Below are 56,765 nucleotides of genomic sequence, written 5' to 3'. Positions count from 1 at the left end.
TGCCGGCATGATCCGCCGGACACCCCCTAACGCGAGGTCAGCCCTGGTGCCTCGGCCACCGGGTCCACCGCCTCCGCGGAGCCCGTCTCCGCCCGCTCCGCCAGCTCCCGCGCCCACGCCACCAGCCCGCCGACGTCGATCCCGTACGGCCGCGCGCCCTCGGCCCCGTACGGTGCGATCCGCCCCGCGCCCCGCAGCAGCAGCCGCGCCCCGCCGACCCCGTTGCCGCGCGCCGCGTGCGTCAGCCCCACCGCCAGCTGCGCCAGCCCCCGCCACAGCTCACGCTCCGGCGCACGCCCCGCGTCGCCGCACGCCTTCCACGCGTCCTCCAGTACCTCGTGCGCATGGAACGGCAGCCCCGAGTCCAGCAGCCGCTGCGCCTCCCGCAGCGTCTCCTCCGGCGTACGCGCCACGCCCTCCGGCTGCCGCTCCACCCCCGGCGCCCCGTACGGCAGCGGGCGCCCGAGCCCGTCGCGCGGCCGCGCGCTCCGAGCGCGCCCCTCGGTGTCACGGTCCCGGCGATCCCTGTTCATCCGCCCATTGTCACCCCTGCCCCCGGCCAGTCACCCGTTCGGCGGACGGCCCGAACTGTGTGCCCCGCGCAGGGCACCGGGCTACCCTCGGCCGTCGAACTGGGCAAACATGGAAGGGAAGGACGATGCTGCCGTCCCGGGCGGAACATCAGCTGTCCGTACCGCTGCTGGAGCGCGAGCCGGAACTCGCGGCGGCCACGCACGCCGTCGACGCGCTGTGCGGTCCGGCCGCGGCCGGCGGGCTGCTGATCTATCGGGGCGAGGCCGGTATCGGCAAGACCGCCCTCCTCGCCGAGATCGGCCGGCGCGCCGCCGACCGCTGCACGGTCCTGTCCGGCAAGGGCGGCGAGACCGTCACGTCCGTGCCGTTCCACGTCGTACGCCAACTCCTGGTCCCCGCCCTCATGCCGCTGCCCGAGGACCGGCTCAGGCGGCTGTTCGGCGAGAGCTTCGACATCACGGCGCCCGCCCTCGGCCTCGCCGCGCCGAGCGCCCCGCTCGCCGATCCGCAGGGCGTACGGGACGGGCTCGACCGCGTCGTCACCCGCCTCGCCGAACAGCAGCACGCCAAACCGCTCGTCGTGCTCGTCGACGACGCGCACTGGGCCGACGCCGAGTCCCTGGCCTGGCTGGCCGCGTTCGCCGGACGGCTCCCCGGCCTGCCCCTCCTCATCGTCCTCGCACACCGCGCCGACGCCCCCGCGGAGCCTGCCGGGCCCGCGGACCCCGCCACCACGCTGCTCCGGCGCGTCGGCGACCAGGCCAGGCTCACCGTCACCCTGCACGCCCTCACCGAGGACGCCACCGCCGACCTGGCCCGCACCGCACTCGGCGAGCACACCGACGCGCCGTTCTGCCGCGAGGTCTGGGCCGTCACCGGCGGCAACCCGTACGAGACGGTCGAACTCCTCGCGACCGTACGGGACCGGATGCTGGAACCGGTCGCCCGCTCGGCCGGGCTCCTCCGCGACCTGGGGGCCTCGGCGCGCGGCAGCGGCCTGGTGGCCCGCCTCGAACGGCTGGGCACCGGCGCGACCCGGTTCGCCTGGGCGGCCGCCGTCCTCGGCACCGACATCTCCCAGCAGCTCGCCGCCACCCTCGCCGGAATGTCCCCCGCCGAGGCGGCCGACTGCACCGACCGGCTCCGGGACGCCCGCGTCGTCACCGGGACCGACCCGCTGGAGTTCGCCCACCCGCTCATAGCCACCGCCATATACCGCTCCATCCCGCCCGCCACCCGCACCGCCATGCACGGCCGCGCCGCCTGGGCGGTCACCCACGCGGGCCTCGGCGCGGCCGCCGCGTCCCGCCACCTCCTGGAGGTCCACCCGGACGACGACGCCGAAGTCGTCGCCCAGCTCCGCGACGCGGCCCGCGAACACCTCGCCGTCGGCGCCCCCGAGGCCGCCCGCCGCTGTCTGGAACGCGCCCTCCAGGAGCCCCCGCCGCCCGAGGCGTACGCCCAGGTCCTCTACGAAGTGGGCTGCGCCGCCCTCCTCACGTCCCCGGCCGCCACCATCCGGCACCTGCGCTCCGCGCTCGACCTGCCCGGCCTCGCACCGGCGCTCCGCACCGACGCCACCTACCGCCTCGCACAGGCCCTGGCCCACAGCAACCAGCTCCGCGACGCCTCCCTCACCGTCGCCGCCGAGGCCGCCCGCACCCCCGCGGGACCGGACCGGACCCGGCTGGAGGCCGCCCACTTCATGTACGAGTCGTTCCGCGCCGCCGAGGACGACCCGGAAGGCCGCTCCCGGCGCCTCCGGGACCTGGCCGACCACCTGCGCGGCACCGACAACGCCGAACGCGCCCTGCTGTCCCTGCGCGCCTTCGACGCGATGCTCCGCGGCGAGAACGCCACCCATGTCGTCGACCTGTGCGACCGCGCCCTCCTCGACGGCCGCCCCGCCCAGGGCGCGAGCTGGACCGACACCGAGTGGGGCTTCGAGACCCCCGCCATGATCGGCATCGCGTACGCCTTCGTCGACCGGCCCGACCGGGCCCGCGACCTCTTCGGGGAGGCCGTCCGCGCCTACGAGATCTCCGGCTGGAGCGGCGCCCACCTGGCCTTCGCCCACACCCTCCTCGGCCTCGCCCACCGCCGCGCCGGCGACCTGCCCCTCGCCGAGACATTCCTCCGCGAGGGCCTGCGGCTCGCCGACCGCGTCGGCGACGGCCTGGCCGTCCAGTGGGACGCGGTCTGTCTTCTCGTCGACACCCTCCTCGCCCGCGGCCGGGTCGGCGAGGCCCGCGAAATGGCCGACCGGTACGCCTTCGGCCCGCCCTGGCCCAGCGCCATGGTCCTGCCCGACGGCCCCTGCGTACGCGGCCGCCTCCTCCTCGCCGAAGGCCGCACCCGCGAGGCCGTCGCCGAACTGGAGGCCGCCGGCCGGGCTTCGGAGAACCGGGGCCGGCACAACGGCATCTGGGCGCCCTGGGCCTGCGACCTCGCCCGCGCCCTCGCCACCGAGGACCCGGACCGGGCCGGCCGCATCGCCACCCGCGCCCGTACCCGCGCGGAACACTTCGGGACCGACACCGCCATCGGCGAAGCCCTCCGCTGCGCCGCGCTGTTCGCCCGCCCCGACGACGCCGTACCGCTCCTCGCACGCGCGGTACGCCACCTGGAGGCGTCCCCCTCCGCGTACGAACACGCACTCGCCCGCCACGACTACGGCATCGCCCTGCGCTCCCGCTCCGAGCTCGCCCACGCCGCCACCCTGGCCACCGCCTGCGGCGCCGACGCCCTGGCCACCGCCGCCCACCGGGCGATGTCCGACCTGCCCGCGGAGTGAGGTAATGTTCTCTTGCGCGCTCACCCGGCGACCAGCCGGACCGAGCGCACCGGGACGTGGCGCAGCTTGGTAGCGCACTTGACTGGGGGTCAAGGGGTCGCAGGTTCAAATCCTGTCGTCCCGACTGTGCGGAAACGCAGGTCGGAGGCCGTTCTCTCATCCATGGGAGGGCGGCCTTTCGCGCGTGCCGAGTACGTCGACGGGGCACAGGACGTCCTGCGCCGCTTCCTCGTCCCCGCCCTCCCCAAGAACGGCGTGGACGCGACGGCGGTCGGCCGCGCACTCGAACCCTTCACCGGACACCACCTGGTCACATCGGTCCTGGAGGCGGCCGTCCTCGACGCCCAGCTCCGCGGCTCCGGCGAATCGTTCGGCTCGCACCTGGGCGCGGCCGGCGAACGCGCCTCCCGAAGGCACCCTGGCGCGACCACGCGCAGGGAGCTTTGCCGTACCTCATCACCTGAGACAGAACAGCCCTGCCGGACTCAGGCGCGGGCATCGAACGGACAAGCCCGCCGCTACGGAAGAGTGGAACCACCGCACCGCGTGACGGCAGGAGCGCTTCCACCCGCTGAGCCTCGGCGACGCCGCACCAGCGGACAGGCGCCACGGCTGCGGTGTCAGTCTGCTGAGCTATCCTTCCCGCCACCGCACACCGACTGTAGGGACCATGAGAATTGACCGGCCTGTCTGCTTTCCCGCTGCCCTTTCATGCTTCCCGTTCCATATCGTTCGCGACACCCCGAACGCTGCGGGAACTTCAGATGATGCAGTGCAGCGCGCACATTCGGGCGAAGCCGGGGTGGTTCGACAAGATGAACGATGCCGACATCGTCGCCAGGTGGACGCAAGAAGCGGTCGCCCAGGGCCTCACCGAAGCGCAGGTTCGTTACGTGCTTGCCGAACTCGTGCACTACGCCGAGCTGCGGGACGGACGGACCGGCATCGAGGTGTCCGCCGTCGACGGGGTGTGGCAGTCGGACACACTGGTCGACGACAAGCTCAGATCCCGGCTGCGCGAGGCGGTTCGGGTTCTGGAACAGGTGCCCGAAGCAGAACAGGACTGGCATCCCGGATCCGACGGGCAGGTACTGGATCTGGTTCATCCCTCACTGTTCTGCCTGGTGAGAGAGGTGAGCGGCGCGCCCGAGCGGGCTTGGCAGAATCCGACGGACCGCTACTCGAAGCACGAGTTCTCGGAGAAGTTCCAGTGGCTGCCCACGGACGTCGACGTCAGTGACGACGGCGATGTCGCCTTCCGTTCGTACGTCAACAACGTCCACCCCGAGGCGCATCACGAACTGGCCTCCGTCCTGCCGGACCTGTTCTCGCGCATGCGCCCGCTGCTGGAGAACGTGCTCACCGATCTGCGCCATCCGCGGCCCCTGCGGATCGAGGCCGATCCTTTCGGGTGGTACGACTCGGAACCGGAGTTTCCGGACAGGTCTTCCTACAGTGATGCCGCGGCCTACGCAGAAGCCCTCCGTGCATGGGAAGAGGCCCAGGTCGACTGGTGGGAGAACCGCCGCCCAGCCATCCCGGACGCCCCGGCCTTCACCCCGCACGACTCGCCCGATGAATCCGCCCGAGTCGACCTGCGCGGCCGCCGTCTTCAGGTCATCGTCAAGCTCGCCACCGTTCATCTCACCCCTGACAAGCCCGAATACCCAGGCGGTTCCTGGCATGTCGAGGGGATGTTGAACGAGCGGATCGTCTCGACCGGCATCTACTACTGGGACAGCGAGAACATCACCGAGAGTCGGCTGAGTTTCCGGGCGGCACTCGACGAGCCGCACTACGAACAGAACGACGACCACGGTCTGCGTGAGGTCTACGGCCTGGAGGACGAAGACGCACTGAACCAGATGCTGGGATCGGCATCGACGCCAGAGGGGCGCTGCCTGGCGTTCCCGAACATCCTGCAACACCGCGTCGGCTCATTCAGCCTCATGGACCCCACCCGCCCGGGACACCGCAAAATTCTTGCGTTCTTCCTGGTCGACCCGTCGGAAAAGATCGTCTCGACATCCGATGTGCCACCGCAGCAACCGTGGTCCGACACTTCGACCATGACGCTTGAGCAGGCCAAGAACCACCGTGAACAACTCATGCAGGAACGCAAGTTCTTCGTCGACGAACACAACGAGCAGCTCTACGAACGAGAATTCTCCCTCTGCGAGCACTGAACTTCTTCTGTCCTGAATACGTGCAGGTCAGAACGGTGCGGACGGACTGAACGAAAGTGCCGATGCGGCGGGTGGAACATCTGGCCCGCCGGAGCAGTCGCCAGGCTCTCAGTTGTGCGACGGCAGGCTCTCCAGGAGCCCGCAGCCAGGCGTGATCACGGTTGAACTCCCGGTAGTGCTCCTGCGCGGCGCGCGTCGCCGGAGCGGTTTCGGCCGCCGAGAACACCAGCACCTCGCGCGCGACCACCGCCGCAGCCGCATCGTCGGCGGCTGGAGCGATCGCGGACGTTGGTGGTGATCTTGCAGAGCCAGGCCGATCCGGTCGCCAGGACAGGAGTCGAGTGGTGGCGGGTGGCCGGCGTCGAGTCGTGCCTTCTACGGCTACCGCAGCACGATGAAGCCGTCCAGTGTGATCGGGCCGCGGTCGTCCGGGGCTCGTACGACGCGAATGGTGTGGGTGCCGGGGGCGAATTTCACGTCGGCGAGCACGCGCCGGGCAAGAGTCTTCCGAGAGGACGTTGAACGGGTCTGTCGCAGCTCACCGTCCACGTAGACCTGGAGCGAGCCGTGCCGCCGTCCCGTCGTTCCCACGACAGCGACCTCGCGGCCGGTGACCGTCAGCATCACCGACGCCGACGGCTGCCGGGTGGAGATCACGGTGCCTCCCCACGCCGACGCCCGATGCTCGCTCCTCCAAGCTCCTTCGTAGGTGCCGGCTGTTTCCTGAAAGGCGTCGACGGTCAAGGGCACCCCGGTGGCCCAGTCACCGACGTTGCCGTGGGAGTCGGTGGCGCGGGCGCGAAACTGGTACCGGGCCGTGGGGACGACCCTCGACGTGGTCCTGGTCGCCGCCACGGTCGGCAGCCCGACGGGAGCGAACCCGCCGCCGTTCACCGACACCTGCAGTTCATTGGTGCTCACCGGATCATCCGGGTCGATGGCGGTCCACGATGTCTCCAGCGGCACACCCGGGGGAATCCGCGCGGACAGTCGGGCCCCTACCGGGACGTGGGAGGCGGGTGGGCTGGTGAGCGGTGCGGTCGTGTCTCCGGGGACGAACCGCGCATGGACCGACGACGCGGAATCGAGCCGCAGGTGGCAGGTCGCCTCGCTACCGGAGCAGTCACCGCTCCAGCCACCGAACCGCCACCCGGGAAGGTCGGCCGTCTCGGTGAGGGTGACTCCCGTGCCCTGCAGGAAGTCGAAGGAGCAGGTGGTCCTGCATGTCTCGGTACCCGGGCTGACCGTCACCGTCCCATGGCCTTCGACGGTGACGGTCAGCGTCGTTCGGGGCTGGTCGCCGAGGGCGTACAAGCTGTCTCCGATGGCCAGGTGCCACCGCCCGTCGAAGTACGTCGCGAGGTTGTCAGGCTGATTCTCGAAGCGGGAGGACCAGGTGCCCACGTCGGACGCGAGCCGGACTGCCGGCTGCCCCGGGGCGCCGAGGTACAGCGCGTCGGAAACGGTGTAGGCGACCTGGCCGTCCGCGTTGACGGCCACGATCCTCGGCGTGCCGGCCGGCTCGGAACCGCCGATATCGGACAGCCGGCTGATCCCCCCTTGGGGATCCCGCACCCGGACCTGAACTCGTCCGTCGCTGTCAGGGTGCAGGAATGCGGTCCACCCGCCGGCAACGTCGTAGCTTTCGCCCTGGTCGGGTTGGTCACCACTCGGGGGAGTGAGCTGGATCTCGCGGCTTCCGTCGTGGAGCCAGACGGCGAACTCCTGGTCGCGGCAGCAGGGGTCGCCTTTCGCGTACACGACATTCATCCCGTCGGCCACCGGATAGAAATTCCACAGGGTTGTGTCGTGGGTGAGCTGTTCCGTGGCACCGTCGTGATAGCGCTTGATCTGGTACTCCCGGCCAGAACTCCAGTAGATGACCTCCCCGTTGGGAAGGAGGTCGTTCCGCCAGTTCCCCGCGTCGGTCGCCACCACCGTGGTCTGATGTGTGTTGACATTCCGGCGGTAGAGCGTCGTGCCGTTGCTCCAGATCGCGTACGTGCCGCGCACCTGCGGGGAGAGGGCCGAGTTGAGCGGGCCGAGGTCGGTCAGGTCGTTTCCACCCGACCATTCGTAGAGGCGCTCGGTGGTGATGTCGCTTCCCAGCGCCGAAAAGACCGCCCCCAGCGGAGTGAGCCATCCGTGGTCATGGTGGCGATCGGGAGCCGTGGGCAGTGTCGTGACCTCGCCACTGTTCCGGTCCTTGATCTTCAGTCGCGCGGGCGACGTGGACGGGTCACTGTAGAGGACTCGGGAGGGTGACACGTCGAGAATGGTTCCAGGCACCTGCTCGACCAGGGCCAAGCCTGGATCGAGATAATCCGCCGCACTCCTCTGGGCTGTTGCCGTCGTGGTGCCGACTGGCACCGATAGCCCGGCCACCGCGAGAAATACCAGCAGAGAAAGGAAACGCCGCATGCCGGCTCCCGGGTACGGAGGAGATATGCGGCGACTATAGGCTCACAAGGTGTGGAATTCGGTGACAGGACACGCCAGGTCGGGCGGGACGTCGGCGCCCCACAGCCCGCGCCGGCCGTGGACGGAAGAACGGTGCGCGGCGCGATCCGCGCCGACGGCACGCAGGTCCACCTGCCGGCCGCGATGAACGGGACCGGCCTGGTCCTGGCCCGGCGCGAAGTGGACGCGAAAACCGACGAGATCGCCGTCTTCCGGCCCCTGCTCGCCCCACTCGACCTGGCCGGGACCGTGGTCACCTTCGACGTCCTGCACAGTCGGACTGCGCACGCCCGCTTCCTCGTCGAAGACAAGAACGCGCACTACATCGCGCTGATCAAGGGCAACCACCTCACCCTCCACAAGCTGCTCAAGGCCCTGCCCCGGCGGGACGTGCCGCTGCTGGGCAAGACCCGGGCCACCGCCCACGGACGCGACGAGATCCGCCGCGTCAAAACCGCCACCGTCGCCCAACTGCCCTTCCCCCATGCCTCCCAGGCCCTGCAGATCGTGCGACGCCGACGCAACGTGACCACCGGCAAGGTCTCCCTCGACGGGCGTGCCGGTGGGCTGAGCGCGCGCGTGGCGCGGGGAGACGTCCGTGCCGAGCGGGGTCGGCAGCGACACCAGCAGAATCTGGCGCTGCTCGCCGACCGGCTCGTCGGCGATAGGCTCCACGAGGACCTCTCCGCCGTGTGGAGCAAGCACTCGAGGTTTACGCCCTCGCCCGTATTCAACGCTCCGGCGCTGCGAGCCGTATGGGTGGTCGACCGCCTGTCGGACCCTCACAACACCAAGTAGTCACGCCGGATCGGGAAAGCGAGACACACCATGAACGCCAGCGCACACATCGAGGCCGTCTACACGGAGATCTGCCGGCGAAACCCGGGGGAGGGCGAGTTCCACCAGGCGGCGGCCGAGGTGCTGGACTCCCTCAAGCCCGCCCTCGACCGGCACCCCGAGTACACCGGGACCGGAATCCTGGAACGGCTGTGCGAGCCCGAGCGTCAGCTGATCTTCCGGGTCCCGTGGGTCGACGACCACGGCGCCGTGCGCGTCAACCGGGGCTTCCGGGTCGAGTTCAACAGCGCCCTCGGCCCGTACAAGGGCGGTCTGCGGTTCCACCCGAGCGTCAATCTCGGCATCGTGAAATTCCTCGGCTTCGAACAGATCTTCAAGAACGCACTGACCGGGATGGCGATCGGCGGCGGCAAGGGCGGCGCCGACTTCGACCCCAAGGGCTGCTCGGACGGCGAGGTCATGCGGTTCTGCCAGTCCTTCATGACCGAACTCCACCGCCACCTCGGCGAGCACACCGACGTGCCCGCCGGAGACATCGGCGTGGGCGCCAGGGAGATCGGCTACCTCTTCGGGCAGTACAAGCGGATCACCAATCGCTACGAGTCCGGTGTCCTCACCGGCAAGCCGGTCGGCTGGGGCGGTTCCCACGTCCGTACCGAGGCGACGGGCTACGGCGCGGTGTACTTCGCCGAGGCGATGCTCGCCACGCGCGGCGCCGGCTTCGAGGGGCGCCGGGTGGTGGTCTCCGGATCCGGGAATGTGGCCGTGTACGCCGCGGAGAAGGTGCACGCCCTGGGTGGCCGTGTCATCGCGTGCAGCGACTCCTCCGGATACCTCGTCGATGAGAACGGCATCGACCTGGACCTGCTCAAGGACATCAAGGAGGTGCGCCGCGCCCGGATTTCCGCCTACGCGGAGGCGAAGCCGACCGCGCGCTTCTCGGCCCGCGGCACGGTGTACGACGTCCCGTGCGACATCGCGCTGCCCTGCGCGACCCAGAACGAGCTGGGCGGCGAGGACGCCGTGGCCCTGGTCAAGAACGGCGTCCGCGCGGTCGCCGAGGGCGCGAACATGCCGTGCACCCCCGAGGCGGTGGCGGTGTTCCGGGAGGCCGGCGTCCTCTTCGGCCCAGGGAAGGCCGCCAACGCGGGCGGCGTGGCCACCTCGGCGCTGGAGATGCAGCAGAACGCGGCCCGCGACACCTGGTCCTTCGAGGCGACGGAGACCCGGCTGGCCGCGGTGATGCGCGACGTCCACCGTCAGTGCCGCGACACCGCAGAGGCGTACGGCGGCAACTCCGAGGACTACGTGCTCGGCGCCAACGTGGCGGGCTTCCTGAAGGTGGCGCAGGCCATGACGGCGCAGGGCGTCATCTGAGGACCCGTTCCGCGTCACCGCCCGCGTGACGGCGTACGCAGGCTGCTCGCCCCGGCAGTACGAAGGAGCAGCCTGCAGTCGGCCGATCAGGCAGGCCATGCCATTTCGAGCGACGCGGCACAGGTGGCCCGCACGGTGCCGATGGGCTTCCTCGTCGCGTGCTTCGTCGCGGTGGCGGCCTGAGGGGAACGAGCTCCGTACAGGTCCTCAAGGCGCCCGTCACTTCGCCGACGCTCACGGTGGTCACCCTGCTCGCCTTGAGGGCGCACTTTCCGCCCGCCGCGGGGTGCCCGCACGGCCGTCGCCGTCAATGCTCCCGCCGCCGCCCCCGGCGGTCGGTTCTCATGGCTGTGCTCCGGGGTGTTCCGTGACGGAGAGGGCCGAGGCGGGGCACGCGCCGGCGGCGATGCGGACTGCCGCGTGCCGGTCGCTCGGCGGTCTGGCGTTCAGCAGGACGACCAGACCCTCGGTCTCGTCCTGGTCGAAGACCGCGGGTGCGGTCAGGGCGCACATGCCGGCGCCGAGGCAGCGGTCGCGGTCGACACGGACGTCCATGGGATCAGACCCCGTCCCAGGTGACCGGCAACCGGTGCACGCCGTAGATGTTCATGTCGGTGCGCAGCGGCACCTCTTCGGCCGGCACGTCGAGGCGCAGTGTGGGGAACCGTTCGAGCAGCGCGGGCAGGGCCACTGTCAGTTCGACGCGGGCCAGTTGCTGGCCCAGGCACTGGTGGATGCCGTGCCCGAAGCCCAGGTGGCCCGTGGCCTTGCGGCGCAGGTCGAGGACGTCGGGGTCGGGGAACCTCGCCGGGTCCCGGTCGGCTGCTTCGAGCGAGATGGTGACGCTTTCGCCTGCTGCGATCGTCAGGCCGTCCAGCTCGACGTCTTCCAGCGCGGTCTTCACGGTGGTGTGGGCGACCGTCAGGTAGCGCATCAGCTCTTCGACGGCGTGCGGTGCGAGATCGGGATCCGTGCGCAGGGCCTCCGCCTGGGCAGGATCGCCGAGCAGCGCGAACGTACCGTGGGCGATCATGTTGGCGGTGGTGTCGAGCCCGGCGGCCAGCAGGAAGCCGCCGAGGCCGACGAGTTCCTCGTCGGTGAGGTCCGAGTCCTGGGCGAGGTCGCCGAGCAGGTCGTCTGAGGCTTCGGCGCGCTTGGCTGCGACCGACTCGGCCATGTACTCCTGGAGTCCGGCGAACGCGGCGTACCGTTCCTCGGGCGTCACATCCATGGCCATGAGTGTGTGAGCGTGGTGCTGGAAGCGCTCCCGGTCGGCGTAGGGCACACCGAGGAGCTCGCAGATCATCAGCGCGGGGATGGGTCGGGCGAACGCCTCGACCAGGTCGGTGCCGGGCCCCCGGCGCTCCATCGCGTCCAGGTGCTCGGCGGTGATCTCCCGTAACCGCTCGGTGAGTCGGCGCATGCGGCGGACGGTGAACTTGCCCGTCAGGAGCCGGCGGAAACGGGTGTGCTCGGGGGCGTCCATGCCGGTCATGTCCCCGACGGGTGCGGGCGGCAGGGGGCCTTCGGGCCCATGGGGGAAGGGGTAGTGCATCAGCTCGTACCGCGAGCTGAAACGCGAGTCGCCCAGGATCGAGCGGACCGTGGAGTATCCGGTGGCGAGCCAGCCGACGTGCCCGTCGGGGTAGGTCATCCGGGCCAGCGGCCGCTCCGAGCGCAGCTCCGCGAGTCCGGCGGGCGGGTCGAAGGGGCAGCCGGCGGCACGCCGAGTGGGAAGCGTGACGGGTTCGGTGCCATCGGGTCGGGGTGACGGTTCGTGCTGCATGGTGTCCTCCGTGGAGAGTGATGTGCGGTGCGCTGCGACGTGGGGTGGCGGAGAGGGGCGGTACTCACCGCTTGGCGGTACGGCCGAAGGCGGACCGCGCCCAGAGGTAGCCGACGAGGGAGAGCCCGGCGCACCAGGCGAGCGCGACATATCCGCTGGTGCCGATCGCGGTGCCCATGAGCAGGCCGCGCAGGGTCTCGATGACCGGGGTGAAGGGCTGGTACTCGGCGAACCAGCGCAGCCCCGTGGGCATCGAGTCGGTCGGGACGACGGCGCTGCCCAGGAAGGGCAGGAAGGTCAGCGGCAACGGAGTGTTGCTGGCCGACTCGGGGGTCTTGGCCACCAGGCCCATGCCGGCCGACAGCCAGGTCAGCGCGAGGATGAGCAGTGTCAGCAGGCCGACCGCGGCGATCCACTCGACGAGGGAGGCGTCGGGACGGAATCCGATGGCGAGCGCGACGCCGATCACCAGGGCGACGGCGACCAGGGTCTGGAGGACGCCGCCGACGACGTGCCCGGTCAGGAACGCGGCGCGGGAGATCGACATCGTACGGAAGCGGTTGACGATGCCCTCGGTCATGTCGACGCAGACGCCGACCGCCGTCATGACCGCCCCGGCGGTCGCGGCCATCAGGATGATGCCGGGCGCGACGTAGTCGATGTACTCGCCGCCACCGGTGGGAGCGCCGGAGATGCCGGCGCCGAGGGCGCCGCCGAAGGCGTAGTTGAACAGCAGCAGCATCATCACCGGCATGGCGACGACGGAGATCGTCATCGCGGGATAGCGGAGCGCGTGCTTGAGGTTGCGCCGCAGCATCGTCATGGAGTCGCTGACGGCATACGTGAGAGTGCTCATCGGGCCATCTCCGGGGTGGTGTCGGGTGCGCTGTGACCGGTGAGGGTCAGGAAGACGTCGTCGAGGTCGGGTGTGTGCACGGTCAGCGATTCGGCCCGCAGCGCCGCGCCGTCCAGGATGTCGAGTACGGCCCGAAGGGTCGGGATACCGCCGTCGCCGGGGATGCGGAGCGTGAGTTCTTCGGGATCGCGTGCGGCGGCGCCGAAGTGGCGTGCGGCGGTGTCGAGTTCGGCGAGCCCGGAGAAGCGCAGCCGGATGTGGCCGCCGGGGATGAGGCGCTTGAGTTCGTCGGCGGTTCCCTCGGCGACCAGCCTGCCCTTGTCGAGGACGGCGATGCGGTCGGCGAGCTGGTCGGCTTCCTCCAGGTACTGCGTGGTCAGGAAGACGGTGACACCGTGGTCCCCGACGAGCCCGCGGATGATCTCCCACATGGTGCGGCGGCTGCGGGGATCGAGGCCGGTGGTCGGCTCGTCGAGGAAGATGATCCTCGGATCGCCGACCAGGGTCATCGCCAGATCGAGCTTGCGGCGCATGCCGCCGGAGAGGGTGGAGACCGGTTTGCGGGCAGCCTCCGCGAGTTCGAATCGCTCGAGGAGTTCGGCCGCGCGGCGGTGGCCGTCGCGCCGTGGCAGGTGCCGGAGATCCGCCATGAGGAGCAGGTTCTCCTCTGCGGTGAGGAGATGGTCGACGGCGGCGAACTGGCCGGTGACACCGATGGCGGCGCGAACGCCGTCGGGCCGGTCGGCGAGGTCGTGGCCGGCGACCCGCGCCTGCCCGGCGTCGGGCGCGATGAGCGTCGACAGGATCTCGACGGTGGTGGTCTTGCCGGCTCCGTTGGGGCCCAGGAGGGCGAAGACCGTGCCCTCGGGGATGTTCAGGTCGATGCCGTCGAGGACGACCTTGTCGCCGTACGACTTGTGCAGGCCGAGGGCGGAGATGGCGGGCGGTGCCGTGGTGGTGGCCTTGTCGGTGGATGTCGTGGTCATGGGTTCCGCTCTTCCTTCCGGGGGAGGTCAGGCGCGACGGATCACGATGTCGCCGACACCGGTACGGGCATGGATCTCGACGGTCTCGTCGGAGGTGCTGGGGCCTTCGGCGGTGTCGAGCGCGTTGCGGACCGTGCCGAACTTGGAGTTGACGTCCAGCCAGGCCGCGGTGGACTCGGGGATGCCGACCTCCACGTCGCCGACGCCGGTGTGGAGGTCGATCGCGCCGCGCGCCACCCGCTGCACGCTGATCGCACCGTTGGCGGACTTGGCCTCGACCGAGGCGTGCGCGATGCCGACCGCGATGCGGCCGTTGGCGGCGTTGGCCTTCAGATCACCGGTGATCTCACCGATCACGGTCTCGCCGTTTCCGTTCTTGACGGTCGCCGCTCCCACGATCTCGCCGACGTCGACCCGGCCCGCCCCGTGGATCTCGGCGTCGCCCGCCGCTCGGTCGACGCGGATGTCGCCGTGGCCGGTCCGCAGGTTCACGGCGGAAGCCTCGTCGAGCCGGATATCACCGAAGGACGTCTTGATGCGGCACTCGCCGAGCGGTCCTTCGCCGATGTAGTCGCCCATGGGAGAGGTGCTGCGGACGTGCGATCCGGCGGGGAGCCGGACGGTCACGTCGATCGATCCGCTCTTGCCGAACAGGGAGCGCTTCTTGGGCCCCTTGAGGGAGAGGGTGCCGTTGGCGTACGTGACCCCTGTCTGCTCCGCGGCCCGTACGTCGGCGTCGTCGGCGCCGTTGCTCGGCAGCACCTCGACGACCGTGTCCTGGCGCTCGCTCGCGGTGAGTCGCACATTGCCGACCTCGAACTCGAGGCTCGCTGTGATGGCTGCGGGGGTTTCGTAAGAAGGCATGGCTGTTCCGTCCTCTTGACTCTGGAGTGTGTTTCCGCAGGTGGGGCGGTCGTGCGTGACGTGGGGGCGAAGGACTCCGGCTAGCGGACCCAGCCCCGGTAGCTCTGGCCGCGGCCCGGGGCACGAGCGGCCGGCCGGTCCGGACCGCCGCCCGGCTCCAAGGCGCCGGCCACGGCCCGTACGAGCCAGGCGTTGACGGACAGGCCCTCCCGGCCGGCCGCCTCCTCGACCCGGGCCTTCAGCGGCGCCGGGAGCCGGAAGTTGATCCGGGCCGTTCCCCCTTCTTCGCTGTCCGCCGGGGATGGCGCCAAAGGTGCCACTGGTGGTGCCATGGCGGGCGCCTCCTCGGCGGGCACCTCGGTGGCGGGCGGTGCCGTCACTGCGAACTCGGGGTCGAGCCCCCGCAGGCGGACATCCACCGAGCCCGGGGCCAGCTCGCGGGTGATCTCCTCCGAGGCGGCGGAGAGTGCGTTCAGAAGGGTCAGCCGTGCGGCCGACTCCAAGGGTGCGGTGAGCCGCTCGGCCAGGGCGCGTGCCTCGTCCCCGCCGGCGTTCGCGGCGACCGCGAGCTCACGGCGGAGATGATCGACGTAGGGGGTCAGGTCCATGCGAACCATAGTGGCACCATGATGGTGCCATGGCAAGTGATTGTGGCGCCATGTGGCATCAGTGGGGTGTTGTAGTGGTGCATTCCGCGGTCCGCTGGGTGGTGTCACCCGCAGGGCCGCGGTGCCGCCGTCGGGTCACACCCCTGGGGCTTTCAATTCGCTCCTCGGCGGTGCTGCGGCTCCGCCGAACAGGGGAGCGGCGCTGCGTGGCTGGTGGCCAGGCGGGGACGTCGGGCGCGAGAGTCGGAGGCAGGCGCCGTACGCGGGAGCGGAGGAGGGGTCGTGCGACCGGAGGACTCGGCATGAGCGTGCCGGCCAGTACGCCCATCGGGGACTACGCGCTGCTCTCCGACCGGCACAGCGCCGCCCTCGTCAGCCGCGCGGGCGCGGTCGACTGGCTCTGCTTCCCGCGCTTCGACAGCGCCGCCGTGTTCGCCGCCCTCCTCGACGAGCGCGCCGGAAGCTGGACGGTCCGGCCGAGTGGCCGGGCCGAGGTGTCGCGGGCGTACGTCGGCGACAGCATGGTGCTGCGCACCGTCTTCACCACACCCACCGGGACGGTGACCCTCACCGACGCCCTGGCGACCGGGCCCGGCGACGATCCGCACAAGCTCGGGGCCGGGGCGCCTCATCTGCTGACGAGGTCCGTCACCTGTACCGAGGGGACCGCCGAGGTCGGCGTCGAGTTCCGGCCACGCCCCGAGTACGGGCTGGTCGTGCCCATGCTGTCGGTCTGCGACGGCGGGATCCAGGCCCGGGGCGGCCCCGCCGTCCTCACCCTCACCAGCCCGCTGCCGCTCGGCCTCGACAGCGACGTCGCCACCGGCGGCGCCACGCTGGAGGCCGGCGACACACTCCACTTCGCGCTCCACTGGGCGCCGCTCGGCGCGCCCGCCCCGCGGGTGTGGGGTCAGCGGGAGATCGCCGAGGAGCTCGCGCGTACCGTCGCGGCCTGGCAGGAGTGGTCGCGCATGCACCAGTCGTACACCGGCCCCTGGAAAGAGCAGGTGCACCGATCCGGGCGCGTCCTGCAGGCGCTGTCGTACCAGCCCACCGGGGCCATCGTGGCGGCCGCGACGACCTCACTGCCCGAGGACCCCGGGGGCGTACGGAACTGGGACTACCGCTACGCCTGGGTGCGGGACGCCGCGTTCACCATGGACGCCCTCTGGGTGGCCGCCTGCCCCGACGAGGCCGAGGAGTTCTTCACCTTCATGGCTGCCGCCGCTGCCACCGGCTGGACGCACTCGCACCTCCAGATCATGTACGGCATCGGCGGCGAACACGACCTCACCGAACGTGAACTGCCCCATCTGACCGGCTGGTCCGCGAGCCGCCCGGTCCGGGTCGGCAACGGCGCCTGGAGCCAGCCCCAGCTCGACGTGTACGGCGAACTCCTCGACACCGCCGCCCGCTTCGAGGACCAGCTGCGCGACCGGCGCGCCCTGTGCGGCTTCCTCACCGGACTCGCCGACAGCGCCGCTCAGGTGTGGCGCCGCGCCGACCACGGTATCTGGGAGATCCGCGGCGAGCCGCGGCACTTCCTGTACTCCAAACTCATGTGCTGGGTCGCGCTCGACCGGGCCGTACGCCTCGCCGGGCATCTCGACGCCGCCGAACGGGCCGAGGAGTGGCGCGCCACCCGCGACGAGATCCGGGACTCCATCCTCGCCCGTGGCTGGAACCCGACGGTCCGCGCCTTCACCCAGTCCTTCGGCAGTGACGCCCTGGACGCGTCCGCCCTCATGCTGCCCCTGACGGGTTTCCTGCCCGCCGACGACCCGCGCGTACTGGCCACGATCGATGCCGTCGCCGACCGGCTGACAGACCGCCGCGGGCTCGTACGCCGCTACGACACCGCCACGGGCGTCGACGGGCTGAGCGGCGACGAGGGCAGCTTCCTGCTGTGCACGTTCTGGCTCGCCCAGGCCCAGGCACTGGCCGGGTACACCGCCCGGGCCCGTACCACCTTCGAGCGGGCAGCCGCCCACGCCAACGACCTCGGCCTCCTCGCCGAACAGGCCGACCCCCGCACGGGAGAGCCGCTCGGCAACTTCCCCCAGGCGTTCAGCCACATCGGTCTCATCAACGCCGCCTGGGCCATCTCCCAGGCGGGGTGACGAGGTGGGCGACGGGCTTGAACCACGTGTCCGCCGGGGGCGTCATGCCGTCCTCATATGTCCGCGCCGCCGTCTGCCCCGGCCGCCCCGGCGACCCGTCTGGCCTCGTCGGGCATTCCGCCCTCGTCCGCCTTCGGTGTGCAGGGACGGAAGACACGGCCCGCCCACCAGCCGCCCGCGCTCAGCACGAGCAGCCCGCCCAGGGAGAGCCACAGCAGCGGTGACCCGGGGTCGGCCAGGGCGCCGCCGAGCCCGGTGTAGACGAGCGTGGCGGGGACGATGCCCAGCGTCGTGGCCGTCATGTACGAGGAGAACCGGACGCCCGACACCCCTGCCCCGTAGTTGATCACGCCGAACGGGAAGAGCGGGACCAGCCGCACCAGCAGGACCGCCACGAACCCACGCCGTGTCAGATACGCGTCCAGACGCGCCAGGCGCCCCGAACCGGCGTACCGGGCCACCGCCGGACGTCCCAGCCAGCGCGCGAGGCCGAACGACAGGGCAGCCCCCGCCGTCGCCCCCACCAGCACGGCACCCGCGCCCAGCGGCAGCCCGAACAGCGCTCCGGCGGACGCGGTCAGCACGGAGCCGGGCAGCAGCGCCGTCACCGCGAGGGCGTAGCAGCCGGCGAAGACCACCGGGCCCCAGACGCCGAGCGAGTCCACCCACGCACGGACGTCGCGCAGCAGGTCCGCGCCGCCCAGGGCCACCCAGCACCCCAGTGCCAGCAGCAGCACCACGAGTACCGCCAGCCGCCCCCTCGCGGCGCGCGGGGTGGTGGCAGGTCCGGCGGCGGCGGGGAGGGGCGGGCGGCTCATGGGCGCTCCTGCGGGAGATGGTCGGTGCGGTCGGCGTGGTGGGAACGGTGGGTGCGGTCGGTGCGGTCGGAAGGGAGTTCGGCAAGGACGCGACGCAGGGGGAGCTCGATACGCCGCCCCTGGCCGATCCAGCGCGCCAGGGACCGCTTGGCGGACTCGGCGCGCCGGGGTGTCAGGCTCGGCAGATACAGGGCGTCGACCAGCAGCGCGGCAGACTCGGGCGAGGGCAGCGTGAGGGTGAACACGCGGTGTTCGTCGGACCGGACGCGGAAGCCGGCGGTGCCGAGCACCTCGGCCGCGCCGTCGCGCGCCTGCGGGTTGGGCCAGCGCTGGCGGGCCACCCGCAGGGTGAGCATCACCCGGGCCCAGGCGGCCAGACCTGCGGGGGAGAGGCCGGAGGCCGAAGGCACCAGCGCCGCGAGCGTCCCGCCCGGGCGCAGCACGCGCCGTACCTCGGCCAGGACGCGGGGCAGGGGCGTCACGACCGGCAGACACATCGCCGCGCAGACCGCCGCCGCACTGTCCGAGGCCAGCGGGAGGTCGTCCACGCTCGCCCGCACGAGTGGACCCCGGCCCCGGCGTGCCGCCTCGGCGAGTTCCGCCGCGGACAGGTCGACGCCGATCCAGTCGGCGTCCGGCAACTCCGCGCGCGTGGGCGCCGAACCGCACGCCAGGTCCACCACCGGGCCGTCGACGCCCCGCAGGGGCTCGGTCAGCCAGGCGTAAGGGGAGGCGTCCGCGAGGGCGAGGAACCGCTCGGTGATGCCGGCCCGGGACCGGTGGTACGCGGCGATGAAGCACCGCCACTCCTGTTCGTCCATCAGGTCATCGCCTCTCTCACCCCTCTCTCGCGCACCCACGGCCCCTTCCGTTCACCCGCTCGGCCACCGGCACCCTGCCCGGCCGCGACCGCATTCCGCCAGGGACACGCCGGACACGCCGGGCGGACACGCCGGGCGGACACGCCGGGCCCGTCGAACCGCACGCCGCCCTCCCGTGTCCCCGCCGACGGCACCGAAGCCCGCGTCACCGTCCGCACCGGGACCCGCGTCGCGCCATCCGCCCCGACATGCCACGCGTCCGCGCCTCCCTCACCGGCCCCGCCGGCCCGACCGTCGAGGCCCCGCAGGCCCTGACGGCTCGTACGAAGTGGTCTACGACCACGTCGTGTCCCTCACCGGGTACGCAGGCGACGCCGCGCTCCACCGTCGGCGCGACCCACGACCCCTGGCGGGACGTGCGCGCCGGGGTTTTCGCCGCGCCGGGGCGGGTTACCCGATGGCCCCGGCGGCACGGTCCGCCGCTCCCGGACGGGTCGAGGAGACGTACCGTGCACTGGCTGGTCACCCTGCTGTTGAGCGGCGGTCGTCATGACGGCTCTCGCGGCGCCTGGGCACGCATACCCGCAGGCGAGTCCTGGCGCTGCGGCTGACCACGCTCCGCGAGGCGACGGGCGGCACCGGACGGCCGCACTCGGCCAGCGACGCGGGGCTCCTCGGTTCCCTGGCGGTGGACATCATGCGTGTACAGGTCGACCTCCGCCGGCACGCCGAGAGCTACTGCTTCCGGCGCAGTGAACGGCCCGGCGGGGTGGTGCACGGCGGGCGCCGCACGGCCGGGTGCTCGCCGCAGGTTCGCCGCCGCCCCGTTTCAGGGCGCTCCGAAAGGATAGCCGGGGGAGAAGGGCGAGAGCGGCGACAGCGCCGCGTACGGGAAGGAGCCGCGACGTGGCCGACCCGCGTAGTACCGTCGTCGTCATCATCACGCACGACCGGTGCGGCGAGCCGCTCCGCACCCTCGACGTGATGGCGCGACTGCCGGAACGGCCACCGATCACGGTGGTGGACAACGCCTCGTCGGACGGCACCACCGAGGCCGTCGCCCGGCGCCACCCGGACGTCACGCTCTTGACCCCGGCCGGCCGCCGACCTCGGCGCGGTGGGCCGCACCCTGGCCGCCGTACGCCGGGCCCGTACGCCGTACATCGCCTTCTGCGACGACGGCTCCTGGTGGGCCTCCGCTTCGCCGGCCGGCCCTCCGCAGAACGCTGCACCTGGCCCGCCGGTACATCGGATGAACAGGTGACGGAGGTCCCGGCGGCGAAACCGCCGGAGCCGAAAGTGAGGACGACTGTGAACTGTTACGAATGCACTCAGCCGAACACCGCCGTCGCCGTGTGCCACTTCTGCGGCGCCGGCCTGTGCCGCGACCACGTGCATGTGCGCGGCGAGGAGGTCCACGAACTCGCCGGTACGGCACCGACCCACGCCGGGCGCGGCCGACGCATGCTGTGCCGGATCTGCGTCGGCGTACCGCACGTGGCCTCCGAGGTCTGACCGACGCCGTGCAGGGACTTGCCATCGAGGTCCAGCAGGCCACCCGGTGCCGCCGGGGCGCCCTCGGTGTCATCGGTGCGACCGGGCCGTCGTGTCTGCCCGCTCACGACCGGACCGGACGGACGCGGCTCTGGAGGGGTATCGGTGCTTCGACCGTACGCCGAGGACACTCGCAGGCGTACGCGTGGGGCATGGGGCTGGTCCCGTCCGGCTGCGAACCGGAGGTGCCGGCGTTGCCGGTGGGGCTGCGCCGCCGCACGGAGGAGGCGGCGGCCGTGGACACGGGCGACGCGGAGGGGCCCTGACGCGGCCGCCCCTCACCCGGCGGCGTACGGTGACGCGGTGCAGCTACGACGTGGATTGACCGTGCTCGGCCGGTGGGTCGCCTGGTGGGCGGTCGTCACCTTGTTCCTGTGGGGTGTGACCCTGCTGATGTCGGGCCCCGAGAGCTTCGCCGACTGCGCTCGGGGTGCCGCCGTGATCATCGTCGTCGGGGAGTGCGTCGACCGGCTCAGGCGGCGCCGCCTCAAGCGCCGGGCCGCCACCACGGGGCGCTGACCGGCGCGTTCACCGGGGGCGGCGGGGGCTGGGCAAGTCCTGGGGCAGCGGCTCCACGGGGTCGTCCGAACCGGCCACGACCCACGCCACGCCGCCCGCCAGCACCGAGGGCCCGGTGTGGTGCGGGCGGCGCCGGGCCAGCCGTACGCTCACATACGCGTCCGCCTCCGGCACGGGCACCCGCAACGCCGCGGCCAGCTCCCGCCCCCGCCGGTTGCCGCCCAGCACCAGAACCCCTTCGTCCCGGAGCGCCACCGCCGCCTCCCGGACACGCCGCGCACTGTCCCGGCGCCGCGTCACCGCCCGCAGCGCGGCGTCCCGTACGGGTCGGCCCCGCACCCGCCGGAAGAGCTCGGCGGCACGGTCCGCCGCGGACGCGGGCGCCAGGATCGCGGCACGGTCCTCCTCGGCCAGGCGCAGTAGCACGTTCTCCGGCAATGGCGCGTCCTGGTGCAGCCAGAGCATGCCCGTCCGGGCCTGGGCGGAAGGCGTACCGGGCCGCCTCCGCAGGAGCCCGGCCGACCAGCGAGCGTGCCCGTCGTCGACGGTCACCACCAGGCAGAGGCCCTCCGCCGTGGCCACCGGGGACGTCCACTCCCGCCCCCCGAGCAACAGCTCGAGCCGGCAGGCCGTGGTGAACGGCAAGGCGGTGTGCAGCGCCCGCTCCAGCTCGGGGCGGATCCGAGCTCGCTCCCGCTGGTCGAGCTGCTCGGGATCGAACCTGCCCGTGGTTACCGGGGCGAGAGCGGAGTCAAGACACTCTCTCAACATCACGGCCGTACGACTTCCGTCCGGATCCAGGTCATTGAAGGCCCGTGCCAGCATGAGTAGTTCGGCGTCGTACGCGGACAGGTCCACCTGCGGGGTGAGGACGACGGAGACCACTTCACCGGACGCGGCGGTGACCTCGCGTGGCACGAACCGGCCTGCCACGAGCCCGTCGTCGCCCTGCCGCGTGAGGCGGCCGAACGCCTCGGGTGAGACGCAGAAGGTCGGATGGACGGGAAAGTTCTCCGAGATCCGCCGGAACTCCGCGGAGCGCAGCATCGCGAAGGCGAGCCGGATGTCGAGCTCGGTCGCTGTCTTCGTGGCGCGCGGGTCCACCGCGCGCGGGTCCACGGTGCCGGGGCCCACGGTGCCGGGGCCCACGGTGCCGGACTGCTCGGTGCCTGAGTCGGTGGTGGCGGTGTGCACCGCCAGGCGTGCCGCCGGCCGCCTGCCGGACGCTTCGAGCGTGTCGGGAAGCCGCGCCGCCAGCTCGCCGAGCAGCGGATCGAGCGGCACGTCCGGGTCCACGAACAGCAGGCAACCGTCGTCCGTCGCCTCCCAGTGGCGCTGGTGCCGCGGTGTGAGGACGCCGCCCGCCTCCAGGGCGTCGATGACGGGTGCGAGGACCCGGAGCTTCTTGTCCGGGTCCTCGCCGTCCGCCTCGATCGCGATGACGGTCCAGGCGGCGGGCCCTTCGCCGTCGAGGTGGGACCGCGCGGCGGCGAGCAGGCGGCGGGCCTCGGCGCCGTCGGGGTCCTCGGACCCGGCGAAGAACATGAGGGCCTCCTGTGCCGCCGCCTCCGCCGCGGAGGGCCGTCGCAGCGTCAGCAGGCTCCGGGCGATACGCGTCAGCGCCTGGCCCTCGGCGCGGCGCAGGCCCTGGAGGCGGAACTGGCTCCGGACACGACGCTGCACGGTGAGGAGCTCCTCGTACCGGCGGGCCGCCGCGAGCGAGTCCTCCAGACAGAGCAACGCGTCCAGGGTCAGCGGGCTCGGCCCGGGGTCGGGGAAACAGCCGAGTGCCTCCTGCGCCAGGGGGATCGCCTCCCCGGTCCTGCCGAGCCGCGTGAGCACCCGGGCCAGCTCGAGACAGCTGGTCGCCACTCCGTGGCTGTCGTCGTCGGCCCGAAAGGCGTGCAGGGCCTGTTCCAGATCCCGTACGGCGTCACTCGGCGCCCCGCGTTCGACGGCCAGCCTCCCGGCCAGCAGGGCGGTGAGCCCGCCGGTGGCGCGGTCCTGCTCCAGGACGGAGCGTGCCACCACGCCGAGCGTCTCCTCGGCCTGGCCGGGCCGACCCGCGGCGTACTGACCGTGTGCCAGGGCGACCACGAATCGGATGTGCGCCAGCTGGTCCGATCCGGGCCACGTCGTGATCAGGGACCGGGTCGCGTCCTGATACCGGGACCGGTAGGGGATCGACGAGGCAAGGTCCTGAAGGAGGAGCAGCAGGTCCGCCAAGCGGCGCAGCAGCGCGCTGTTGGCGGCGCGAGGAGAGTCCGCCGTCGTCGGCAGCGCCAGCGCGTTGGGCAGCCACACATCGTCCGTGCCCTGACTCGTCCAGGGCTGCGCGGGTTCCACCCCGAGCCGGGCGGCGAGTCGGGAACCGGGCCGCCGCCGCTCGTACAGGGCGGCCGCGGCGAAGAGATGGAGGCGCAGGAGCCGGGCGGTCGCGTTCTCGGCGTCCGGGCTGTCGTACGCGGACCGCCGCACATGGCGGTGCACCGCTTCCGGCATCCGGTACAGGTCGGCACCCGGCCGCTCCAGCAGCCCCTCGGTCACCAGTCTGTCGAGCGTCGCCTGTGCGGCCCGCCCGGTGCCGAGGAGGGCCGAAGCCTCTTCGCGCGTCAGTTGCCCGGTCTCCGCGAGGGCGAGCAGCCGCATGGCCTCCAACAGCCTGCCGGGCAGATGGCTCAGCCGCAGGCGCAGCACCGCTTCGAGGTCCTCGCCGGGTTCGGCGGGCGCCGCGGCGGGCCGGGCGGCGCGCAGCATCCGCCTCAGCTCCGGCAACGGCGGCGCGGACCCCGAAGCGATCCAGGAGCCGGTGATCCGGAGAGTCAGCGGCCACCAGGCGCCGCCCGCGGTCAGCCCCCGGAGCGCCGCACGGTCCTCGTCGCCCTCCATGTCCACCAGGGAGGTGAGCAGCGCATGGGACTCCTCGTGACGGAGGGGAGGGAGCAGGATCTCCCGGCCGACGGGGTTCGCCGGCATGTTCCGGGAGGTGACGATGGCCGCGCAGCCGGGTGCGGTGGGCAGCAGACGCCGGATCTCGTCCCAGTCCGGCGCGTCGTCGAGAACGAGCAGGACGCGTCGCCGGGCGAGTGCCTCCGCCAGCTTCGCCGCGAGCTCGTCGGCGGTGTGCGGGCCTTCGTCGACGGGGGCGCCGAGGTCGGTCAGCAGACGGTGCAGGGCGGCTTCCGGCGGCACGGGATGCTCGGTCGAGCCGCGCAGGTCCACGTAGAACTGGCCGTCCGGGTAGTGCTCCCGCACCCGGTGAGCCACGTGCAGGGCGAACGCCGTCCGGCCGGCGCCCGGAGATCCGAGCAGCGCGCTCACCTGGTGGACCCCGCCGTCCGGCGCGCTCAGCCGTGCCACGAGCTGGTTCACGGCCTCGGTGTGGCCGACGAACGGGTGGGGCGGGGCCGGGAGTCGCGGAGACGGGGCGGTACGGGACTCATGTGCTCCGGACGGCGCTCCCGCCGCCTCCTCCGGCACCGCCAGCCCCAGCAGCTCCAGGGTCTGCCGTGACGCACGGGCGAACGCCTCGTGCTCGGCCGGCAGAGCCTGCGGCCCGGCCGGGTCCCGGACCACCGAGGGGAGCCGGGCCCGGCCGTCGCCCCGGGAGGCGACATGCCGGTCGAGGGCCTGGTGGACGCGCCACGCCTCGTGGGCGGGGAGCCGCTCCCGCAGCACCGCCCTCGCCTCGTCCGGCAGCACCAGCTCCAGGGGCCCGTGCCCGTCGCCGTCGCTTGCCTGCTCCAGCTCGAACAGGCCGCTGGTCACGACCTCCGCCACATCGGCGGTCGTCGCCTCCGGCACGAGCTCCCGGCGGATGACGTGCAGGAGCTGCAGGCTGAGCCGGTCGAACGGCGAGCACAGCACCGCCAGACGCGCCGCCCGGGGCGCCGCGGTACGGAGGAAGCCCTTCGCGACCGTGCCGGGTGGCAACGGCACGGCGGACGGCCGTGGCCGGCCCGGCAGGCGCCCGCCGGGCGGGACGAGTACGGCGGTGCAGCCCTCGGGGTCGCCGCGCATCGCGGCCCGCGACCAGCGGTCCAGCGAGTGCGGCGACAGCGAGAGCACAGGAATCGGCAGCCATGCCCCGGAACCGCCCTGGCCGGTGCTGTCGGGGTCGGCGAGGTCGAGGAGCGGGGGAGCCTCGTGCGGGAGGCGACTGCGGTGGGCGCCGGGGGCCGCGGGCGTGAACCGGACCGTGGGCAGGTTCAGTCCACCGCGCCGCCACAGCTTCGTGGGCAGCGGGTTGAGCAGCGCCATGGGTGTCGTGGCCGCCCACGCGCGTAACAGCTGCCAAACCTCGGGCGCACGCCACGGCTCGGCCATGCAGTCCGACACCACGACGACCAGCCTGCGCCCGTCCGCGCGGCGCAGCTGCCCCGGCGCCCGTGGACGGCCGTCGGCGTCGAACCCGAGGTCCCGCACCTGGAGGGTGCGGAAGGCCCCGAGGCGGTCGAGGACGGTCGTGAAGTCGGTGAGGGTCTCCTCCCACACCCTCATGTTGGGGGAGCGGTCGACGACCAGGGCCAGGTCGAACCAGCGTTCCGGCGCGGCCGCGAACACCGGGAGCAGCTCGCCGCTGCGGGCGTAGCTGTCCACCGTCGCGTCGATGTCGAGGGCGCTGCGCCGTCCCTCGGGCCACGGGCGCTTCCACGGCCGCAGCGCCCGTGTCACCTCCAGGGCACGCGGCAGCCCCGTCGCGTGGGGTGCCGCCACGGCGTGGCCGCGCATCCGGGTGTCGCTGCCCGGAAGCCGTTCGTGCAGGGCGCGCGTCCCACCGGACGAGGTGGCGGCGACGGGACCGCCCATGCCATGCCCGGGTGTCACCGGACGCTCCGGTACCGGCTCTTCCGTAGCGTCCGAGGCGGGTGCCTCGCCGCCGTCCGCGGTCGACGGCGGACGGGTGGGCGGCGCGGTCGCGGTCGCCTGCTGCTGCCCCTCCGCCATCCGGGCCGCCAGCCACAGGGCCTCGGCCAGCGCCGTACCGTCGAGCCCGACACCCGTACCGGGTTCGTCGCCCGGCCCGGCACCGGCGTCCGGTCCGGCCAGACCGGGGACGGCCAGGCGCAGGGCGGAGAGGACCCGGGCCAGTGCGTCAGGCACGGGACAGCTCACGCAACAACAGGTCCACGACGGCCTGCCGCCGTTCCTCGTCCGGCGCGCTGCCACCCGCGAGCAGGTGTACGGCGTTGAGCAGCTGGTCCACGGCGAGGCTCTCGCCCGCCGTGAGCCGTTCCACGAACGCGCCCACCAGCTCACCCGCCGCCGCCGACCGTGCCGCGTCCGCGCCCAAGTGCGCCTCCACGACCCTCAACAGAGTCTCCGGCGTCGGCATCGGCATCGTGAAACGGATACACCTGCGCAGGAACGCCGCCGGGAAGTCCCGCTCGCCGTTGCTGGTCATCACGATGAATGGGAACTCCGTGCACTGAACCCGCCCCCGCCGCACCTCGTGCAGGGTGTCGCCGCCCCACTCCCGGACGGCCACCACGTCCTTCCCGTACCGGGCCAGCTCCGGGATCTCGAACTCGCCCCGCTCCAGCACGTCCAGCAGGTCACTGGGGAGGTCCAGGTCACTCTTGTCGATCTCGTCGATCAGCAGCGCCCGTGGCCGCGGCGTCGGCAGAAGGGCCGTGCCCAGCGGGCCCATTCGAAGGAACGGCGCGATGTCGTCGCCGCCACCGGAGCCCTCCAGCCGCTGGGCGTGGATCCTGCCGAGCGCGTCGTACCGGTACAGGGCGTCGGCGAGACCGCTGCGGGACGTGATGTGCCAGCGCAGCACGGTGCCCAGCTCCAGCTCCGCCGCGACCTGCTCGATCACCGTGGACTTGCCGGAGCCCGCCGGGCCGGTCACGAGCAGGGGACGGCGCAGCACGAGCGCGGCGTTCACCGCTTCGACCAGACCCCGCGGCGGCACGAACTGCTCGTGCAGGGACCGGCGCGGGAACGCCCGCCAGGGCGGCGGAGGGGCCAGCTCCACCCGCTCCTGCGGCGCGCTGCCGTTCCCCGCGTAGAAGGGCTGCCAGGTCATGCGGGACTCTCCCCATCCGTCGCGAACTGTTCGAACCACCTGCAGAACTCAAGCCACTCCGGGTCGTCCCACACCGTGCGCAAACGGGCCAGGTGCCCGCGCTCCGGCGCCCGGCGCGGCGTTCCGCACCCGTTCCATCTGTCGCGGTACGCGCGGCAGAACTCCACGGGCAGCAGATGCCAGTAGGTGTCCACGCAGCGGCGCGCCTCCGCCGGGACACGGCGCGAGTCGTCCTCCGGCCAAAGCACGATGGGCGAGGAGGCCAGCAGCGTCTCCAGCATGTCCTTCAGATGCGGCGGCCGGTGCTCCAGTGCGACCGCTCGTGTGCGCGGCCCGCTCAGCAGCCGGTCGTGGAGCTCGCGCACCTGCCGTGTGTCGCCCTCGCCCAGCCAGTCCACGCGGGTGCTGTCCGGGCACGTCTCCATGGCGCGGAGCGTGCTGCGGGCCCGGTTGTTGATCCACCACAGGTGTTCGGGCGGCTGGATTCGGTCGCTCCACCGCAGCACGACGTCGTGCTCCGCGCCCAGCCGCATCCCGAAGTAGGTCTCCTCCGGGCGCCACTGGACCAGCAGGGGAGCGGGCGCGGCGATCTCCACCCGGCGCAGCGGCGCGTCCAGCGCGGATGCCAGCCGCGACGCCCACCGCAGTGCCGCCCCCACCTGTCCCTCCACCCCGGCACGGTCCGGGGTGCACGCGAACTCCTCCCGCTCGCGCACCGTTCCGTCGTCCAGGAGCCAGGCCGCCAGCGTCTCGGGCCACTCGTCGCCGACCGCCGCGTGCAGGCTGACCACCAGCCGCAGCCGCATGTCCCGCGTCCGGTCGTGCAGCCGCTCGAACGCGTCGTTCAGGTCGATCCCGGCGCCCAGGGCCGCTGCCCAGGCGCGTACCGCGGGCGTACCCGGCTCCACACCGGTCTCGTGGGCCAGCAGGGCAACGAAGTCCGTGAGCGGCACGGTCCGCCGCTGCCCGGCGAGTGGTGCCCGCAGCAGCAGATACTCGACCGCGTCCCGCAGCAGTTCGGCGCCCGACGAATCGGGCAGCGGGTCCACCGGGCCCGGGCATACTGCGGTCAGCGTCCGTCGCAGCAGACCCGAGGTGAGCGCGGCGCCCGGCCAGGCACTGAGCAGCCCCACCGTCCGCGCGGCCGCGTCCAGCGCGTCGACCACACCAAGCGCCCACGCCCGTTCGGCCGACGGCGCGGCCGCCGCCAGCCCGGACCGGACACCGTCCAGCTCGCGAACCGTCGTCACCTGACCTTCGAGCAGTGCGTCGTCCACGGCCGCGACCGCCCGGGTCAGCTCCTCCGACCCCACCCGGCCGAGCAGGGCACCGGTGAGGCCGGCGGAGTGCCGCGGATTGTGCGCCAGCCACAGCCGGGCCGCGGCGAACCGGGCGCCGTCGAACTCCGCCCGGAGAATCGCCTGCCCCGCCGTGCCGGCGTCGTCCCGCACGGCCTCCACGACGGCCTCGGGCAACAAGATCTCCCCCGACGTGGCGATGCCGTCCTGGAGGACCTTCACCAGGGTCCTGCTGAACCGCAGCCCGTACGCCTCCTCGGCCGCCCCGGACCCCATGAGCAGCGACAGCCGTGTGTCGCCCTGCCGGATGCCGTTCGCCACGGACTTCAGATCCGGCACCGCGTTTCCCGCGTGGCACGTGTCCACGATGGCGATGACCCCCGCGACGCCCTGCGTGTCCAGCGCCTGCGCCAGCAGCGACCCGACGTCCACCGCCGTCACGGGCGCCTCCGCCCGAGAGTCGCCGGCCATGAAGTACAGGCTCGTCCCGGACGCCATGCCGTGGCCCAGCAGCGCCACGACGAGCACCGCACCGGCCTCGCCCGCGCTGAGCGCGGCCCGGCGGATCGCCTCCTCGACGTCCGCCCGCGCCAGCCCGCCACCGCACAGCAGCGTCGCCCCGCTCGGCGGGTCCTTCTCGCAGCCGCCGGCCCAGGGAGCGGTGAGCGTCTCGTGCAGCGCCCCGGCCGCTTCCTCCAGCTCGTCCAGCGGGCCGAGGTCGGGACACTGCGCCCCGATCACCAGGGCGTGGCGCGGGCCGGTCATGACCCGGTCACCGCGGTCAGGGCCTCGACGAGCGGACCCGCCACGGCCGGCTGGGCCAGATACTTCGCGGCCGGGTGCACCCACACGCCGTCCGAGTCGACCCGTCCGCTCACGGGCCGGACGGAGGCGGCGTTGGGCTGGACGAACTCCTCCAGCGCGGGCCGGGCAGCCACGATGTCGTCCCGGTCCCAGAAGTTGAGCCACCGGCCCACGCACGCCGGAGCACTGAGCGGCTGCGGCCGCACCCGTGGCCGCACGGCGGTCCGGACACCGAGCGGCGACCCGAGAGTGATCAGCAGTGGCACCTCGCCCTCGTGCGCGTGCAGGGTCTCCAGGGCGACGACGGTGCCCAGGGAGTGGGCGACGACCACCGTGGGGCCATCGGCGTCCAGGCACGCGGCGACTCTGCGGCGGATCCGGGCATCGAGTGCCACGCCCGCTTCGTCCGGCTCCCCTCGGTTGAGATAGCGGGCGACCTGGCCCAGCATCCCGGCCGTGACTCGCGCGCTGAGCCAGCCGCCCGTGGACCGCAGCCCCGGCAGCGACAGCAGACTCGTCAGGGCGTTCACCGCGCGCCGGCCAGGAGCACCCATGCCCTGGGCCCCGCCCGGCGGGGCCAGTTGGGTGCGGGCGTGCCGCAGCGCCCTGGCCTCGGCCGGGGCCAGCGCCGCGTCCTCCAGCCGCTCGTCGACGGCTTCGAGGAGGAGCGTGGCGACCAGCTCCTCGTCCTCCCGCCAGGCCCCCGCGCCGGAGCCCGCACCCCCGGCTCCCGCACCGGCAGACCCCGCACCCGCGGAGCCGGTACCCGCCGCGCCCGTGCCCTGTGCTCCGGGTCTGCGGAACAGGTCACCGTAGTAGGCGAACCGGATGTCGGCGGCCCAGCCACCCGTCAGACCGGACAACCGGCCCGCGTGACCGGCCGCCCGGGCCCCGTGAGCCGCCGCGCGTAACCACTCGTCCAGATCCGCGTCGGCGTCCCGGGGGCCGCCGATGCCGTGGACGAACACCAGACGAGGCTTCATCGTTGTTCCCCCATCGACGTCCATGCTGTCGTTGGTCGATCTTCGCGTGTGCGGCCGAACACCGGCAAGCCCTGTGGAAAACCCACGGACGGTGCCACTCCCGGTCCCGGCCGCACGCGGTCCGGTGCGGGATCAGCCGGCTCGAGCGCCACCGGGCCCTCGCCATGGGATACGACGAACTCGCTGTACCGACAGCCGTCTTCGGGCCGTCGCTCACCAGTCCCGGGTGGCGATGAGCTCCTCCACGTCCGCGTCCGTGAACCCGTAGGCAGACGCGAGAAACCAGAAGTCCTCGGCGATCTCCTCCCGCGCAACCGTCTCGATCTCGCTCCCGGCTGCCTCGAACTCCTCCTCCAGCAGGTTGAACTCCTCCGTCGCGGCCTGGGTGAGTACATACAAGGCCGCCAGGTCCGACGGCTGCTCAGCCTCGATCCGCTCGCACAGCCGCAGCAGGATCGCCCTGCCCTTGTCGACCACGTGATCGGGGAAGTACTCGTCCGCGAACAGCTGCCGCAGAAAGGTGTGACCCGCCACCTGCTGGTTTGTGATCGGCATGACGCCTCCCCATCCCCTTTGAGAACCGACGCGCCGATCATGCATCACACCACTGACAGGCGAGGCCGCCGACGAGCGCCCAGGGGACGTGAACAGCGCTTTCACCACAGCCCTAGCCGCGCCGCCCGGCCGCCACGCCACTCAGCTCCGCGTACAGCTCCGGCCCGGACCAGCGTCGGGCATGCCCCACGGCGGCCGCCTCCGCCTCCCGGACCAGCTCCGCGAGGCGGGTGTTCACCGGAGCGCTCAGACCGTGCCGGGCGGCCAGCGCCACGATCTCGCCCTGCAATGTGTCGATCTCCGTCGGGCGGCCGCGCTCCAGGTCCTCCCACATGGACGACCTGGCCTGCGCGTCCACCCGCAGTGATGCGGCGGCCACCAGCCGGAACACCCGGTCGGGCAGGCGCAGCAGACGGGGCGTCATCGCCGCCGGGACCGGACCCAGCCGGGCCGGGGCCACGCCCTCCGCCCGGAACACCGCGAGCGCCTCCTCCTGGCACAGCGCCAGACACCGGCGGTACGCCCGCGCGCCCAGCTGGTCGCGGAGCGGCAGCCCCGACAGGGCGTTGACGGCGTTGTTGAGGTTCATCAGCAGCTTGGCGTGCTGGACCTCCGCCATGTCGCCGCGCGGCTCCACCACCAGCCCGGCCCGGCGCACGGCCCCCACCAGCGGGCCGGCCGCCGGCACGTCGTCGACCATCAGCGCGCCCGCCGTGCCCTGGTGGAAGGCGCCCGGAGCCGTACGCACCACGTTGTACGGGACCATGCCCGCCAGCACGGTCGTCCCCGCGGGCAGGGCGGCCCGCAGCAGCTCCGCGTTGTGCAGACCGTTCTGGAAACTCACCACGACGGTGTCAGGCCCCAGATGCGGGCCGATCGCCCCGGCGGCCTCGCGCGTGGCCCCCGACTTCACGGTGACCAGGACGTAGTCGGCGCCCGACACGGCCGACGGCGTGGTCGACGTGCGGAGCATGCCCGGGGCCACCTCCGCGTCCGGGCGGCCGCCGCCCGTCAGTCGCAGCCCCCGTCCCCGTACGACATCCATCGCGGCCGGGCGGCCCACGAGCGTGACGGCGCAGCCGGTGGACAGGGCACCGCCCAGGTGGCAGCCGATACTGCCCGCGCCGAACACGGCGATCCTCAGTGGCATGCGGCCAGTGTGAACCCCGGGAGCGTCCCGGTCGAGCGCCCGACGGCCGTCAGCCGCTCACACCTCGTCCGGGTCCGGCGCGGCCCGCCGGTGGGTGGGTGTCGCGGTCCTCGTGTGGATGAACAGCTCCTGCCGCCCGGGAGGCGCCCCCCGGTGCTCGGGCAGCGGCAGCTCGTACATCACGGGCCGACGGTGGTCGGCCAGCTGCCGTTCGACGTTGTACACGCGGCCGAACTTCCAGAGCATGCGGGCGAAGTTCGTCTGGCCGCGCAGCAGGTTCTTGCCGAGAATGCCCATGGCGCCGACGGCGGTCCGCATCCCCAGGTGCTTGCGGTTCAGCACCGCCTGCGTGCGCACCAGTTCCCGGTAGAAGACGTCGAGCGGCAGTTTCGTCGGTACGACCGCGTGCTGGATGTCGAAGAGACGGTAGTCCCGCGTCGTCAGCTGACGGGCCTCCGTGTGCCAGATCTCCGTCCCCGGATACGGCGTCATCACCGTCAGATGCACGATCTCCGGCACCGCGAGCGCGAACTCCCGTACGAGCCGGAACCGCTCCTCGTCCCAGGCCGGGTCGACGATCAGATTGATCGCCACCATGATGCCCATCCGCCGGGCCGCCTCCAGAGCGCGGAAGTTGTCGTCGGGACTGACCCGCTTCCGGTAGAGGTCCAGGCCCTCGGCGTCGATGGCCTCCATGCCCAGGAACATGTACCGCAGCCCGAGCCGCGTCCAGCGCTCGAACACCTCCTCGTTGCGGAGCAGCACGTCGGCGCGTGTCTCCAGGTAGTAGCGCTTGCGGATACGGCGCCGCTCCAAGGCGGCGGCGATCCCGTGCCCGTGCTCCGGCCGGATGAACGCCACGTCGTCGACGATGAAGACGTTCGGCTCGCGGATCGACGCCATCTCCTCGGCCGCGGCATCCGCCGACGCCTTTCGGTAGCTGCGCCCGTAGAACGTCCACGCCGAGCAGAACGAGCAGTCCCAGGGGCAGCCGCGGGTGAACTCGATGGAGGCGCAGGGGTCCAGCTCCCCGATGAAGTAGCGGTTCCGCTTGCGCATGAGGTCACGTGCGGGGCGTGGGTGGTCCAGGCTCTCCAGGAGCTTGGGCGCGGGGCCGCGCCCCTCCGCGGACACGACGCCCGGCACCGTGCCCAGGCCGCCGTCGCGTGCCGCCTCCAGCAGCGGTGCCACCGCCGGCTCGCCCTCCCCGCGCACGATCGCGTCAACGGCGCCGTCGGCCTGATTCAGCACATGTTCCGCGATGAAGGAGACACTGTGCCCGCCGAAGAAGACGAAACATCCAGGAGCCGCCTCCTTCGTGCGCCGGGCGATGTCGATCGCCTCGGGAATGTTCGCCAGATAGTTCAGGGAGATCCCCAGGGCCTCCGGCGCGAAGGACCGCAGCTCGGCCTCGAGCACGGCGGGGGACAGCACCTGAAGGTCCACCACACGCACCTCGTGGCCGGCGTCCCGGGCCGCCGCCGCCACCCGTTCCAGGCCCAAGGGCTCGAGTCGAAGGAAGATCTCCGAGTACATCAGGGAACTCGGGTGGACGAGGAGCACGCGCATGTGAATCTCCAGCCGGATGGCGACAAAACCGTCTGTTCTGGCATATGTGTGCGGTCAGTGCGCGGTCAGTGGCTCCTCCAGACCAGGCGGACGGCGAAGTTCACGTCCGCGGTGCCCTTCGCGACGATGACACCGGTCTCACCGCCCATCTTGAGACCGAACTCCAGCTCCGCCTCGTGCGGGCCGAGCCGACGGATTGTCTGGAAGACCTTCGACAGCGTGGGGCCCAGCTGGTCCATCGCCTCCTGCAGCGACATCCGGGCCCTGGCCACCACGGCTTCGCCGGGGACCCGCTCCAGATCCGCGCCCACCAGGTCGTCGTCGACCTCGAAGACGGCCGCTCCCTGGCTGCCGTCCCCCAACTCGATCGTGATCAGCTCCGCCACGGGTCCACCTTGACCCAGCGGCACGGGCCGCGCACGCCGGGCCGTCCGGAGGGACCACCCGGACGACCTCGTGGCTGCTTTCCGCCGCTCCGCGCGCGGGCACGGTTTCCACGACCCGCCGGTACGGAAGCCTTTTTCTCACGAGAACTGTTGTCGACGTCGCTGCGCCCGATCTCCCTTGTGCCGGCCCCGAGCCGGCAGCCCTTGTCAGGAGAGCAGAGAGCGGAGTACCCGTGCAGCACCCCCGAGACGCACACGACCACGACCACGACCAGCCCGGCCACCGGGACCGGGACCACGAGGCCGCACGCCGTGACCGGGGTGCCCGCCACGGCCGCCGCCGTGCGAGCCGCGGGGCCGCCGTGACGGCCCCGCGCCGTCACGCGAAACGCCGCTGGACCTACCAGGGCATCGGCACCATCGTCGCCGGCACGGTCGCCGTCGCCGCGGTGGCGACCGGCACCGTCGTACTCGGCGGCACCGGCGGAGACGCCGGCTCGCTGGCCACCCGTACGGCCGCACCCGTCCCCCGTGACGGGGCCGACGGCACCCCGACAGGCACGTCGGCCACGCCTCCCGGCATACCCAGCGCCGCCCCGTACCGCTCCGCGCAGCCGTCACCCGGCGCCAGCCCGGCCGCCTCGACCCCCGCTCCCACGGCCCCGCGCGTCACGCCCACCCCGCGCACCGTGCCCACCACCGGCCGGGGCAGGACCGACGCCCCGACCGCACCAGACGCCCCCGCCCCGGTGGACCCCGCCACCCCGAACGTCGCGAACACGCCCCGGACCGGCGCCGCGCCCGCCGAGTACATCCGCCGCGTCGTCGAACTCGTCAACGCCGAGCGTGCCAAGGCCGGTTGCGGAGCGTTCCGCGTCAACAGCCGCCTGCAGGCCGCCGCACAGGGCCACGCGGACGACATGGCCGCCCGCGACTACTACGAGCACGACACCCCCGAGGGCCGCGACGCCGGCGATCGGATGGAGGCCGCCGACTACCGCTGGCGCACCTGGGGCGAGAACATCCACCGCGGACCCAAGGACCCGGCCACCGCCGTGCGCGACTGGATGAAGAGCCCCGGACACCGTGAGAACATCCTCAACTGCTCCTTCAAGGACATCGGCGTCGGTGTGAACCTCAGGTCCAACGGCCCGTGGTGGGTGCAGAACTTCGGCGCCGCGGGGTAGCCGGAGGGCGCGGGGCGCCGCCTATGCCGGGCCGGCCAGGGTCTGCACCCACACCATGCCCTCCGGCCCCGGCACGGCCGCCACGCCGGTGTCCCGGTACTCGCAGCCGAGCATGTTCTCCTCGTGGATCGAGCCGTCCATCCAGTCGTCGACCACTCCGGCAGCGTCCCGGGGACCACGGTGCAGGTTCTCGGCCCACGCGCCCGGGTCGTACCCGGCCTCGGCGATGCGCGAGTCGGCGTGCCGGCCCTCCGGGCTCGCGTGCCCGAAGTAGCGCCGCGCCACCATGTCGCGCGCGTGGGCCCGTGCCGCCGCGGTGAGCCGGGCGTCCAGCCGCAGCGGCCCGCACCCCGCCTCGGCCCGCCGGGCGTTCACCAGCTCCGTCAGTCGCTCCGCGACGGTCGGCTCGGCGCGCCGGGTGACGCTCGCGGAGGGCGGGGGCGGGGGTACGGAGGCCGGGCCGGGCGTCACGGCCGGCGACACCGTCGGGGACGGCGTGCGGGCGGCGGTGGGGGACGCCGTCGGGCTCTGCGGCGCGGCGAGGTTCCCCCTGGACGGCGCATCGGAAGGGGACGGTACGGGGGTACGGGGCGTTGCGGGCCACAGCAGGGCCGACAGCACCCCGCCGAGGACGAGCCCCCCGACGACAGCGGGCACCCGCCACCGCGGGACACCGCCGGCGGGACCCGAGACGGCGGCGCCGGAGGAACCCTCGCTCGGGGGTACGCCGCCCGCCAGCACGCGCGAAGAGCCGTCCGCCACAGGACCGGACGGACCGTGAGCAGCCGACGCTGAAGCATCGTGCGTGGCCGCCCCTGTAGCGCCGTGTGTGGCGGCCCCTGAGGCGCCCTGGGTGACGGCTCCTGCAGCGCCCTGCGCCACCCCGCCTTCCGCCACCGCACCCGCCGTCGCAGCCGTTGCCGCCCCGAGCTCGGCCGCCGGGACCGACGGGTACCCCGACAGGGGAACGACCAGGGCGAGCCCCGCGAGGAGTCCCTCGGCGGGGATCAGGCCGGACCAGTGGCCGCCGCAGGCACGGCAGCCCCGGGCATGGCGGGCGACGCGTTTGCGCCAGATCGCGGCCGGGCGGCCGTCCCAGTCCGCCGTGAGCCGTGCCAGCCCGTCGCAGCGGGGCTCGGCGGCCAGGGTGCGCACCACCACCCGCCCGGTCTCCAGCTGGGCCTTCATCCGCTGCACCCGTACCGCCGCGTGGCGTCCGGGGACGCCCAGTGCCTCGGCCAGCTCCGCGCGCGTGAGTTCCCCCGCGGCCTCCTGCCACCACAGGGCCAGCAGCGCCCGGTCGTCCTCGTCGAGCCACCGGGTGGCCTCGGCGACCTCGCGGCGCTGACCGGAGAGCCCGAGCCGCAGGATGGTCAGGTCCACGAAGTCGCCCGCGGGGTCGGGCCGCTCCACCACGCGCTCCAGCGAGGCGACCGCCGCCTGCTGACGGTCGGTCCAGCGCCGCCGTATCTGGTTCATCGCGATGGCGACCAGCCACGACCGGAAGCGGGCCGGCTCCCGCAGCCCGCCCAACCCGTCGAGGGCCCGGAACATGGTGTCCTGGACCACGTCGTCCACGTCCGCGTGTCCGTCGAGGGCGCGGCCCACGACGTTGTAGACCAGTGGCAGATAGTCGGCGACAAGCCGTTCGCGCGCGGGCCCGTCACCCGCCCGCGCCGCGCTCACCAGTTCCGGAATGTGGTCACTGTCCGTGTGCATGCCCTGCCTCGCCCCGTCGTTCCGTACGGTCCTGTCGTCGGGGGACCCGGGAGCGCACCGCCGACAACGGAAATCAGCCGGACACTACGCACCCCGAGCCACCGGAGCGAATCTTTCGAAGCGCCACGCGGACCCCGTCGGGCCTTGCCCACGGTGCGGCACGGAAATAGGTTCCCCATGAAACCGTCCAGGCCCGGGCCCCAGGCCCCCGGCTCCCGGAGTCCGCATGCCCCTGCACGTCCCCGCCGGTTCGCACATCCTGTTCCAGGGCGACTCCATCACCGACAGCGGCCGCGACCGCCACCCGTACGCCGATGTCAACGCCGCCCTCGGCCACGGCTACGTCTACCTGGTCGCCGCTCGCGCGGCCGCCCGTGCCCCCGGCCACCGCTGGCGGATCACCAACAGGGGCGTGAGCGGCGACAAGGTCCCCGAACTTGCCGCCCGCTGGCAGGCCGACACCCTCGAACTGGCCCCCGACGTCCTGTCGGTCCTCGTCGGCGTCAACGACGCCTGGCGCGTGGTGGACGGCGACTCCGGCGACATCGACGCGGACGGCTTCCGCGGCGCGTACGACGCCCTCCTCGCCCGTACCCGCCAGACCCTCCCGGAGCTGCGGATCGTGCTGTGCGAACCGTTCTGCCTGCCCAGCGGCCCCGGCTCCGACTTCGATGAGGCCCTGGCCGCGCAGGTGCTGCTCCGGCAGCAGATCGTCGCCGAACTCGCCACCGCCCACCGCGCCGAACTCGTACGGCTCCAGACCGTCTTCGACGAGGCTGCGCGCCGTGCCCCGGCGGCGCACTGGATCCACGACGGCGTGCACCCCACGGCCGCCGGCCACCAGCTGCTCGCCGACGCCTGGATCAGCGCCGTTGCAGCCGGGCCGCCCGAGCGCTGATGTCGGGCAGCTTCGCGTACAGCGCCGCGCCCGGGCAGGTGGTCGGATAGCCGTCTGTGTGGCCGCCGACGACGGGCAGCACGGCCGTCGTCCCCTTGGGGAAGCGTGACGCGTCGTTGGTGGAGACGAGGGTGACCGTGCCACGCGGGTCGGGCCCCGCGGGGTCCAGTTTCCAGGCGACCAGCCGGGCGATCGCGTCGAGCATCGGCTCCGGCACCCGCGCGCCCTCCGTGAACGTGCCGATCGCCGCGATTCCGACCGTGCCGTCGTTGAACCCCTTGGTGTGGGCGCCGATGACCGCCCGGTCCACGCCGCCCGCCCGGCCCTCGTAGATGGTGCCGCAGGCGTCGACGAGGAAGTTGTAGCCGATGTCGTCCCAGTGCCTGCCGTAGGCGTGACCGGCGTACACACCGCGCAGGGTCTTCGGGACGCTCTCGCAGTCGTAGCCGTTCGGGCTGCTCGTGTGGTGGATGACGGCGGCCTTCACCGCCGGCGCGTACCGGGCGGCGGGAGCCGTCGACACGCTCTCCGCCCGCCATGCCGTGCGCGGCACGATCACAGGCCGCGGACCCTGTTGGCGCACGGCGCGCTGCGGAGCCGTACGCTCCGGATCGCCGACGGCGGCGTCCTTCGGTGCCGACGACGGCCCCAACAGGACACTCGCGGTGGCGAGCAGCGCCAGCACGGTCAGGGACGCGGCGGCGCGGGCTCGGCGGGTCCGCGGCAGACGCATGTACGACGCCTCCTCCCCGTCCGAGCCGCCCCCGACGTTGTCGCGTTTCTCCACATCAGCACCATCGTCGCCAACGGTTCGCCGGTCCGCCCGCCGGAGTGCTCCGTACGGGAGACCGCGACCGCGGCGATTGTCAGTGGTCCGCCCTACGGTTTGAGCAGTGGGACCCACGGGACAGGCCGGGGGTCCGCCCTGGGGAGGGGTGTGTCATGTCCGCTGTGTCCATGGAGTCGACGACGTATCTGGAGCTGTCGCAGGACGCCGGCGTCGCGCACAAGTTCTACGAGGTCACCGTCGACGGCCAGGTGGTGACGGTGCGGTACGGGCGGATCGGGGCAGCCGGGCAGACGCAGACCTCCACGTTCCCCACGGTGGAGAAGGCCCGGGCGGCCGCCGCGAAGAAGGTCGGCGAGAAGGTACGCAAGGGCTACGCGCCCGCCGTGCCCGGTCAGCGCCCCCCGCGCGCGGTGACCCGGCGGCAGGTGACCTCGGCGCCTTCCACAGCCCGGGCGGTCGCGCCGGTGCTGTGGCGGTTCCGCACCGGCTCCTCGGCGTTCGGTATCCACGTCGACGACGAGCGCTGCTGGGTGGGCAACCAGGCGGGCGACGTGTACACGCTTGACCACGACGGCGGCGTCCTGGCCCGCTTCAGCCTGCCCGACGGCGTGAAGTGCCTGGTCGCCGACGAGTTCTGGATCTACGCGGGCTGCGACGACGGCCGGGTGTACGACCTGTCGTCGAAGCTGCCGTTCGCGGCGTACGACATCGCGGCGGACGTCGACATCTTCTGGCTGGACATCCACGAGGGCGTGCTGAACGTCGCGGACCGCGCCGGCCGGCTCACCGTCATCGACCACGAGGACGAGCACCAGTGGTCGCGGCGCGGCCAGGGCGAGCACGCCTGGATGGTCCGCGCCGACGACCGGGCCGTCTACCACGGCCACCAGCGGGGCGTCACGGCCTACGCTCCGGACGGCGGCGGCGAGCTGTGGCACACACCTACCCGGGGCGGCGTCCTCTTCGGCTGGCAGGAGGACACGGCCGTGTACGCGGGTACCGCCCACCGAGTGGTCCAGCGGCTGTCGAAGGACGACGGCACGATCGAGGCCACCTACGCCTGCGACAGCGCGGTGTACTCGTGCGCCACCTCGCCCGGCGGACGGTTCGTCTTCGCCGGTGACGCGGCCTCGTCCGTGTACTGCTTCGACCGGGACGGTACGCGGCTTTGGAAGCTCGGCACGGGCGGGGGCTCGGCGCTGTCGATGCAGTACCGCGACGAGCGGCTGTACCTGGTGACGACGGACGGCTCGCTGGTCTGCGTGGACGCGAGCGAGGCCGCGGTCACCCAGGCCCAGCAGGGCACGGTGCCGGTGGCGCGGGACGTCAAGCTGGCCGCCGCACTGCCGACGTACGCGCCCGCCGCGGCGGCGGCCGCGGTGCCCACCGTGGTGAACGCCCCCGCGGGCTCGATCGTCGTGGAGTGTGTCCAGGAGGCCGGCCGGATGCGCGTCCACGTCGTGTCCGAGGGCTACGAACAGTCCTGGAACGTGCAGTTCCCGCGTGCGATACGGCAGCCTGGGGCGCGTTTCGTCGTGGACGGCCTGCACGCGGCGGCGGGCGGCTTCTACCGGGTCCGCGGTGACATCCGGCGGCTGCTGTGACCGGGGCGGACTCCGGGTTCGAGGCCGCCACGGGCGACGGACCACCGCCTCCGGACCCGGTGGCGGACCCGGTGGCGGGCGTGGCGGCGACCGAGCGGCGCGCGGCCGAGGTCCGAGTGGCGTACGAGGGCCTGCTCCAGATCAGACGGCTCACCAACACCGCGGGCGGCGACCCGCGGGCCGTGCCCGCCGCGTGGGAGCGCAACCAGCCGGTCAGAGCGGTCGCCCTGGCCCTGGAGGCCGCCGGTATACCGCCCTCTGCCCTGGACGCCGAGGGGCGGCGCGTCGCGACCGGCTACCGCGTCGGACCCGGCGAGCGGCCGGACTCCGTACGGGTCGAGTGGCTGGGCCCGCCCGGCGGCGGCGCCGCTCAGGGGGAGGAGACGGCGCTCGCCGAGTGCGCCCGGGCCCTGGAACGGCTCGGCTGGGAGGCGCTGCTCTACCGCGGGCCCCGCAAACGGCGCTTCCTGGAGGCCGAGCCCGTCCGCGTCGCGGAGTGAGCCGTCCGGTGGGTCAGGCGATGGACGCCGACACGATCGCGGACACCGCGATGTTGCAGGACGCCGTCACCCACACCGCCGGGTGCGGCTCCGGCTCCACCAGATGGGCGCCGAGACGTCCCGGCGTGATGAGGTCCACCACCACGAACGCCACGGCCATCATCACCAGCCCGAGCAGACCGAACACCGCAGTGGAGGCCAGGCCCTTGCCGAAGTCGTCGTACGTAGACCAGATGGAGGTGAACACGATGCCGCCGATGCCGAGCAGCGCCGAACTCAGCAGCAGGGCGCCGTTGCGGTTGCGCCCCTCCCAGATGAGCCGACGGAGGTTGCCGGGCGTCAGGACGTCGACCAGAACTATGCCGAGGATCAGCAGGATCAGCCCGAGGCCGCCGTAAGCGGCGGCCCGGCCGAGTCCGTTGACGATGTCGATCATTGAGAGCCGGCTCCCCGTGTCAGAAGTGATCGTGAGTGATCGTGGTCAAGGCGACGCAAAATGTAGCGCACGGCCACGGGAACCAGGCCGGTGCGGTGCGGCCGAACTCCCGTGACCCGTATGGCCGCGTCATACGGCGCTCCGCGGCGATTCCCGCGCAGAGTGGAACGGCACGCGGAACGCCGCCGCGCAGGCGCCCCGCGGACCAGCCGCCGATGCCCCGGAGGAACCGCATGGCGCTCGACGAGACGGCCGAGCGGGTGATCGCGCTGCCGTGCGACCAGGTCGCCGCGTACGCGATGGACTGGCGGCACGACGCCGAGTGGACCCAGGGCATCCGCGAGGCACGGCTGACCCGGGAGGGGGACCAGGGCGGGTTCGGCGCCGGCGCCGAGGTGACACGGACCGCGTACTTCCTGGGCAAGCGGATCGACTACGTACTCCGCGTCGCCGCGTACCAGCCCTCCCGGCTCCTGGACATGGTCTCGGTCGCCGGGCCGATGCCGATGCACGTCACCTACACGTTCGACCCGCACCCGCGCGGCACCCTCGCCCGCATCCGGGTACGGGGCGACGCCTCCGGCTACTACCGGCCGGCCGCACCGCTCATCGCGCGGAAGGTCCGTTCCTCCCTCCGCAAGGACCTGCGGGACCTGGAGCGCATCCTGCTCCGCCATGGGCGGCGACCCCGACCCGGCCTGTGAACACACCCGAAAGGCACACTCATGAGCACCCCAGCACGCGGCCCGCTGTCGTTCCTCGTCATGACGGGTTCACGGCGGGCCGGCTCGCTCAACACGAGACTCGCGGAGCTGGCCGTGGCCGTCGTCGAGGCCAACGGAGCCGCGGCCCGTCTCGCCTCCGTCAAGGACTTCGAGGTCCCCGACTACGACGCCGACGTCGAGAAGGCCGACGGGATCCCCCACGGCGCGGAGCGTTTCCGGCAGCGACTGCTGGAGGTGGACGCGCTCATCATCGCGTCGCCCGAGTACAACGCCTCGGTGCCCGGTGTTCTCAAGAACCTCATCGACTGGACGTCACGGTTCCGGCCGCAGCCGTTCAACGAACTCCAGGGTCTCCTGGTGTCCGCGTCGCCCTCCATGGTCGGCGGCAACCGCGGGCTGTGGGCGCTGCGCGTCCCGCTGGAGCACCTCGGTGCCCGTGTCTACCCGGACATGTTCTCGCTGGCCTCCGCCCACACCCAGCTGGACGGCACAGGCCGCATCGCCAACGACACGCTCCAGGAGCGCTTCGAGGCCAACATCGCCAACTTCATGAACCTCGTCGAGGCCACCACGCACTACCCGTGCGTCAAGAAGGCGTGGGTGGAGTATCTCGGCGAGCGCCCGGACCCGGCCCTCGACCGCACCCAGGAGGAAGCCCGGTAGGGAGGCGCATGGAGCCCGCCGCCCGGGGGAACCGGCCCGGGCACGCGGCGGACCGCCCGTCCGTGGGCCCGCCGCCCACCTGCTCCCGTGGAGGATTCGTCATGCGTTTCTGGACCCGAGGACTGCTGGCCGGGGCCGCCGGAACCGTCGCCCTGAACGTGGTCACCTACGGTGACATGGTGCTGCGCGGGCGCCCCTCCAGCGACATACCGGCCGAGGTCGCCGGCCGGCTGGCCGACCGCGCCGGCATCGGCGGCGGCGAGGACGGCGGCGAGGACGGCAGCGAGGACGGCGGAGAGTTGCGGAGCAACCGCGAGCAGGGCGTGGGCGCCCTCCTCGGATACGCACGGGGCTCGGGGTCGGACTCGCCTACGGCATGCTGCGGAGCCGTATGGGACGCGGGTGCCACGGCCTCGCCCTCGCCCTGCCGGCCGGACCGTTCCTCGGCGCGGCGGCCATGGCGGCCGGCGATCTGCCCGCCACCGCGCTGGGCGTCACCGACCCGGCCGAATGGAGCGGCGCCGGCCGGCTGTCGGACATCGTTCCGCACCTCGTCTACGGCATGACGACCGCCGCGGTCTTCGAGCGGCTGCGCTGAGCGCACCCACCGTCGCTCGCGGCACCTGCCGGCCGCGGCCACGCTTGACGTCCGCGGTGGCCGTGGGTCGGACCGACGCGGCACCCGGACGGTCGCGCGGCCCCCTGTGGTAGCTTGCGCAGGCCAGTCGCACTCCGTACGACATGTACGTACGTGGGTCAGGGAATCCGGTGGGAGTCCGGAACTGACGCGCAGCGGTGAGGGTGACGGGCGAGGCACACGAAGCCACTGGACCGGCCCGCCGGCCCGGGAAGGCGCCTCGCCCGGATGACCCCGAGTCCGAAGACCTGCTGGCGCATTCGTACGGACCGGGGCCCCGCGCATGGGCCCACGACGCTGAGGACAACGCCGTGACCGTCACGCGCCCGACCCCTTCCTTCGCCGTGCTCCTGTGCGGAGCGCTCCTCCTCACCGGGTGCGGCACCTCCGACCGCCCCACGTCGCCCCGGGCCGCGACCCGTGTGCTCGACAACTGCGGGCAGGAGGTGGAGATCCGGGGGGACGGCCCCCGGCGGGCCGTGTCGCTGAACCAGGGCACCACCGAGATCATGCTTTCCCTCGGCCTCGCCGACCGCATGGCCGGGACGGCCACCTGGACCGACCCCGTCATGAAGGGCCTGGAGAAGGCCAACGCCGGTGTGCCGCGCCTCGCCGAGAACCGGCCGTCCTTCGAGAAGGTCCTCGACGCCGAACCGGACTTCGTGGGTGCCTCGTTCGCCTCGACCCTCGGCAAGGGCGGTGTGGCCACCCGGGAGCAGTTCGAGAAGCTCGGTGTGCCCACGTACCTCTCCCCGTCCGACTGCGTCGGCAAGGACAACAGCGGCGACGGCGACGGTGTCCGTACGAAGCCGCTGACGATGGACACCGTGTACGGGGAAGTACGGGACATCGCCCAGGTGTTCGGTGTCGAGCAGCGGGGCGAAGACCTGACGGCGCGGCTCAAGGCACGCGTCGCCAAGGCGAAGGCGGGGCTCGACGCGTCGGACGTCACGCTGCTGTACTGGTTCGCCAACGCCGAGTCCCCGTACATGGCGGGGTGCTGCGGAGCCCCCGGCATCATCACCCGCGAACTCGGTGCGAAGAACGTCTTCGACGACACCACCGAGGAGTGGCCGCAGATCAACTGGGAGACCGTCGCCGACCGCAACCCCGACGTGCTGGTCATCGGTGATCTCACCCGCAAGTCGCAGACCGCGGAGAGCGCCGCGAAGAAGATCGAGTTCCTGGAGTCGAACCCGGTCACCCGGAACATGGACGCCGTACGCCACAAGCGGTACGTCCTCCTCAGCGGCCAGGCCATGAACCCCACCATCCGCACGGTGGAGGGCATCGAACAGGTCGCCGCCGCGATGCGCGAGTTCGGCCTGGCGAAGTGACCGCGGCCCTGCTGCGCACGGCGGCGGGGCTGGCCGCACTCGCCCTCTCCATCGCCCTGGCCATCACCATCGGCCCGGCGGACATCGGGGTCGCGGACGTCTGGTCCGCCGTCGCCTCCCACCTGGGCGGTGATGCCTCCGGGCTCACACCGATCCGCGACGGCATCGTCTGGAACCTGCGGCTCCCGCGCACCCTGCTGGCCGCCGTGTGCGGCGCGGGGCTGGCCGTGTGCGGCGCGGTGATGCAGTCACTGCTGCGCAACCCGCTCGCCGACCCCTTCGTCCTCGGAGTCTCCTCCGGCGCCTCCACCGGAGCCGTCGCCGTGGTCGTCCTGGGAGCCGGCGGAGGCGCCCTGTCCGTCTCCGGCGGTGCCTTCGCCGGCGCCCTGTGCTCGTTCGCCGCGATGCTGCTGCTGAGCCACACCCTGGGCGGCACCACCGATCGGGTCGTACTCTCGGGCGTCGCCGCGATGCAGCTGTTCTCCGCGCTCACCTCCTTCATCGTCGTCACGTCCGCCGACGCCGAGACCACCCGGGGCGTGCTGTTCTGGCTGCTCGGATCTCTCAGCGGCGCCGGATGGGCCGACGTGTGGCTGTGCCTCGCGGCTCTGCTGCTCGTGCTGACGGTCTGCCTCGGTCACGCCAGGACCCTCGACGCGTTCGCCTTCGGCCAGGACGCGGCGTCGGCCCTGGGCGTCGACACCGCCCGTGCCCGGCTGGTCCTGCTGTGCGCCACCGCCCTGCTCACCGCCGCCCTGGTCGCCGCGTCCGGTGCCATCGGCTTCGTCGGCCTGGTGCTGCCCCACGCCGCCCGCGCCCTCGTCGGGCCCGGCCACGCGCGGCTGCTGCCCGCCGCGGCGCTGGGCGGGGCCGTGTTCCTGGTGTGCATCGACACCGTCGCCCGGACCGTCATCGAACCCCAGGAGGTCCCGGTCGGCGTCATGACCTCGCTGGTGGGCGTCCCGGCCTTCGTGCTCGTGCTGTACCGGACCCGGAGGAACCGCCCATGACCCTCAGCGCCGACCGCGTCTCCCGCACCGCCGACGGACGGCTGATCCTCGACGGCGTCGGCATCACACCGCCCGCGGGGGCCATGACTGGCCTGCTCGGCCCCAACGGCTCGGGCAAGTCCACGCTGTTGCGCATCCTGTGCGGAGTGCTCACCCCCACGTCCGGAGTGGTAACCCTCGACGGCGAGTCCCTGGGGGACCTGCGCCGCCGGGACATCGCCAGGCGCGTGGCCGTCGTGGAACAGCAGGCCGACACACTCGTGGAGCTGACCGTCGCCGATGTCGTGCGTCTCGGCCGCACCCCGCACCGTCGCGCCTGGACGCCCCCGTCGGCGGCCGACGAACAGGCCGTCTCCGACGCCCTCGTGCGCACCGGTCTGGCCGGCAGCGCCGACCGCCGCTGGCACACCCTGTCCGGCGGCGAACGCCAGCGCGTCCAGATAGCCCGGGCACTCGCACAGGAGCCGCGCGAACTCCTGCTGGACGAACCGACCAACCACCTCGACGTCCAGTACCAGCACGACCTGCTGGACCTCGTCCGCGCCCTCGCCGTCACCAGCGTCGTCGCCCTGCACGACCTCAACCTCGCCGCCATGTACTGCGACCACGTCGTGGTCCTGCGACAAGGCCGCGTCGTCGCCGCCGGCACCCCCCGCGACGTGCTGACCGAATCACTGATCGCCGACGTCTACGGCGTACGCGTCGCCGTCACCGACCCGGAATCGGACGGCCGCCCGCACATCCGGGTGCTCGGGACGCTGACGCGTGATTCGAGGACACAATCGGTGTGAGTCTTCTCGGGCACCAGGACCAAGGAAGAGTGCCCACTGTCGAGAGAGTCGAAGCGCCCACTGCCGGACCGGACTTCACCGGGCGCCCACTTCCGGCCGATACGACGACACCGCCAAGAGAAGGGCCGCTCGCACTGCGGCTCCCGGCCCCGGCCCCGGCCCCGGCCCCGGCCCCGGCCCCGGCCCCGGCCGGGGCTCCGCCCAGAGGGCCACATCTGTTCCTCGCCGAACTGCGACGGCGGGGACCGGGCACGAGCCGACCGGCGGTCCTTCAACTGGGCCTCCTTGCGCTTCAGTGGCGCCACTCGGCCGGTGGTGACCATGACCAAGAGGCCGTCCGCAGCGGGCAGGTCGACGGCATCCGGGTGCGCGGCACCGGCCGCTACACCATCCTGGAGAAGGACCTCGACCGGCGGCGGATCAGGATCCGCCGCCGGTCGGCCCGATGCCAGGTTGTCCGGCGGCGGATCCTCACCGCCACCGACCTGGTACGCCGCGACCGACGACAAGGGTGGTGTCAAGAACTACGACGTCTTCCGCGGCGGCACGGAGGTCGCCACCGTCACCGAGACCGCCCGCGGCAGCGTGGCGCGACCACCGCAGGTGACCCCTCCGCCGTGCCGGCGGCATGAACAACGACGGCGACCAACGCACCGCTCGACTTCGAAGGCCCTCCAATGGCCCAGGTGCAGTGGTGGTCCCCGGCAGGTGAGGACGATGGTCGATAGGACGCCCTTTCCCCGGGAACGGAGCGAATCCTTGCAGCCGGCCACACGGACCTCACAACAGGTCGTGGAATCGATTTCGACTCCCGAGCAGGTCGAGACACGCCTGGGCACGCTGGAATTCCCGCTGGGCATGCCCACCGACGAGACCGCCGACCGCCTCTACGACCATCTGGACCATGTGCACGCCGTCCGTGGGTTCCTCGACGCGTACTCCGGCGTCAGTATGTGGGCGGCCCGCAGGGGCTTCCTTGAGGCGGAGGTCAGGGACCACGACGTCCTGCTCTTCTCGGAGTTCATGGATCCCGAGACGCTCGTGCTGACAGGAAACGCGGACACCGTCTATTTCGTGACGTTCCTCGATTTGACCGAGGGGCCGCTGGTGGTGGACATGCCGCCCCTGTCTCTCTGTTTCGTCAATGACATGTGGTACCGCTGGGTCGCGGACCCCGGCATGGCCGGGCCGGACCGCGGGGCCGGTGGCAGGTACCTCTTCGTGCCGCCCGGTTATGAGGGTCCTCTTCCCGAGGGTGGCTTCTTCACACAGCAGACCCGCACCACGCGGCTCTTCCTGGGCGGGCGAGCGTTCCTGGAGGCCGACGACCCGAAGCCGGCGGCCGAGCGCATCAAGGAAGGGCTGCGCATCCACCGCTACGTTCCCGGGTTCTACGGCACCAGCATCGGGGAGATCGTCACCGGCGGCACGGCCCCGCCGTCGCCGTGGACTGCTGAGACGTGGACCGCCGCGCTCCACAGGCCCGACCCGCCGCGCTTCGTCGAGGGCTCCGGGCTCGCCGTGAACACGGTCCCGCCCGGGGACGCGACGTACTTCGACCTCGCGAGTGAGCTTGTGCACGATCAGCCGACCGAGGCGCTCGATCCCGAGATCGCCGGTGCTCTGGCCGCGGTCGGTATCGTCAAGGGCAAGCCCTTCGAGCCGGACTCCCGGATGCGGGAGATCCTCACCGAGGCGGCCGCGGTGGGGAACGCGACGGCCCGTACCCTCGCCTTCCGCCCGCGTCCGGACGAGGGGGCGCACTACTACGGTCCGTCCTCCCAGTGGGTCAACGGCCTGCTCGTGTCCGGCTACGACTTCATGACCCCGCCCGCGGACATCACCGACAGGGGCATCGAGCCCCGTCCGAGCGACGGCGCCCGCATGCTCAACCTGCGCACCTGGTGGTGGTACCTGGGCGTGGGCATCAGCCCGGCGTTCACCGCGCCGCTGCCCGGCATCGGGTCGCAGTACCTGTTCGCGTGCGCGGACCGGCGGGGCCGGGCCCTCGACGGCGGCAGGCAGTACCGCCTGGTGCTTCCGCCGGACATCCCCGCCGCCAAGTTCTGGTCGTGCACCGTGTACGACAACCAGACCCGCTCGATGCTGGGCACGCCGCAGCGCTTCCCCCGGGCCGGCAGCCAGGGCTACCCGACCCCGGCAGCGGTCGCCGACGCGGACGGCACGACCACGGTCCACTTCGGGCCCGACCGGCCCGAGGGCGTGCCGGAGGGCAACTGGATCCAGACCACGCCGGGCCGGGGGTGGTTCGTGGTCCTGCGGCTCTACAGCCCCCTGAGGCCGTTCTTCGACAAGACCTGGCGCCCGGGCGGGATCGAGCCGGTGGGCTGACCTCGCGCGGCGATTCCAAGGCGTGACGGGTCCGGATGATGAGGTGGCCATGGGCACGACCCCGCTGGGGAGTTGGAACGACGGTGCCGCGAAGCGGGCGATCGTCGAGTTCGTGACGTCGGCGGCGGCCGAGGGATCGTCGGGCCTCATTCCGGCGGCGGATCGGGTCGCCGTGTTCGACAACGACGGAACACTGTGGGTCGAGAGGCCCGCGCCGGTGCAGTCGGCGTTCGTGCTCGGGAAGCTGGCCGCGCGGCTGGAGGCGGATCCGTCGCTGGCCCGGAAGCAGCCCTACCGGGCGATCGCCGACAAGGACGAGTCGTTCCTCCGCGCCCTGTACATGCAGGACCCCGGCGCCGTGACATCGATGGTGGAGGCCATCGGCTCGGCCTGGGAGGGCATCACGCTGGAGGAGTTCGAAGCCGAGGCCGCCCAGTACCTGGCGTCCTGGCGTCACGAGCGCTTCGGTCTGCCGTTCTCCGGCCTTGTCTACCAGCCGATGCTGGAGCTGTTCGACTACCTCAGGGCGTACGGGTGGCGGCTGTTCGTCTGCTCGGGGGGCGGGCGCGACTTCATGCGGGTGATCTGCGAGGAGACCTGGGGCATGCCCCGGGAGAACGTGATCGGCTCGGCCCCGGAGTTCGCCTACCGGGACGGCGTGCTGGTCCGCCGGGCAGTGCTGCACGGACCCGTCGCGCTCGGGCCGGGAAAGCCGGAGTACGTCCTCGCCCGCACCGGCCGGTTGCCGCGCTTCGCGGCCGGCAACGACGACGTGGACATCGAGATGCTGGAGTCCGCGCAGTTCGCTCTGCTCGTCGTGCATGACGACGACGAGCGGGAATACGCCTACACCGACAGCGCGGCGAAGGCACTCGCAACGGCCGAGCGGGCGGGATGGACCACGGTCAGCGTGAAGAACGACTGGAACTCAGTTCTCAAGGAACGACCTGCTTAGGAGTGACCCAGTGCCTCAAGTCGGCGACGCTCCCAGCCCGGGCACATCAGCCGAGACCCTGGCTTCGATCAGCATCCCGGAGCAGTTGGATACGGTCTTCGGCGCCATGCGGTTCTTCGACGGCATGCCCCAGCCCGACACGGTCACCCGGAGTTATGACACGCTGGATCTGCTGCGCGGGATCGAGGCGTTCCTCAACTGCGTACCCGGCGCCTCGATGGTGGCGATGCGACGCGGACTGCGCAGCCTCGGCGTCGACTCCCACACGATCGGCTACACGGCCCCGCGATGCAGCTCGGCACCGATGGTGCTCACGGCCAACACGGAAACGACGTACGGGATGGCGTGCCTGGCGCTCGACCAGGACGGACCCACCGTGATCGAGGCGCCGGAGAACTCGCTGTGCTTCGTCAACGACCTGTGGCAGCGCCATGTCACCGACATGGGCATCGCCGGGGCGGACAAGGGAGAAGGAGGCAGGTACCTCTTCCTGCCCCCGGGCCACGACGGTGACGTATCCGACGGATACTTCGTCGTGCGGCCGGCGACCTTCTCCTCCTGGGTGCTGCTGCGTGCACTGGGTGGTGTGGAGAGCCTGCTCCAGACGCGGATCTATCCGCTCTCGGCCGCGGCGGACCCACCCGAGCAGCGCTTCGTCAACTGGGCGGAATCCGACTTCAACACGATCCACACGAACGACTTCTCGTTCTTCGAGGAGATCGACACCCTCGTTCAGGCGGAGCCGCCCGAGGCACTCGACCCCGAGCGCGCCGGACAGCTCGCGGCGATCGGCATCGTGCCCGGCAAGCCCTTCCGGCCGGACGACCGTATGCGCTCGATCCTCGACACCGCCGCCAGGATCGCTTCGGGCATCGTACGGACGTTGTGCTTCAAGCCACGCGACCCGGACTTCTACTACTACCGCGGCAGCTCGTGGAAGAACCCGTGGCCGTCGCGCAGCCACGAGTTCCTGTCGGCGGAGGGCGCCCGGTTGCTTGACGCGCGGGCGGTGTTCCACTACGTCGGTGCGGGCACCTCGCCCGCGATGGCGGCAGCGGCCGTCGGGGCCGGATCGCAGTACGCCTACACGGCCGAGGACTCCACCGGCGCGTGGCTCGACGGCGGAAGGAGCTACACGCTCACTCTGCCGAACGGCATCCCGGCGAAGAACTTCTGGGCCGTCAACGTCTACGACCCCCAGACCCGGGCGCTGCTGCGCACGGACCACCCCTACCCGAGCGTGAACAGCCTGTCGGAAGCCGTCCACGCCGAGGACAACGGCGACACGGTCATCCACTTCGGCCCGACCGCGCCCGGGGGCGGGGAGGCGAACTGGGTCCAGACGGTACCCGGCAAGGGATGGTTCGTGATCCTGCGGCTCTACGGCCCCCTCGAGAGCTGGTTCGACAAGAGCTGGCGGCCCGGCGAGATCGAACCGGCATGAGGTAGGCGGCTGTGGGCGAGTCGATTGGTCAGATCCTGTCCCTCGCGGTCGGCGTGGCGCTGAGCCCCTTCCCGATCATCGGCGTGGTGCTGATGCTCGGAACACCGAGGGCGCGCTCCGACGGGCCGGCGTTCGTCATGGGGTGGGTCCTGGGCCTGGCCGTCGTCGGCACGATCGTGCTGCTGGCCTCCGGCGGTGCCGATGCGAGCGATGAGGGACAACCGGCCGACTGGGTCAGCGTGCTCCACCTGGTGCTCGGCGTACTGCTTCTTTGGGAGGCGGTGAGGCAGTGGCGCGGGCGGCCGCGCGGAACCGAGGAGGTGGAGTTGCCGAAATGGATGCGGGCGGTCGACTCGTTCACGCCCGTCAAGGCGGGGGCCCTCGGGATCGCGCTGTCCGCGCTGAACCCGAAGAACCTGCTGCTCGTGATCGCCGCGGCGGGAGCGATCGCGCAGACGGGCACCTCCGCCGGCACCCAGGCCGCGGCACTCGCGGTCTTCGTGGTGATCGCAACGCTCGGGACCGGAACACCGGTCGTGCTCTACTTCGCCCTCAAAGAGCGTTCGAAGCACATCCTCGATGACCTCAAGCTCTGGATGGGACGGAACAACGCCGCGATCGTGTCCGTGATCTGCCTGGTCATCGCGGCGAAGCTGGTGGGCGACGCCGTCAGCGGTCTCTCCTCGTGAAGGTGAGCGTGCACTGGCTCTTCCCTTCACTGCGGGGCTACCGGCGGGAGTGGCTGGGGCGGGACGCCCTGGCCGGGATGACGGTTTGGGCGGTTCTCGTACCTGAGGCGCTCGCCTACGCGACGATCGCGGGCGTCTCGCCGGTGGTCGGCCTCTATGCCGCGCCGGCCGCGCTGATCCTCTACGCAGCCCTCGGCAGCTCCAAGCACCTGGTCGCCGGGCCGATGGCGGCCACGGCGGCGCTCTCGGCGGCGGTCGTCGGCGAGAGCGCCGGCGGTGGAAGCGCGGAATTCGTCGCGATGACAGCGGCACTGGCCGTCACGGTGGGCATCGCGGCGCTCCTCGCCGGCCTCCTGCGCCTGGGCTTTGTCGCCAGTTTCATCTCGGAGCCCGTGCTGAAGGGCTTCATCGTCGGCCTGGCACTGACGATCATCGCCGGCCAGCTGCCGAAGCTGTTCGGCGTCGAGGGCGGCTCGGGAGACTTCTTCGAGAAGATGTGGGCGCTGATCGAGGACCTCGGCGGAACCAGCGGCCTCACGCTTCTGGTCGGTCTCGCCGGCCTCATCCTGATCGTCGTTCTCAAACGTGTCGCCCCGGTCGTGCCGGGCTCACTGATCGCGGTAGCTCTGGGAATCGCCGCGGCCGCCGCCTTCAACCTGGATGACCACGGTGTCGATGTCGTCGGCAGCATCGAGACCGGTCTCCCCTCGTTCGGCTTCCCCGATGTCGAGGCCGGCGACCTCGGCGACCTCGCCGCCGGGAGCGTCGGCGTGATGCTCGTCGCCTTCGCCGAGGGACTCGGAGCTGCGAGGACCTACGCCGCCCGCGGCCACTACGAGGTCGATGCCGACCGCGAGCTGATCGGGCTCGGGGCTGCCGGCCTGGGCGCCGGTCTCTCCAGCGGCATGGTCGTCAACGGCAGCCTCTCGAAGACCGCCGTGAACTGGTCGGCCGGCGCACGCACCCAGCTGTCCGGGATCTTCGTGGCCGCCCTGACCGTGATCACGCTCCTCTTCCTCATCGGCCTCTTCGAACAGCTTCCCGAGGCAGTGCTCGCGGGCGTGGTGGTCGCGGCGCTGATCGAGCTCGTCGACCTCCGCTCACTGGTCTCCCTCTATCGCGTCGGCACCCACAGGCTCGGCCAGGCCTACGGCGTCGCCGCCCGGCCTGATTTCATCGCCGCGGTCGCGGCCATGCTCGGGGTGATGGCATTCGACACGTTGCCCGGCCTGTTCATCGGCATCGGCGCCTCATTGCTTCTGCTCATCTACCGCTCCTCGCGCCCGCAGATCAGCGAGCTGGGCCGGATGCCCGGAGACGGCCACTTCTCCGCGCTCGACAGGCATGTGGAGAGCCGCAGGATCCCGGGTGTGGTCGTGCTGCGCGTCGAGGCCGGCATCTATTTCGCCAACGCCCAGCGGGTCCGGTCCGAGGTACGGGAGGCCGCCGCCCGGGAAGGGACGACAGCGGTCGTGATCGACGCCGAAACGGTTCCCTTCGTCGACGTCAGTGCCGTGCGCATGCTCGACGACCTGGCCGAGCAACTCGAGGCTCTCGGAGTCCGGCTCCTGCTCGCCCGTGACGTGGGTCAAGTGAGGGACGTGTTGCGCACCGCCGAAGCCAGGGCCGAGCTGAGGCGCGTGTATCCGACCGTGCGGGCGGCGGTCGACGCGGCCGAGACCGGCACATGAGCCGGCCTGTCGATACGGCGCCGGTCGAGCCATCGACGCGAGCGGGCGCCTGCGTCGAAGGCGGTCGGGGGAGGGGTTCCCCAGTCATGTCAGCGACCGGTCGGTGTGAGTCCTGGAACACGCGGGAACGGCTGACTGGACATGCGAATCGTTGTAGTCTCCGAAGACCGCCCTTGACCTGCGTGAAGCGGGCAGGGAGCAGACGAATCGGGAGCTTCTTCATGCTGCGTACGATGTTCAAGTCGAAGATCCACCGTGCCACGGTGACCCAGGCCGACCTCCACTACGTCGGCTCCGTCACGATCGACGCCGATCTCATGGACGCCGCCGACCTCCTGCCCGGGGAGCTCGTCCACATCGTCGACATCGACAACGGTGCCCGTCTGGAGACGTACGTCATCGAGGGCGAGCGGGGCTCCGGTGTGATCGGCATCAACGGCGCGGCCGCCCACCTCGTCCACCCCGGCGACCTGGTCATCCTCATCAGCTACGCCCAGGTCGACGACGCCGAGGCCCGCGCGCTCGTACCGCGCGTCGTCCACGTCGACTCCGCCAACCGGATCGTGGAGCTCGGCGCCGACGCCTCCGCCCCCGTGCCGGGCACCGACACCGCGCGCAGCCCGCACGCCGTGCCCGCCGCGCGCGGCTGACCCCGCCGGGGCTGAGCGGACCCGCCGAGGGGTACGCGGCAGTCATGACCGAACCGCTGGACATCCGCGACGACCGGGCGAACGGCCGCCTCGAGGCGTACGAGGGCGGCCGGTACGCCGGCGGTATCTCGTACTTCGTCCTGGACGGCGCGCCGCACGCCCTGGTGGCGGTGCACACCGTCGTGGACCCCGGACACCGCGGCAAGGGCATCGGGGGCCACCTCGTCCGCGCCTTCTACGCCATGGCGCGCAACGCCGACGTGCCGGTCGTACCGCTCTGCCCGTACGCCGCGCAGTGGGCCGAACGCCACCGCGCCCATGCCCCGGCGGCCCCCGCCCACCTGGCCGCCGAGGCGGAGCGACAGCTCAGGACGCGACCGAGTGCCGCCCGAGGGGCGTAGTGGGCCGGCCGGTGCCGCCCGAGGGGCCTAGCGGGGCATGGCCCCGGCGTGCGGGGGAACGCGCAGGGCGAGACCCTCGACAGGGAGCAGGACAGACCCCGAGGGGGACGTACGCCATGACCGAGCCCCGCCCCGATCCCGTGCCGCCCATGCCCGACCCGGCCCCCGTGCCGCCGCCCGCCCCGCCGGGCCCGGGCCCGGTGCCGCCGCCCGCCCCGCCGCCGCATCCGGCCCCCGGGCCGGTGCCCACGCCCGACCCGGTCCCCAAGCCTCCGGGCCCGGACCCGGTCCCCGAGCCGGACCCGACCCCGGGACCGCTCTCGCGCGTGTGACCGGCGGCCGACCGGGTGTGCCGACCGCGCGCGCCCGCGCCGGGTGCACCGCCGGCGCCCGCAGGCATGCCACAGGAGCCCGCACACGACCCGCGCTGACCTTACGCATCCGACGCCGGGCCGCGAAGCCGGTTGACCGACCCCCCTCCGTCCCTCGGCGCGCCGCCCTGCGCGCCGTACGGGTGTTCGCGTGCGGCCCCGTGCGGCCGGGGGGCTCCCCTTGTCGGCGCTCCCGTGTACCGCCGTGCCGAACGGCCACTTGAGAGGCTGCCCGCGCCCCCTGCGCCGTGTGCGCCCCCTTGTCATGGCTTGTTCCACGCCTCTAGCTTGGGCGGCCGCTGACCTGCATAGGGGGGAACCACCCATGGCCGTACGGGGACGACACCGTCGGTACCAGCCGAGCCGTCTCAACCGGGCATCACTCACCGTCACGGTCGGCAGCGCCGGCATCGCGCTGCCGCTGATCGGCGCGGGGACGGCCCACGCGGCGTCCGTCGACGTCTGGGAGAAGGTCGCCGCCTGCGAGTCCACCAACCGGTGGCAGACCAACACGGGCAACGGCTACTACGGCGGACTCCAGTTCAGCCAGCCCACCTGGGAGGCGTACGGCGGTACGCGCTACGCCCCCCGCGCGGACCTGGCCACCAAGGGCCAGCAGATAGCCGTCGCCGAGAAGGTGCTCAAGGGGCAGGGCCCCCGCGCCTGGCCCACCTGCTCCCAGCGGGCCGGGCTGACCCGGGGCGGTGAGGCACCCGCCATCAAGCCGGGGGGTGCGGGCGACCGGCCCGCCGGCCCGACCACCATCCCCAACCAGCGCCGCGAGAGCTACACCGTCGCCCGCGGCGACACGCTCTCCCGCATCGCCGCCGATGAGCGCGTTCCAGGTGGCTGGCAGCGGCTGTACACCCGGAACCGCACGGTCATAGGGGACAACCCCGACCTCATCATCCCGGGCCAGAAGCTGACGCTCCGTACGGCAGCGCCCGCCAAGCCGGGTGCCAAAGCGCCCGCCAAGCCGGCCGGCAAGCCCGCTACGAAGCCCGGCGCCAAGCCGAAGACCAAGACTCCGGCGAAGCCCACGACCACGACCAAGCCCAAGCCCAATGCCAAACCGACGGCGAAGCCGAAGACCCAGCCCGCCACCAAGCCCGTAGCCGCCAAGAGCCGCACCGGCGCGCTCAGTTCGCCCGTGGACGCGTCGCCCGGCACCTCGTACGGAAAGACCGGCTCCGCATGGGCCGCCGGCTACCACACGGGCGTCGACTTCCCGGTGCCCACGGGCACCTCCGTGAAGGCGGTGGCCTCCGGCCGGGTGGTCTCCGCGGGGTGGGCCGGGTCCTACGGGTACCAGGTCGTCATCCGGCACCACGACGGCAAGTACAGCCAGTACGCGCACCTGTCCGCACTCACCGTCCGCGAGGGCCAGAGCGTCACCGGCGGCCAGCGCATCGCCCGGTCGGGTTCGACCGGCAACAGCACCGGCCCGCACCTCCACTTCGAGGTGCGCACGGGGCCCGGATACGGCTCCGACATCGACCCGCTCGCCTATCTGCGCGGGGGCGGCGTCTCCCGCTGAGAGGCCCGACGGGGCGGGCGGCGGCACGGCACGGCGCAGCGTGAGCAGGACCAGGCCGGCCGCCGCCACCGCCCCGCGGAGCACCGCCGGCGGCGTGCCCGGTACGCCGGTACCGGAACCGCTCTCCGAACAGCGCCACACCGACGGCGGCGGCCACCACCGGGTTCACCACGGTGACCGTCGCCGGCGGCGCGGCCGGCCCCGCTCCCCGGTAGGACGTCTGCGACAGCAGCGGCCCGCCGGTCGCGAGCGCCGCGACCGCCGGCAGGCTCGGCCACCCGGCCAGGGGCGCGTCCGACGTCCAGGCCACGGCGACGGCCTTCGTGAACACCGACGCCGCCCCGAAACGACACGCCCGCCGCCCCGGCGAACAGCACGCTCCGCACCACGGGTCGCCGCGCACCCCGCGCCACCATGAACGGCCCCGCCACCGCACCCACGCCCGCCACCGCCGGCAGCGCGCCCGTAGCGTCTCCCCGGCGATCGGCTCGCAGCCGGGCCGCTCAGGGCGAGCAGCCCGG

Annotated in this window: 50 protein-coding genes, 1 tRNA gene, 2 pseudogenes and 1 riboswitch; of the genes and pseudogenes, 30 read left to right on the top strand and 23 right to left on the bottom strand. The window is 72.4% G+C overall.

Annotated elements, in window-relative coordinates; all coding sequences use genetic code 11:
• Positions 1-26: 26 nt before the first annotated feature.
• The gene (locus FVS66_RS14855) at positions 27-533 is read right to left on the bottom strand and encodes a DUF309 domain-containing protein (RefSeq protein WP_149181669.1); all 507 of its coding nucleotides are present in this window, start codon (positions 531-533) and stop codon (positions 27-29) included.
• A gap of 125 nt (positions 534-658) precedes the next feature.
• On the opposite strand from FVS66_RS14855, the gene FVS66_RS14850 reads away from it, so the two are divergent.
• Together FVS66_RS14850 and FVS66_RS14845 are read left to right on the top strand one after the other, a co-directional pair.
• The gene (locus tag FVS66_RS14850; RefSeq protein WP_149181668.1) at positions 659-3,328 is read left to right on the top strand and encodes an AAA family ATPase; all 2,670 of its coding nucleotides are present in this window, start codon (positions 659-661) and stop codon (positions 3,326-3,328) included.
• A 50-nt stretch (positions 3,329-3,378) separates the two neighbouring features.
• Positions 3,379-3,452 (top strand) — tRNA-Pro (locus FVS66_RS14845).
• Positions 3,453-3,484: 32 nt separating this feature from the next.
• Here the strand turns inward: FVS66_RS14845 and FVS66_RS14840 are convergent.
• The gene (locus FVS66_RS14840; protein ID WP_149181667.1) at positions 3,485-3,745 is read right to left on the bottom strand and encodes a hypothetical protein; all 261 of its coding nucleotides are present in this window, start codon (positions 3,743-3,745) and stop codon (positions 3,485-3,487) included.
• Between the two features lie 260 nt (positions 3,746-4,005).
• Between FVS66_RS14840 and FVS66_RS14835 the strand changes: the two genes are divergently transcribed.
• On the top strand, positions 4,006-5,514 hold the full coding sequence (locus tag FVS66_RS14835) for a DUF4246 domain-containing protein (RefSeq protein ID WP_149181666.1): 1,509 nt from the start codon (positions 4,006-4,008) through the stop codon (positions 5,512-5,514).
• A 10-nt stretch (positions 5,515-5,524) separates the two neighbouring features.
• On the opposite strand, the pseudogene FVS66_RS35965 reads toward FVS66_RS14835, so the two are convergent.
• Together FVS66_RS35965 and FVS66_RS14825 are read right to left on the bottom strand one after the other, a co-directional pair.
• A pseudogene (locus tag FVS66_RS35965) lies at positions 5,525-5,701 on the bottom strand (IS5/IS1182 family transposase); the annotation flags it as partial.
• A 194-nt stretch (positions 5,702-5,895) separates the two neighbouring features.
• Positions 5,896-7,782 carry an InlB B-repeat-containing protein gene (locus tag FVS66_RS14825; protein WP_149181665.1) on the bottom strand — a complete coding sequence of 629 codons (1,887 nt, stop codon included), beginning with the start codon at positions 7,780-7,782 and terminating at the stop codon, positions 5,896-5,898.
• A 204-nt stretch (positions 7,783-7,986) separates the two neighbouring features.
• On the opposite strand from FVS66_RS14825, the gene FVS66_RS35015 reads away from it, so the two are divergent.
• Both FVS66_RS35015 and gdhA read left to right on the top strand, forming a co-directional pair.
• Positions 7,987-8,772 (top strand): hypothetical protein, encoded by a 786-nt coding sequence (locus FVS66_RS35015; protein WP_187645529.1) that lies wholly within the window; start codon positions 7,987-7,989, stop codon positions 8,770-8,772.
• 30 nt (positions 8,773-8,802) lie between these two features.
• The gene (gene gdhA / locus FVS66_RS14815; protein WP_149181664.1) at positions 8,803-10,149 is read left to right on the top strand and encodes an NADP-specific glutamate dehydrogenase; all 1,347 of its coding nucleotides are present in this window, start codon (positions 8,803-8,805) and stop codon (positions 10,147-10,149) included.
• A 342-nt stretch (positions 10,150-10,491) separates the two neighbouring features.
• Here gdhA and FVS66_RS14810 read toward each other — a convergent pair whose 3' ends face one another.
• The 6 genes from FVS66_RS14810 to FVS66_RS14785 all read right to left on the bottom strand — a co-directional run bounded on the left by FVS66_RS14810 (position 10,492) and on the right by FVS66_RS14785 (position 15,249).
• Positions 10,492-10,704, bottom strand: a complete 213-nt coding sequence (locus FVS66_RS14810; RefSeq protein WP_149181663.1) for a ferredoxin — start codon at positions 10,702-10,704, stop codon at positions 10,492-10,494.
• A 4-nt stretch (positions 10,705-10,708) separates the two neighbouring features.
• On the bottom strand, positions 10,709-11,935 hold the full coding sequence (locus tag FVS66_RS14805) for a cytochrome P450 (RefSeq protein ID WP_149181662.1): 1,227 nt from the start codon (positions 11,933-11,935) through the stop codon (positions 10,709-10,711).
• A gap of 64 nt (positions 11,936-11,999) precedes the next feature.
• The gene (locus tag FVS66_RS14800; RefSeq protein ID WP_149181661.1) at positions 12,000-12,791 is read right to left on the bottom strand and encodes an ABC transporter permease; all 792 of its coding nucleotides are present in this window, start codon (positions 12,789-12,791) and stop codon (positions 12,000-12,002) included.
• Entirely contained in the window at positions 12,788-13,777 is a 990-nt protein-coding gene (locus FVS66_RS14795; RefSeq protein WP_149181660.1) for an ATP-binding cassette domain-containing protein, read from the bottom strand. The genes FVS66_RS14800 and FVS66_RS14795 overlap by 4 nt, the downstream gene beginning before the upstream one ends.
• 27 nt (positions 13,778-13,804) lie before the next feature.
• The gene (locus FVS66_RS14790) at positions 13,805-14,641 is read right to left on the bottom strand and encodes a DUF4097 family beta strand repeat-containing protein (protein ID WP_149181659.1); all 837 of its coding nucleotides are present in this window, start codon (positions 14,639-14,641) and stop codon (positions 13,805-13,807) included.
• 80 nt (positions 14,642-14,721) lie between these two features.
• A complete protein-coding gene (locus FVS66_RS14785; protein WP_149181658.1) occupies positions 14,722-15,249 on the bottom strand; it encodes a hypothetical protein in 528 nt (175 codons plus the stop codon).
• 302 nt (positions 15,250-15,551) lie between these two features.
• Here FVS66_RS14785 and FVS66_RS14780 point away from each other — a divergent pair, with 302 nt between their 5' ends.
• Positions 15,552-17,369, top strand: coding sequence for a glycoside hydrolase family 15 protein (locus tag FVS66_RS14780; protein ID WP_149181657.1), 1,818 nt, complete (start codon positions 15,552-15,554; stop codon positions 17,367-17,369).
• Between the two features lie 53 nt (positions 17,370-17,422).
• On the opposite strand, the gene FVS66_RS14775 is transcribed toward FVS66_RS14780, so the two are convergent.
• Together FVS66_RS14775 and FVS66_RS14770 are read right to left on the bottom strand one after the other, a co-directional pair.
• Complete coding sequence (locus tag FVS66_RS14775) at positions 17,423-18,187, bottom strand: TVP38/TMEM64 family protein (protein WP_149181656.1); 765 nt, start codon at positions 18,185-18,187, stop codon at positions 17,423-17,425.
• On the bottom strand, positions 18,184-19,008 hold the full coding sequence (locus FVS66_RS14770; RefSeq protein WP_187645528.1) for a class I SAM-dependent methyltransferase: 825 nt from the start codon (positions 19,006-19,008) through the stop codon (positions 18,184-18,186). Before FVS66_RS14770 ends, FVS66_RS14775 begins: the two co-directional genes overlap by 4 nt.
• Positions 19,009-19,914: 906 nt before the next feature.
• Here FVS66_RS14770 and FVS66_RS35960 point away from each other — a divergent pair.
• The 4 genes and pseudogenes from FVS66_RS35960 to FVS66_RS14750 all read left to right on the top strand — a co-directional run.
• Positions 19,915-20,221 (top strand): annotated as a pseudogene (locus tag FVS66_RS35960) (glycosyltransferase family 2 protein); the annotation flags it as partial.
• On the top strand, positions 20,197-20,523 hold the full coding sequence (locus FVS66_RS35955; protein ID WP_262386999.1) for a DUF2180 family protein: 327 nt from the start codon (positions 20,197-20,199) through the stop codon (positions 20,521-20,523). The pseudogene FVS66_RS35960 and the gene FVS66_RS35955, both read left to right, overlap by 25 nt.
• Before the next feature lie 8 nt (positions 20,524-20,531).
• Positions 20,532-20,828, top strand: a complete 297-nt coding sequence (locus FVS66_RS14755; RefSeq protein WP_149181655.1) for a hypothetical protein — start codon at positions 20,532-20,534, stop codon at positions 20,826-20,828.
• 37 nt (positions 20,829-20,865) lie between these two features.
• Complete coding sequence (locus FVS66_RS14750) at positions 20,866-21,081, top strand: hypothetical protein (protein WP_149181654.1); 216 nt, start codon at positions 20,866-20,868, stop codon at positions 21,079-21,081.
• Between the two features lie 9 nt (positions 21,082-21,090).
• Here FVS66_RS14750 and FVS66_RS14745 read toward each other — a convergent pair whose 3' ends face one another.
• The 8 genes from FVS66_RS14745 to FVS66_RS14710 form a co-directional block, all read right to left on the bottom strand.
• Positions 21,091-26,184, bottom strand: a complete 5,094-nt coding sequence (locus FVS66_RS14745) for a NaeI family type II restriction endonuclease (RefSeq protein ID WP_149181653.1) — start codon at positions 26,182-26,184, stop codon at positions 21,091-21,093.
• Complete coding sequence (locus tag FVS66_RS14740; RefSeq protein WP_149181652.1) at positions 26,177-27,112, bottom strand: MoxR family ATPase; 936 nt, start codon at positions 27,110-27,112, stop codon at positions 26,177-26,179. The genes FVS66_RS14745 and FVS66_RS14740 overlap by 8 nt, the downstream gene beginning before the upstream one ends.
• The gene (locus FVS66_RS14735; protein WP_149181651.1) at positions 27,109-29,175 is read right to left on the bottom strand and encodes a hypothetical protein; all 2,067 of its coding nucleotides are present in this window, start codon (positions 29,173-29,175) and stop codon (positions 27,109-27,111) included. Before FVS66_RS14735 ends, FVS66_RS14740 begins: the two co-directional genes overlap by 4 nt.
• The gene (locus FVS66_RS14730; protein ID WP_187645526.1) at positions 29,172-30,197 is read right to left on the bottom strand and encodes an alpha/beta hydrolase; all 1,026 of its coding nucleotides are present in this window, start codon (positions 30,195-30,197) and stop codon (positions 29,172-29,174) included. The genes FVS66_RS14735 and FVS66_RS14730 overlap by 4 nt, the downstream gene beginning before the upstream one ends.
• 213 nt (positions 30,198-30,410) lie before the next feature.
• Entirely contained in the window at positions 30,411-30,752 is a 342-nt protein-coding gene (locus tag FVS66_RS14725; protein ID WP_149181650.1) for a DUF5713 family protein, read from the bottom strand.
• 112 nt (positions 30,753-30,864) lie between these two features.
• Positions 30,865-31,902, bottom strand: a complete 1,038-nt coding sequence (locus FVS66_RS14720) for a 2-dehydropantoate 2-reductase (protein WP_187645525.1) — start codon at positions 31,900-31,902, stop codon at positions 30,865-30,867.
• A gap of 57 nt (positions 31,903-31,959) precedes the next feature.
• The gene (gene hpnR / locus FVS66_RS14715; protein WP_149181649.1) at positions 31,960-33,471 is read right to left on the bottom strand and encodes a hopanoid C-3 methylase HpnR; all 1,512 of its coding nucleotides are present in this window, start codon (positions 33,469-33,471) and stop codon (positions 31,960-31,962) included.
• A gap of 65 nt (positions 33,472-33,536) precedes the next feature.
• Positions 33,537-33,857 carry a CU044_2847 family protein gene (locus FVS66_RS14710; RefSeq protein ID WP_149181648.1) on the bottom strand — a complete coding sequence of 107 codons (321 nt, stop codon included), beginning with the start codon at positions 33,855-33,857 and terminating at the stop codon, positions 33,537-33,539.
• A 233-nt stretch (positions 33,858-34,090) separates the two neighbouring features.
• On the opposite strand from FVS66_RS14710, the gene FVS66_RS35005 reads away from it, so the two are divergent.
• The gene (locus FVS66_RS35005; RefSeq protein ID WP_187645524.1) at positions 34,091-35,044 is read left to right on the top strand and encodes a CAP domain-containing protein; all 954 of its coding nucleotides are present in this window, start codon (positions 34,091-34,093) and stop codon (positions 35,042-35,044) included.
• Positions 35,045-35,065: 21 nt separating this feature from the next.
• Here FVS66_RS35005 and FVS66_RS14695 read toward each other — a convergent pair whose 3' ends face one another.
• Complete coding sequence (locus tag FVS66_RS14695; protein WP_149181645.1) at positions 35,066-36,763, bottom strand: sigma-70 family RNA polymerase sigma factor; 1,698 nt, start codon at positions 36,761-36,763, stop codon at positions 35,066-35,068.
• A gap of 226 nt (positions 36,764-36,989) precedes the next feature.
• Here FVS66_RS14695 and FVS66_RS14690 point away from each other — a divergent pair, with 226 nt between their 5' ends.
• The gene (locus FVS66_RS14690; protein WP_149181644.1) at positions 36,990-37,661 is read left to right on the top strand and encodes an SGNH/GDSL hydrolase family protein; all 672 of its coding nucleotides are present in this window, start codon (positions 36,990-36,992) and stop codon (positions 37,659-37,661) included.
• Here the strand turns inward: FVS66_RS14690 and FVS66_RS14685 are convergent.
• Positions 37,627-38,448, bottom strand: coding sequence for a peptidoglycan recognition protein (locus tag FVS66_RS14685; RefSeq protein ID WP_399225562.1), 822 nt, complete (start codon positions 38,446-38,448; stop codon positions 37,627-37,629). The genes FVS66_RS14690 and FVS66_RS14685 overlap by 35 nt on opposite strands.
• 155 nt (positions 38,449-38,603) lie before the next feature.
• Between FVS66_RS14685 and FVS66_RS14680 the strand changes: the two genes are divergently transcribed.
• Together FVS66_RS14680 and FVS66_RS14675 are read left to right on the top strand one after the other, a co-directional pair.
• Positions 38,604-40,055 carry a WGR domain-containing protein gene (locus tag FVS66_RS14680; protein WP_149181643.1) on the top strand — a complete coding sequence of 484 codons (1,452 nt, stop codon included), beginning with the start codon at positions 38,604-38,606 and terminating at the stop codon, positions 40,053-40,055.
• Complete coding sequence (locus FVS66_RS14675; protein ID WP_149181642.1) at positions 40,052-40,555, top strand: hypothetical protein; 504 nt, start codon at positions 40,052-40,054, stop codon at positions 40,553-40,555. The genes FVS66_RS14680 and FVS66_RS14675 overlap by 4 nt, the downstream gene beginning before the upstream one ends.
• Before the next feature lie 13 nt (positions 40,556-40,568).
• On the opposite strand, the gene FVS66_RS14670 is transcribed toward FVS66_RS14675, so the two are convergent.
• Positions 40,569-40,991 (bottom strand): DUF350 domain-containing protein, encoded by a 423-nt coding sequence (locus FVS66_RS14670; protein ID WP_149181641.1) that lies wholly within the window; start codon positions 40,989-40,991, stop codon positions 40,569-40,571.
• 233 nt (positions 40,992-41,224) lie between these two features.
• On the opposite strand from FVS66_RS14670, the gene FVS66_RS14665 reads away from it, so the two are divergent.
• From FVS66_RS14665 to FVS66_RS36575, 16 genes are all read left to right on the top strand, one after another.
• A complete protein-coding gene (locus FVS66_RS14665) occupies positions 41,225-41,695 on the top strand; it encodes an SRPBCC family protein (RefSeq protein ID WP_149181640.1) in 471 nt (156 codons plus the stop codon).
• Positions 41,696-41,716: 21 nt separating this feature from the next.
• The gene (locus FVS66_RS14660; protein ID WP_149181639.1) at positions 41,717-42,379 is read left to right on the top strand and encodes an NAD(P)H-dependent oxidoreductase; all 663 of its coding nucleotides are present in this window, start codon (positions 41,717-41,719) and stop codon (positions 42,377-42,379) included.
• Between the two features lie 391 nt (positions 42,380-42,770).
• A complete protein-coding gene (locus tag FVS66_RS36580; protein WP_316248185.1) occupies positions 42,771-42,977 on the top strand; it encodes a hypothetical protein in 207 nt (68 codons plus the stop codon).
• Positions 42,978-43,084: 107 nt separating this feature from the next.
• Positions 43,085-43,287, top strand: a riboswitch (cobalamin riboswitch).
• 40 nt (positions 43,288-43,327) lie between these two features.
• Positions 43,328-44,353 carry an ABC transporter substrate-binding protein gene (locus tag FVS66_RS14650; protein WP_149181638.1) on the top strand — a complete coding sequence of 342 codons (1,026 nt, stop codon included), beginning with the start codon at positions 43,328-43,330 and terminating at the stop codon, positions 44,351-44,353.
• Positions 44,350-45,363, top strand: coding sequence for an iron ABC transporter permease (locus tag FVS66_RS14645; protein WP_149181637.1), 1,014 nt, complete (start codon positions 44,350-44,352; stop codon positions 45,361-45,363). The genes FVS66_RS14650 and FVS66_RS14645 overlap by 4 nt, the downstream gene beginning before the upstream one ends.
• Positions 45,360-46,154 carry an ABC transporter ATP-binding protein gene (locus tag FVS66_RS14640; RefSeq protein WP_149181636.1) on the top strand — a complete coding sequence of 265 codons (795 nt, stop codon included), beginning with the start codon at positions 45,360-45,362 and terminating at the stop codon, positions 46,152-46,154. The genes FVS66_RS14645 and FVS66_RS14640 overlap by 4 nt, the downstream gene beginning before the upstream one ends.
• 792 nt (positions 46,155-46,946) lie before the next feature.
• On the top strand, positions 46,947-48,506 hold the full coding sequence (locus tag FVS66_RS14630; protein WP_262387006.1) for a DUF1254 domain-containing protein: 1,560 nt from the start codon (positions 46,947-46,949) through the stop codon (positions 48,504-48,506).
• Positions 48,507-48,555: 49 nt separating this feature from the next.
• A complete protein-coding gene (locus FVS66_RS14625) occupies positions 48,556-49,461 on the top strand; it encodes an HAD family hydrolase (RefSeq protein ID WP_149181633.1) in 906 nt (301 codons plus the stop codon).
• A 10-nt stretch (positions 49,462-49,471) separates the two neighbouring features.
• Positions 49,472-50,905, top strand: a complete 1,434-nt coding sequence (locus FVS66_RS14620) for a DUF1254 domain-containing protein (RefSeq protein ID WP_222946933.1) — start codon at positions 49,472-49,474, stop codon at positions 50,903-50,905.
• Positions 50,906-50,916: 11 nt separating this feature from the next.
• On the top strand, positions 50,917-51,594 hold the full coding sequence (locus tag FVS66_RS14615; protein ID WP_149181632.1) for a GAP family protein: 678 nt from the start codon (positions 50,917-50,919) through the stop codon (positions 51,592-51,594).
• 2 nt (positions 51,595-51,596) lie between these two features.
• Complete coding sequence (locus FVS66_RS14610) at positions 51,597-53,285, top strand: SulP family inorganic anion transporter (protein ID WP_222946932.1); 1,689 nt, start codon at positions 51,597-51,599, stop codon at positions 53,283-53,285.
• A gap of 221 nt (positions 53,286-53,506) precedes the next feature.
• Entirely contained in the window at positions 53,507-53,935 is a 429-nt protein-coding gene (gene panD, locus FVS66_RS14605; RefSeq protein WP_149181631.1) for an aspartate 1-decarboxylase, read from the top strand.
• 44 nt (positions 53,936-53,979) lie between these two features.
• The gene (locus FVS66_RS14600) at positions 53,980-54,336 is read left to right on the top strand and encodes a GNAT family N-acetyltransferase (protein ID WP_149181630.1); all 357 of its coding nucleotides are present in this window, start codon (positions 53,980-53,982) and stop codon (positions 54,334-54,336) included.
• A 116-nt stretch (positions 54,337-54,452) separates the two neighbouring features.
• Positions 54,453-54,668: a hypothetical protein gene (locus tag FVS66_RS14595; RefSeq protein WP_149181629.1), complete on the top strand. Its 216-nt coding sequence runs from the start codon at positions 54,453-54,455 to the stop codon at positions 54,666-54,668.
• A 364-nt stretch (positions 54,669-55,032) separates the two neighbouring features.
• Complete coding sequence (locus tag FVS66_RS14590) at positions 55,033-56,244, top strand: transglycosylase family protein (RefSeq protein ID WP_149181628.1); 1,212 nt, start codon at positions 55,033-55,035, stop codon at positions 56,242-56,244.
• Between the two features lie 323 nt (positions 56,245-56,567).
• Positions 56,568-56,765: hypothetical protein (locus tag FVS66_RS36575; protein WP_399225556.1), on the top strand; the 198-nt coding region annotated here is incomplete at its 3' end.

Source organism: Streptomyces sp. TRM49041 (assembly GCF_008271805.1).
Taxonomy (GTDB): domain Bacteria; phylum Actinomycetota; class Actinomycetes; order Streptomycetales; family Streptomycetaceae; genus Streptomyces.
This window is presented reverse-complemented; position numbering and strand designations above follow the sequence as displayed.

What these genes read in the sequence shown, in the direction of transcription:
- FVS66_RS14855 (WP_149181669.1), bottom strand. Translation starts at nt 533, where the DNA reads ATGAACAGGGATCGCCGGGACCGTGACACCGAGGGGCGCGCTCGGAGC.
- FVS66_RS14850 (WP_149181668.1), top strand. Translation starts at nt 659, where the DNA reads ATGCTGCCGTCCCGGGCGGAACATCAGCTGTCCGTACCGCTGCTGGAG.
- gdhA (WP_149181664.1), top strand. Translation starts at nt 8,803, where the DNA reads ATGAACGCCAGCGCACACATCGAGGCCGTCTACACGGAGATCTGCCGG.
- FVS66_RS14810 (WP_149181663.1), bottom strand. Translation starts at nt 10,704, where the DNA reads ATGGACGTCCGTGTCGACCGCGACCGCTGCCTCGGCGCCGGCATGTGC.
- FVS66_RS14805 (WP_149181662.1), bottom strand. Translation starts at nt 11,935, where the DNA reads ATGCAGCACGAACCGTCACCCCGACCCGATGGCACCGAACCCGTCACG.
- FVS66_RS14800 (WP_149181661.1), bottom strand. Translation starts at nt 12,791, where the DNA reads ATGAGCACTCTCACGTATGCCGTCAGCGACTCCATGACGATGCTGCGG.
- FVS66_RS14795 (WP_149181660.1), bottom strand. Translation starts at nt 13,777, where the DNA reads ATGACCACGACATCCACCGACAAGGCCACCACCACGGCACCGCCCGCC.
- FVS66_RS14790 (WP_149181659.1), bottom strand. Translation starts at nt 14,641, where the DNA reads ATGCCTTCTTACGAAACCCCCGCAGCCATCACAGCGAGCCTCGAGTTC.
- FVS66_RS14785 (WP_149181658.1), bottom strand. Translation starts at nt 15,249, where the DNA reads ATGGACCTGACCCCCTACGTCGATCATCTCCGCCGTGAGCTCGCGGTC.
- FVS66_RS14780 (WP_149181657.1), top strand. Translation starts at nt 15,552, where the DNA reads ATGAGCGTGCCGGCCAGTACGCCCATCGGGGACTACGCGCTGCTCTCC.
- FVS66_RS14775 (WP_149181656.1), bottom strand. Translation starts at nt 18,187, where the DNA reads ATGAGCCGCCCGCCCCTCCCCGCCGCCGCCGGACCTGCCACCACCCCG.
- FVS66_RS14770 (WP_187645528.1), bottom strand. Translation starts at nt 19,008, where the DNA reads ATGGACGAACAGGAGTGGCGGTGCTTCATCGCCGCGTACCACCGGTCC.
- FVS66_RS14740 (WP_149181652.1), bottom strand. Translation starts at nt 27,112, where the DNA reads ATGACCTGGCAGCCCTTCTACGCGGGGAACGGCAGCGCGCCGCAGGAG.
- FVS66_RS14735 (WP_149181651.1), bottom strand. Translation starts at nt 29,175, where the DNA reads ATGACCGGCCCGCGCCACGCCCTGGTGATCGGGGCGCAGTGTCCCGAC.
- FVS66_RS14730 (WP_187645526.1), bottom strand. Translation starts at nt 30,197, where the DNA reads ATGAAGCCTCGTCTGGTGTTCGTCCACGGCATCGGCGGCCCCCGGGAC.
- FVS66_RS14725 (WP_149181650.1), bottom strand. Translation starts at nt 30,752, where the DNA reads ATGCCGATCACAAACCAGCAGGTGGCGGGTCACACCTTTCTGCGGCAG.
- FVS66_RS14720 (WP_187645525.1), bottom strand. Translation starts at nt 31,902, where the DNA reads ATGCCACTGAGGATCGCCGTGTTCGGCGCGGGCAGTATCGGCTGCCAC.
- hpnR (WP_149181649.1), bottom strand. Translation starts at nt 33,471, where the DNA reads ATGCGCGTGCTCCTCGTCCACCCGAGTTCCCTGATGTACTCGGAGATC.
- FVS66_RS14695 (WP_149181645.1), bottom strand. Translation starts at nt 36,763, where the DNA reads ATGCACACGGACAGTGACCACATTCCGGAACTGGTGAGCGCGGCGCGG.
- FVS66_RS14690 (WP_149181644.1), top strand. Translation starts at nt 36,990, where the DNA reads ATGCCCCTGCACGTCCCCGCCGGTTCGCACATCCTGTTCCAGGGCGAC.
- FVS66_RS14680 (WP_149181643.1), top strand. Translation starts at nt 38,604, where the DNA reads ATGTCCGCTGTGTCCATGGAGTCGACGACGTATCTGGAGCTGTCGCAG.
- FVS66_RS14670 (WP_149181641.1), bottom strand. Translation starts at nt 40,991, where the DNA reads ATGATCGACATCGTCAACGGACTCGGCCGGGCCGCCGCTTACGGCGGC.
- FVS66_RS14665 (WP_149181640.1), top strand. Translation starts at nt 41,225, where the DNA reads ATGGCGCTCGACGAGACGGCCGAGCGGGTGATCGCGCTGCCGTGCGAC.
- FVS66_RS14660 (WP_149181639.1), top strand. Translation starts at nt 41,717, where the DNA reads ATGAGCACCCCAGCACGCGGCCCGCTGTCGTTCCTCGTCATGACGGGT.
- FVS66_RS36580 (WP_316248185.1), top strand. Translation starts at nt 42,771, where the DNA reads ATGGGACGCGGGTGCCACGGCCTCGCCCTCGCCCTGCCGGCCGGACCG.
- FVS66_RS14640 (WP_149181636.1), top strand. Translation starts at nt 45,360, where the DNA reads ATGACCCTCAGCGCCGACCGCGTCTCCCGCACCGCCGACGGACGGCTG.
- FVS66_RS14625 (WP_149181633.1), top strand. Translation starts at nt 48,556, where the DNA reads ATGGGCACGACCCCGCTGGGGAGTTGGAACGACGGTGCCGCGAAGCGG.
- panD (WP_149181631.1), top strand. Translation starts at nt 53,507, where the DNA reads ATGCTGCGTACGATGTTCAAGTCGAAGATCCACCGTGCCACGGTGACC.
- FVS66_RS14600 (WP_149181630.1), top strand. Translation starts at nt 53,980, where the DNA reads ATGACCGAACCGCTGGACATCCGCGACGACCGGGCGAACGGCCGCCTC.
- FVS66_RS14595 (WP_149181629.1), top strand. Translation starts at nt 54,453, where the DNA reads ATGACCGAGCCCCGCCCCGATCCCGTGCCGCCCATGCCCGACCCGGCC.
- FVS66_RS14590 (WP_149181628.1), top strand. Translation starts at nt 55,033, where the DNA reads ATGGCCGTACGGGGACGACACCGTCGGTACCAGCCGAGCCGTCTCAAC.